Origin of the sequence: Candidatus Seribacter sulfatis (genome assembly GCF_964187635.1) — a bacterium.
Lineage (GTDB): Bacteria > Verrucomicrobiota > Verrucomicrobiia > Opitutales > Seribacteraceae > Seribacter > Seribacter sulfatis.
This window is the reverse complement of record NZ_CAXLMO010000067.1, coordinates 1-43,244: the sequence shown is the minus strand read 5'-3', so window position 1 is coordinate 43,244 and position 43,244 is coordinate 1. Positions and strand designations below refer to the sequence as shown.

Sequence of the window (43,244 nt, the reverse complement as noted above, 5' to 3'; positions counted from 1 at the left end):
TATGTCAAATTAAAAAATCGTATATACTATCCTTATGAAATAGGTAGTTGTCTGTAGTTTTAAATGTTTGATCACAATATATTAAATTATGATATGATATTAGGTATATTGTAGTAATTAATATTTTTATCATAACAAAAGCAATTTTCATTGATTATTATATGGTTGAGTCGTTATTTGAGTTGGGTAAGTTTAATTCGTTCTGATAATTTTTTTTCGGTCGGTGGGTAAATAATGATTCTTTTTCAAAACTTAGTTGCTTCGCTTTTTCTTCTTCCATTACTTGGGTTTATAACCCCGGCTTTATCTCAGGATCGGCCGAGTCGCCCAAATGTAGTTTTGCTTTTGGCGGATGATTTGGGATGGCAGGATGTTGGCTGTTATGACATTGATGTGAAGTCACCTATGGAAACTCCCCATATTGATGCTTTAGCAAAAAAAGGAGTGCTTTTTCGCCAGGGTTATTCGCCGGCACCCACCTGTGCTCCCACCCGTTGTGCGATAATGAGTGGTCGACACCCTGCGGTTGCGCAAAAGACTCATGTAGTAGGGGGGAATCCTCCGACCCCCTACAACAAGACTGCTCACGCGGTCATGGATCCATGGATCAGCGGACGAATGAAGTTATCGGAGGTAACCATAGCGGAAGCTCTTCAGGGAAATGGATACGCAACTGGGCATACGGGTAAGTGGCACATGGCAATTGATCACAATGCATTTCCTCAACCTGAGGATCAGGGATTTGAATTTACACGCCATGACCTCGGTGAAAGTCGGGCAATGCGACCCAATCGCCTGGAGGGTTTTGCCAGTCGGGCGAAGAATGATCGCTATCAGTTAGATCAGTTTGGATTTCCAAAAGACCAAACGACACTGGATGCGATTGAATTTATCGAAAAAAATAGAGATAAGCCTTTCTTTCTTTACTACGCAGCATGGCTCGTTCATACGCCAATCCATTCTCGTAGCAAGGCATTACTTAACAAGTATTGCGACAAGCTGGGTGTGGATTTTCCAACCAATCCAAATGGTTGGGAATTGAAGGGACAGCAAAATCCTTACTATTGTGCGATGGTTGAAATGCTTGATCACTACTTTGGAATGGTAATTCAGTATCTTGAAGAAACTGATGATCCGCGCTGGCCGGGGCACAAGTTAATCGAGAACACCTATATCATACTGACTTCTGATAATGGAGGAATGGAACGAGTACCGGGTGAAATCATTACCGATAACTATCCATTGGATAAGGGCAAGATCAATGCGAAAGAGGGTGGGGTAAGGGTTCCGTTTATCATTAGTGGTCCAAAGATTAAAGCTAATCAGGAAAGTAATGTGATGGTTAATGGCTTGGATTTTTATCCGACTATTCTGGCTTGGACGGGAACCAAAAGGCCAAAAGTGCAAAATGTAGATGGCTCCGATTTAAGGAATTTCTTGGAGACTGATCCTCAGTCTGCAAACTTAATAAAGGACAGTCATGGAGAAACTAGAGATTCAATGGTCTGGCACTTTCCTCATGGAGTGGCTCAGCAATCTACTTTGCGAGAAAATGGTTGGAAGTTAATTTATAACTATATGCCCCAAAAGCCTAGGCTTGAACTTTATCAATTGTATCGTGACTATCCTACTCCCTCCAAACGAATTGATATTGAAGAAGCGAGAAACTTAGCTGCGGAAATGCCTCATAAGGCCGAGCAGATGAGAAAAAAGTTATTTTACAAGTTAGATGCAATGAATGCATCCTATCCCTATCAAAACCCATATTATAAAGGGATATCTGCCCATAAAGAAATGGTCTGTTCTCTGGTAGGAAATGGAAAAAGTGGAAACGAGGTATGGGCACAGTTTAAAGAACATGGATCGAGAGTGACTGGTGGACAAATTTGTTACACCTTGAACGGAGGAATGAAGTCTGAGGAATGGTATGTGACACCAGCTCAAATAAAAGGAAATCGATTAATCGGTGTGCTTCCGATTGGCAGTACGCATTATGTCTTCAATTTGGTGGATGAGCATAATTTCTTAGTTTCTTATCCCGAGATGCCCGATATGTTGGAGGCTGGCAAAAAGAAAGGCCAAGGACCTTATTCAAATGCGGCAATTAAAGTAGCCGGCAACTGAATTTTACTTAAATAATTCTTACAATTTAAGGTTTGTTGAATTGAAAAAAGGGATCTTAGTTAGATTGATTAGTAGGCTAACTGAGCAAATGCCTTTTTTTACCAAAGCGAACTAACTCCAATCGAGCATTCGTTCGATGGGAACTCTTGCTTGATCAATAATTTTATCATCCATGATGATTTCTGGACCGCCTGTTTCTAGGCAGTTTGCTAATTTAGAAAGAGTATTCATTTTCATGAATCGACAATCATTACAGGCACAATTTCCAGTCGGTCCTGCAATGAATGATTTGTCAGGGAGTTCGCGGGTAAGACGGTGCATCATTCCCGTTTCAGTAAGGATTATAAATTTTTCGGAGGGATTACTTTTGCAGTAGTGGACCATTTTTTCGGTGCTACAAACTTCGTCGGATAAGTCTCGAACTGATTCCACACATTCAGGGTGTGCCACAACGGGGGCACCGGGGTGTTCGAGCCTGCAGCGTTCAATGGATTCTTTGGTAAAGAGAACATGTGCGTAACAACTCCCCGGCCAAAGTTTCATTTTTCGGTTGGTTTGCCCCATGACCCATTGACCCAGGTTTTGGTCTGGAACAAATAGAATCTCTCTGTTTTCCGGAACATTATTAACGATTTGAACCGCGTTTCCACTCGTACAAATGACATCGCTGAGTGCTTTTACGTCAGCTGAGCAATTAACATAGGCAACCACATAGGTGTCGGGGAATTTTTTTTTGTAATCCGCTAATTGTGGTGCCGGGCAGGAATCTGAAAGGGAGCACCCTGCGTCAATATCGGGAAGAAGAACCGTTTTTGTAGGATTCAAAATCTTGGCTGTTTCAGCCATGAAGTGAACGCCACAAAAAACAATAATTTCAGCCTCAGTTTCAGCTGCCTGTCTTGCCAGACCCAGGGAATCACCGACATAATCGGCAACTTGCTGAATGGGTTCTATTTGATAATTATGACATAGGATAACTGCATTTTTTTCTTTTTTTAACCTTATTATTTCTTCCTGCTGGGCATTAAGAGTTTCTGCATCCGGTTGATGACGGAAGAGTTTTAGGTCAAATTTATTCTCCTCTAATTCATTCATGATTAAGACTCTTTCTTACAGGTTCCATTTTTGCGGAAATCCGGACATTCTGCATGAACCTGAAGTCTCTGGTCCTTTACATCTAGACCCAATTTTTCTGAAACTGTTTTTCCGTACCATTCCAGGAAGGGGGCTTCAATATCGAAAATTTTATTGCAGTTTGAGCATACCACCTGTGCTTTAAATGTATCTGATCTTCCATTGAGGGCGTAAAATTTATTATCGGTTCCAATGTCAACTTTTCGGATAATTCCACTTTCAACGAGTAAGGGAAGGTTTCTGTACACTGTCGCTCGGGATACAGTTTCATCTAAATTTTGCGCATCCTGTAACAGTTGGTCTGCAGTAAAGTGCCCGGATTGGCGAAACAATGCTTCCAGTACTCCTTTTCGTTGCCCAGTTACCCGCAAGCCCTTGCTGGACAGGAAGTCGGAAAAACTTTCCCATGTTTCCTTGTCACAAAGTTTCATTATTTAAAAAATAATTTTCATTAGGTTATTCCATTACTTAAACACCTTTATAAATCGGGTCAATTTTATTGAGACTAAATTGAGATAGGGTTCCCTTTAAAAGTCGGGTTGTACTGTTCGGACTTGTTCTTTTTTCATATTCAAGTTAGGGAAAGCAGCATGGCAGTAAAAGTAAATGAACATATTATTCCAGATTGGGCGATTGAAAGACAGGCGCAGTCTCTTTTCGAACAGGTTGAAAAGTCAATGCCGGGCAAACCGCGAGAAGTCATCCAATTAGCGGCATTGGACTTGGCGAAGGACCGAATGATTGATCAGTCTCTAATGGGGCAGGAGAGCCAAACACGGGGATATGAAATTGATGCGGAGGAAGTGAGTTTGGGAATGAAGCAATGGATTAGTCAAAATGGGGGTAAGAAGGCATTTTCCAAGGGAAAGCACCCCGTAATCAAGACTCAGGAAGACCTGAAAAAGGAAATCATTAGCCAGTGTCAATTTAACAAGTTGCTCGAAGAGGAGACTACCTGTGAACCGGTTTCTGAGGAAGAGGCCCAGAAATACTACGAGGCAAGGCCTGATTTATTTGAGACTGAAGTGACGGTTACTGCGTCGCACATTTTAAAAATGGCAAAGACAGAGGATGAATTTGAAGAAGCAGAGAAAAAGATAATAACACTAAGGAAAGAAATTATCGGAGGAAAAGACTTTAAAGAAGCAGTTCAGGCGGAGTCAGATGATGCACAAAATGATGGACACTTGGGAACCTTTGGAAAAGGACGAATGGTGGAACCATTTGAAAAAGCAGTATTTGCATTAAAACCAGGCGATATCAGCGAGCCAATTAAAACTCAGTTCGGCATTCATATCATACAATTACATGATCGTAAGGAAGCTCAATTGACCCCTTTCAGTGAGGTGAAAGAGAAAATAATTGAGTACCTCGGAGAAAGAAGGAAAGATACCAAGTTCGACAAATTCCTCGACCAACTTAAGGAAAAAGCCGAGATTATAGAAGTCGCAGGTTTCTAACCTGCTGATTAATTATGCTTTGATTCCTTCGAGGATTTCCACGCTCGCTGCCGATTGATTAAGTGCATAGAGATGGAAACCGGGGGCACCTCCGTCGAGAAGTTCCTGTACCTGTTCTTTTGCCCAATTGGAACCAACGCCAGGCTGTTCTGACTCGGGCGAGTCCTGCAATCTATCCCTGAGTGCGACTGGTAGCGTTGCTTCACACATTTTGCAAAATCTTTGCACCTGTCCCATTGATAAGACGGGCAGTAAGCCAGGAAGCACAGGGATATCGATTTGATTGGCTTTACAATCTTTTACGAATTGAAAATAGACTTCATTATCAAAAAATAGTTGAGTCGTAATAAAGTCTGCACCGGCATCGACTTTTTCTTTCAGGCGATACAAATCTTCTTTTTTGCTGGGAGATTCAGGATGTTTTTCAGGGTATCCCCCTACGCCAATTCCAAAGTGGGGGAAATATTTTCTTATCAGTGCGACCAGTTCTGTGGCGAAAGATAAACCTCCCTTGACAGGTTGAAACTGAGTTTCTCCCTGGGGAGGGTCGCCGCGCAAGGCCATAATATTACAGAATCCTTCCTCCGAGAAATCCTCAAGGATTTTGAGTAGTTCATCCTGAGTATGTCCGACACAGGTTAAATGGGGCATTACTTCAAACCCAAAATCATTTTTCAGGATTCGTGCATATTGCATTGTGGTCTCCCGGGTACTACCCCCGGCACCATAAGTGATCGAAACAAAATCTGGATTGTATGGTTTGAGTATACCGGCAGTTTTGAGAATCCTTTCTCCCCCTGCATCATTTTTGGGAGGAAAAAATTCCAACGAGAAAATGGGTTTCTCACTTTTGAAGAATTCCGAAATTGAAGTTCCTTTTGTCATTTTCATATCAACATATCATGATATGTTGATGCGTTGCAAGTCGGTTCTCTTTCGTTTTTATAGTCGAACCCGAGCGGTTAGTAGCAAGTTGCGAATGGATTCGAGAAATCGGCTGATTCTGGGTTGAGGGTCAATATCTTCTGCACGTTCAAGAAGCCGAACTGCTTTTTCATAATTTCGGATTCCTACCATCATCCTCCCATGTTCGATCAATGCGGGCGCTTCGAACTCATCAATTTTACTGGCTCGTTCAAAGTGTAAACTTGCGAGCACATAATCCTTGTCCTGCCATGCATGTCGTCCAAGCATGATCAGAGCTTTTCCTTCCAGTGGGTGCATTTCCACTATTTTTCGAAGAATGGTTGTCGATTCTTTCGTTTGTCCCGTTGCTTGCAAGACCTCTGCTTTTAGTAGTAACACTTTTCTTTCGTCTTCCGGAGTAAAATTAGAACCCAATAGTTGTTGAATTTTTTCGAGGTATTGAAAACAATCCTCATAGGAGGCTCTATTCATCAATATACTGGCCGCACGCACATATCTGTGAAGGGAAATTCTTTCCTTTTTTTCAATGGCAAGTTGATAGTTTTGAAGAGACAGTTCGTAGAGATTTAAATTATGATAAAGATCCCCTAAATTAAGGAGGTCCTGGGTTTTTAATTGTCCCATTCTTTTTAGGGTTTCCATCGCCACCGCAGCCTCTCTTTCCTTCCCCAATCCCTGGAGTGCGTGAACCCGAGCTCGATGGCAAATGACATCCTCCGGTTGCGTGGCCAGTAATTCATCCAGCAGGGCAAGCGCTTCCGGGAACCGGCTTGTTTCAATCAGGCAGTTCACTAAACCATTTTGGGCGTATTTACTATCCGGGGAAAGGAGTGTTCCCATCCGGTAGGCATTTTCTGCCGACATAAATCGTTGTCGCATGTAGTGGCAGTAGCCCAGTGCCACATAGGTAACTCCATCCCCTTCACCCAAACTAATCGATCGAGACAAGTTTTTTGCCGCACTTTCAAAATTGCCTAAGCTTAACCCTACAAATCCTAGATTTTTATAGGCTCTTAAAAAGGAGGGGAATTTCTTAATTGCAAGGTTGTAACTTTCTTCAGATCGAGTCAGTCGTCCGTTTTGGTAGTACATTGTTCCCAAAGCAAAATGTAATGCAGCACTCGATTTATCCTCCATTTTCTTTTCCAGATAAATAATTGCATCCTCCAATTGGTTCTCCGCTTTCGCGACCACCTCCTGAAGGATTGATTGTTCACTTTTACTTATCTTGGGTTCTACCTCAGATCTAAATCCATAGTCCCCCATAAAACTGCGGACAAAACTGGGACTGTTCCAAAAGTCAGCAGTTAGTTCATGCGTGGGAGGCACGGCAATCAAGAAAGACAAACAAAGGATGCAACTACAGTAAAAAAATATCTTTTTCATTGATTAAGGAGACTATACCGAATGGGTAAATAAAACTGGACCTGTACCGCTTCACCATTTCTTTTCGGTGCTTCATAGGTGGAACCTTCCGCGGCTTTTATTGATGATTCATTGAAATCTGGATGGGTGGATGAAACCACTTCTAATACTTTCACTCTCCCTTTCTCATTAATTTGCACCAATAACTTAACCTCACCCTCCAGTCCTCTTCTTTTCAAATGAGGAGGGTAGAAAAGGGAGCCTCTTTTAAGAACATTGGGGGTTCGGTCCAGTTCGTGTAATGCAAAGACCAATTCACCTTCCAACCCACTCGCCACTGGATTGTAGTCACGAAGTGAGAACGCCGCCTTAAAATCACCCGGGCCCACCTCCAAGTTGGGAGATAATGTTTCAATCTCTACTTTAAGAGGCGTGGATTGCAGGGGGCGTGGAGTGGATTGTTTTTCAATTAAATCCTCCACTTTTTTTTCCAATTTCGTTTTGGGTGGAGGAGGGGATTGAAAGGGAATGGATTCCACTTCGCGCACAATCCATTCTTCTGTTCTGACAAACTCTGATAAAGGAAGCAGGAAAAATAAACCAAACGATACCGCCAAAGAAAGCAGTAGGCTCTTCTTCGTGCTTCTTCCCTTTGATTCGGATTCAATTCCAGGGATCCAATCTATTGTTGATACTTTTTTCATTGGGAAACCGCAGTTAATTTGACCGCTTTTGCACCCGCCAATAAAGCCTGGTCCATTACCTGTGTGGCGAGACCTGCTTTGGCACCGCCAGAAACTTGAATGATCACAGAAGGGGGTTCGTAGACAGAAGAATTTCGGACCTTAGGGGCAACCCCCTCCAATCCAATGGGGGTACCATCGAGTAAAACTTGCCCTGACCCGGGTAAGGTAAAGGATAGGGGCTTTCTTTTGCTATCAGTTTGCGAACTCGAATCCTTGTAGGTGGAGGAAATACCGACTTCATTGACAAAGGAAGTGGCAACAATAAAAAAGATCAGAAGGATGAAGACCATATCGATCAGAGGAGATACATTAATTTCTGTTTCTTCCTTTTGAAAAATAGTTGGTTTTCTTTTCATCTATTTTTTAAGGTGGCAAGAGAAACAGAAGGGGCCACTTTTTTGGCCGCGGAAACGATTTTTGCGAGGAGTGTCGCGTCTGCCCATTGATCAACTTGAATCACAACTGGTTTCTCTTTTTCTTTAATCGCCTGCGTAATGAGGGGTGCCACTTCATTTAATTGCACAGATTTACCGGCATGAAAAATTTCATTTTTTTCAGAAAGGGCAAATAAGACGGAATTTTTTTGCAAAGAAGTTGATTTTTCAACTCTGGGCCTGCTTACATCCACTCCTGGCAGGGTGACAAATGTGGCAGATACAATAAAAAAAATAAGCAAAATAAAAACGACATCAATTAATGGAGATACATTGATCGATTCATCCTCCTCGTCCAGGGTCGATCTCCTCCTTAATTTCATAAACTTGGGTTTAGGTTTTTGATCTGTCTCAGGGAAATGCTCTCCAGGCGATTAATACAATGCAACCAATCCTTTTTTTTTCGTTTCAGCAAATGTGAAAATGCAAGTGCCGGGATTGCAACCAATAATCCAGCCTGTGTTGTGACCAGTGCTTCAGAGATCCCACTTGCTACCAAGTCCATCTTGTAACTATCCTGCATACTCAAGCCGTCGAAAGTGCGCAACATCCCTCCCACCGTTCCCAATAAGCCAATAAGAGGCGAGGCGGTTGCCAGAACGAGAAGGAAACGAAGCCTGCGGGTAAGGTAGGAACCATCCATCAACCTCACCTGTTCGAATCTCTTTTTGGTTTCCCTGGAATCTTGATGATCGGATAAACAGTAGTGCATGATCTGATTAATCCGGCCACCTCCCTTAAACGCACCCCATCTTTCCCGGGGGAAGGATTGTAAATCGCGTGGTACGATTGCCCGCAAACGGAACCATAAATCAAAGGCAATAAAATAAGTGTAAAGGGAGAGAACTGCCAATGTAGGCATCAATATGCCGCCCTTTTCCCACACTAAGGTTGCCTGGTTCCAAAGATCAAGAATTTGAGTCATCGCTCGAATCTTTCGAATTCTGTTCCAGGTTCTCCTGTTTCAACCTGACTAACCTGGCAGAGAAACCTTCCATCTTGGAGATGATTCCCTGCAGTCTGCGAGTTAATAATGCATGGGCGATCAATGATGGAATTGCGGTAACGAGTCCGAATTTGGTAGTGACAAGGGCTTCCGAAATTCCACGGGCAAGTTCGCTATTTTCTGGGTTTGCAAAATTGGTAATTTGCCTGAAGACATCAATCATTCCGGTGACCGTTCCCAGCAGTCCAAGAAGGGGAGCGGTCGCTGCGGTCACCGCAATAAGAGGCAGTGCTTTCTCAAGCTTCACTTGCATGTCAATAATAGCCTCGTAAAGAATCTCTTCCAAAATTTCTGGATTCTTACCCTGATAACCCTTTGATGTTTTTCTCAGTAATTCAAAAGGCCCACTATAATTACCATCTAGGGAGGCGACTTCTCTGGGCAATTTCACTTTGATTATCTGAAAGGCTTTCACCACTGCGATCAGTAAGGATAGCACCGCAAAAAATAATATCGGGTAAATCCAAATTCCTCCTTTTTGTAATTCTTCAAGCACTGAAAGTTCACCTTTTTCCATCACGAGTGCTTTCCCCAAAGTAGGATCCATGGGAAGAATGACGACTTCCTGATTACCCGATTTCCTTTGAATTGCCTGATTAATTAAATCGGAAGTCGACGAGGATGCCGGAATGAGTCTGGCCGGTTCACTGGTAAGAACGGATTGAGAGGAAAGGCTTAGGTTTTGTCTTTGAATTGATGAAAAACTTCTTTCGAGAAAACCTGCAGATCCATTTATTCCGGAAAAGAAAATGGTGGGTCCAATTGACCAGAATGTACCATCCTCCCTTGTTCCTTCGGGGGGCACAATGGCATCTCCTGAAAAAGAAATTCCACCCGCCGAAAGATTAATCGCTTCGATAGAAAGTAAAGTTGCACGAAAACAGGCGTCAAATGATTCCTCCCGCGTTCCCTTTTTTTGGGATTCCAATAAAAGGGTGGAGAGTTGAGCGGACCATAAAACCTCTTCTGCCGCTGGGTTCCCGTGGTGCCAACTTGAGATGTAATCATTTAACAGATTAATACTGTAATCTAAATCTGATTCACTCTCTTTTACTTCCCTTTCAAGTTGAATTAGGCTCGCCTCCCGATTATCGCGAAGACGGAGGTAATGTTGCAGTTCACCTCTTAGTTTTCTGGCCTTGCTTTCCAGTACAGAAACTTTTCGAGCCAAAGGAATTTTTTCCGTTTCAATTTGCTCCCGTAATTCTGCAAGTGAAGCAATTGCTTCTTTTAAATCCGCGGTCGCTTCAATCCGGACGGCATCCATTGACCGTGCTCCCATATTTGAAATGAAACATGCCGAAAGCAGAAAGGCTAAAATACGCATGTTCACTTGATCGAATGGGAGGGAGTTGAGATCGGGAGTTCGAGGAAGCGGGGAAGGGCACGATTTTCCATGATGGAGACTCCATTGGCAATTTCTTTGGCCAATTCATCTTGTCGAGTCCAACTCCATCCGGTTTCGGAAGGCTTTCCCCAACCGGCTACATTTCCAGATTCGTTGACAAAATAGGCGATTCCGAGTCCAAAATAAATTACCCGAAATTCCCGGGACTTACCGTCGTCCAAACTAAATTCCTGCCTTTCTAAATGGACTGCCCGATGAAAGAGGTGAATGCTTTGTAACAGTGCAACCAATGCTTCCAGCCTCTTACGCAAAGGAAGATTGTTATTTTGTGAACTGTCTATTTTTTCCTGAAATACAGATAACCTGTCCCGTAGTGGAGAGGGCAAAATATTATTGGTCGCTTTGACTTCTTTTTCAATTTGTTGCATTCCTTGATAGAATTGAAGTGACGCATCTTTCGCCTTTTCCTTACGGTTCGTGAGTTCTGCTCTTTGTTGGGCTGCCCCCACATTTTCTTTTTCGAATTGAAGGAGTTTTCCTTCCAGTTCTTCAATTTCTTTACTCAATGCCCCTTCAATGTCGAGGAGCGCCGCTTTTTCTGACTTCCAAGTACTTTTCTCTTCGGAAAATATCTGTTTTGTCTTCACCCATTCCTCAATAATCTGATGGGTCTCCTTGACTTGCCCACTGACAAGCGAGACTGCAATAGTTAGCAAAAAAAGAGAGAAGGGTATTTTGTAAGAAAGAAACATCTTTAATATTCCAACCTTATAGAGTTGGAGAAAAAAATAAAGTCATTTTTGAGACTCGGTCTCAATTAGTTGAATCCTTACAGTGACAAACTAATTTGAAAGTAAATTGCGCAGCATGGTATCCACGACCTTAGGGTTAGCCTGTCCACGAGTCTCTTTCATGACAAACCCCTTCAGGGCATTAATTGCCCCTTCTTTTCCATCCCTAAATTTCTGGGCAGCGTCGGGGTCATTTTCAATTGCCCGTGCACAAATTGATTCAATTTCTCCCTGGTCTGATTTTACTTCCAGACCTTTTTCTTGGACTAATTCCGAGGCCGATTTCCCCGAGGAGAACATTTCTGGAAAAAGTTCCTTTGCCACATTATTGGAAATCACTCCCTGATCAATTAAGTCGACCAGTTCCGCTAAGTGTTGCGGGGTGACAGGAGATTCTTCGACTGGAATTGGATTTGTCTCGGAATTCGCGTTTGAAAGTTCGCGTAGTAAATCATTCACAACCCAATTACCCACTTTTTTGGGATCTTTTGTGAGAGAAGCAACCAGTTCAAAATATTGGCAAAGAGAAAAATCCGGGCAAAGTGCAGCTGTGATGGAATAAGGTAAATTTAGCTCAGACATATACCGGCGTTGTTTATCAAATGGTTTTTCGGGTACCTGCTTTGCAATTCCGTCGATCCAAGCCTGATCAATTTTCACGGGCATCAAATCCGGGTCCGGGAAATAACGGTAGTCATGTGCCATTTCCTTGGAACGCATGGGAGTGGTGTAGCGTTGATCTGGATTCCACCTCCTCGTTTCCTGGACTATTTCCTCCTTTTCTTCAATTGCTTTAATTTGGCGTTTTATTTCGTATTCAACTCCATTTTTAACGCCCGAAATTGTATTGAGGTTTTTGAGTTCCACCTTCGTGCCCAGTGTCTTAGTTCCAACCGGTCGGACGCTTATATTGGCATCACACCTGAGTTGTCCTTTTTCCATATCACAGGAAGAAATCCCCGCATAAATGAGTGAGTTTCTTAATGAGGTGAGAAATGAAAAAGTTTCCTCAGGGGAATACATATCCGGTTCACTCACAATTTCCAACAGTGGTGAACCCGCCCGGTTATAGTCAACCAGGCTGTCATTTTCGTAATGGGTCAGTTTTCCTACATCCTCCTCCAAATGAATTCGAGTCAGTTTGACCATACGGTGTTCACCCATTACTGCCGGCGAATCTCCAGGCAGCTCGATTTCAACCTCTCCGCCCTCACAGATCGGTTGATCGAACTGAGTAATTTGGTAATTCTTGGGCATGTCCGGATAGAAATAATTTTTGCGATCCCATTTACAAACAGGGGCAATTTTACAACCCAGAAGAAGTCCGACCTTAATGGATTTGTCAATTGCCTCCCGGTTCATGACTGGGAGCGCTCCGGGTAAACCGAGTACGACCGCATCGGTAAGTGAGTTCGGCGGTTTGCCAAAACCACAGGGTACGCGGGTAAACATTTTAGATTTAGTATCTAATTGAACATGTACTTCAAGTCCTATGACAGCTTCAAATTTCATATCGTTTCTCCCCGGTTTCAAATGTTTGGTGATTGGCAGCCAAATCGATGTTCGCGGTCGTAGGCATGAGCAATGGAAAGAAGACTGGACTCTTCAAAAGCTTGGCCAATCAATTGCATACCAATGGGAAGACCAGAATTGGTAAATCCGCATGGTACAGAAAGGGCAGGGAGCCCGGCAAGATTGGTAGAAATAGTAAAAATATCGCTCAGATACATTGAAATCGGGTCATTACTTTTCTCCCCAAATTTAAATGCGGGAGTTGGTGCGGTCGGGGTCAATATTACATCCACCTCTTTAAACACCCGACTAAAGTCTTCTCGGATCAGGGTTCTTGTTTTTTGGGCTTTTAAGTAATACGCATCGTAATATCCGCTGCTTAATCCATAGGCACCCAGAATACAGCGCCTTTTTACTTCTTCGCCAAATCCCTCGCCGCGACTTTTAGCGTACACATTGATTGCATTTTCTGATTGCTCACTTCGTGAGGTGTATCGAATTCCATCGTAGCGAGCCAAGTTTGAGGATGCTTCCGCAGTGGCAATTACATAATAAACGGGAACTGCTAAATCAGTGGTTGGTAATGAAATTTCGACAATCTTATGCCCCAAGCTTCGGTAAAATTCAATAGTTTGATCAATTGCTTTTCTGACCTCATCATCTATGCCTTCACCAAAAAATTCTTTAGGTAATCCCAGTGTGCAGGGAGTTAATGGATCGCGAAGTGCGGCGCTGTATTGGGGTACTTCGGTGGGGAAACTGGTGGAATCAAGCGGGTCATGCCCCGATATCGTCTCCAGTAAAAGGGCCGCATCTTCAACCGTTTGAGAAAATGGACCAATTTGATCGAGGGAAGAAGCAAAGGCAGCAAGGCCATAGCGGGACACCATCCCGTAGGTTGGCTTAACTCCCACCACTCCGCAAAGAGAAGCGGGTTGCCTAATTGAACCACCGGTATCTGACCCCAGGGTCAGAGGGGCTTCCCGAGCGGCTACTGCAGCAGAACTGCCCCCACTACTTCCCCCGGGCACTCGATTAAAATCCCATGGGTTTCGGGTGGGGCCATAGGCAGAGTTTTCGGTGGATGAACCCATGGCAAATTCATCTAAATTTAAACGGCCACCGATCACGGCACCTGCATCCTTTAGTTTTCTAATTACGGTGGCATCGTAGGGAGAAATATAATTTTCAAGAATCTTACTCGCGGCCGTAAGCGGTTGACCTTGGACAGAAATAACATCCTTGATTGCCACTGGGATACCATCCAATGGACCTAATGTATTACCCTCTGCTCTTCTTTTATCGGATGCATTTGCCTGGGCCAGGAAGTCGTCATCATCGCGGTGAAGAAAGGCATGAACCTGTGGGTCGACCCGATCAATTTGCTCGAGATATGCTTGTGCGACCTCCTGAGAGCTCAATTCTTTTTCAGAAAGTGAGTGGGACAGTTCGACTGCTGTTTTGCTGATAATAGTAGCGTTACTCATTACTTTAATCCTCCACCACTTTGGGAACCACAATTTGACTATTTCTTGATTGGGGAGCGTTTTGAATGGCTTGCTTTACTGAGAATGGTTCTTTGGCTTGATCTTCATCCCATACATTAAAACGAGGAAACGCATGCGCAGTAGGCTCTACTCCGTCCACATCCACCTCCTTGAGCTTTTCGAAATACTGTAACACATCTCCCAATTGATGCTGGAATTTTTCCCTTTCTTCCTTGGTGAGCTCGATACGAGCGAGATTGGAAACATAGTCGATGTCCATGGGGTTGGGGTCAGATTCACTCATAAATTATGTCCTTAAAGAGTAGGGCGTATTAGTTTCAATTTTTTCGACAATTTTTTCAAATGCGGCATTAACCTCATTCTCACCCAAAGTCCGGTCCGGAGAACGGAATCGCATAGAACATGCGATACTTTTTTGATTTTCTGGCATTCCTTTTCCGGAGAAGAGATCGAAAATTGTGACAGGATCCACCTCAAACTTTCCCTTTGCGATATCGATGGCGATTAATTCAAGGGAAGAGCGGACTTGTTCAGCAGATTCGTTTTGGTCCACCACGAGTGCCAAGTCTTTAATCGCAGGCGGAAATGTGGAAAATGGTTGGAAGGTAGTATTCTTTCTTTTCTTAGAGAGAAGAATGGGATCGATTATTATTTCAACCGCTAAAACTGGGCCTCTAATTTCTTTATCTTTCGATAATGGAAGAGAAATGACACCGGCAGAAATTTCAATTTTATTTTGATGAACATTTCCTATCCGGGCCGCATGTTTATTTTGCCATGGAGAACTGTCTTCGATTGGACACCATTTTTTCTTGGGTAAAGAAATTCCAGTACCATGAAAAAGGCGATGGATTATTCTTTTCAGATCAAAAAAATCAAGTTCTTCAGTTTCTTTCCATTCCCGTATTACTGAATGAGGAAACAGGGCAAAGCTGACGCTCAATAATTCTACATTACCTCGTGGACCGGGTTGAAAAACTCTTCCCGTTTCAAAGACCTGAGACAGGGGATTGAGATTTTTTTGATTATTGGCCAATGAATCGAGCAGCCCCGGCAGAAGAGACGGACGAACATGGGTATGGTCCGCGGTGAGTGGGTTAAGAAGTCCGATCTTTTCATTCTCCAGTTGCGGGAACCAGTTCTTTATTTCCTCGCCTGATCGCAAACTGTAATTACAAACCTCCTGGAAGCCCTGACCTGACAAATTTTCAATTGCTCGATCGAAAAAATCATAACTTGGATCATTCTCGCGGTGAATTGCTGGGATGGAAAGACTGCAATCAGTTAATTTTGATGTTCCGTAAATACGAATGAACTCCTCCACCAAATCAATCGGCCTGTCTACTTCCGAGCGAAATGAAGGAACTTCCACACTCCATGGATTTGTACCCTCAACCTGAAAGCCCAACCTTTCCCAAGATCGAACCAAAATGCCGGGATCAACCGAGAATCCACACTTTTCTTCCACAAAAGACTGATCGATCTGGATGACTCGAGAACCGCGGGGTGGTTCGCCTGCTATAACTACCTCAGGAATACACTCTCCACCGGCAATTTCCAAAATTAAATCGATTGCCCTTCGAGCAGCAAATTCAATACCACTAGGATCCACATCTCTGGCAAACCGTTGAGAGCTATCCGAATGAAGCCCCAGTCGGCGGGCAGTGCTTCTTACATTTCCAGGTTCGAACCATGCAGATTCAAGGATAATATCCACGGTTGAATCGTCCACCTCGGCATCGATGCTTCCCATGACACCCGCGATTACCAATGCTTTTTGGGAATCCGCAATCACCATCATTTTCGAATCCAGTATTCGTTCCACGCCATCGAGGGTAGTCAACTTCTCACCCTCCTTTGCCTGTCTTACCACAATGGATTGCTGTGCCACTTTTTGGGCATCAAATGCATGGAGTGGTTGCCCCGTTTCCCACAGGACGAAATTAGTAATATCCACCACATTGTTGATTGAGCGTGCACCCACAGATTCGAGGCGTGTTTTCAGCCAGTCTGGGCTGGGGCCAATTTTTACTCCCCGAATTGCCCACAGTGAATAAAAGGGACAATTTTGGGTTTCGACACTCAAACCTTGAATTAAATTCTGATCGGTGGGTTGATTGGTGGTAGGAGCGGAAATTTTTAATTCAGGAAGCTTTAGATTTTCTTCGTAATAGGCTGCCATTTCGCGGGCCACTCCAATATGACTTAAACAATCTCCCCGGTTTGCAGTGATTTCAAGTTCCAGGGTTACATCACTTTGAAAAAGTTCGCTCACTGGAGTACCTACTTTAGGATGGTCTGGAAGAATGAGTAGTCCTTCGTTATCCTGACCCAGTTCTAATTCGACGGCACTGCACATCATACCCTCCGATGGCACTCCGCGAAGCTTTGATTTTTTAATTTTAAAACCGCCCGGTAATTTTGCACCCGGCAGAGCGACTGGCACCCGATCTCCGACCACAAAATTTGTGGCACCACAAACAATTTTCGCAGGTTCACCCTGCTCAGAAACTGTTACCATGCAGACACTCAATCGATCCGCTTCCGGATGTGGTTCTTTTGATAAAATTTCTCCCACCACCACATGTTCGAGTGAACTACTGGACTGATTTCCGCTTTCTTCGACCTCCAGTCCAAGCATGGGCAAAGAATCGACCAATTCGAGATGGGTAGCACTGCAGTCCACATACTGCCTTAACCAATCGATACTTACTTTCATGTGGGCTGGTTCAATTGAGTAAGGAAGCGAAAATCATTATTGTAAAAATGTCGAATATCATCAATTCCATGCAAAATCATGGCCACCCGTTCGATTCCGATTCCAAATGCAAAACCAGTCCATTCTTCTGGATCAAGTTCCACTAGTCCGAGAACTTTGGGGTCCACCATACCACAACCCATAATCTCGATCCATTGATCGCTTAGTTTACCGATATTAGGAGCCCTTAAATCAACTTCAAAACTGGGCTCAGTAAAGGGAAAAAAACTGGGCCTTAAACGAGTTTCAACCTGGTCACCAAAAAGTTCCTTGAGGAAAAAATCTAACACACCCTTGAGATCTTTGATCGTCACCTTTCGATCGACATAAAGTCCTTCGGTTTGGTGAAAATTTGCCGAATGGGTAGCATCCACTGTATCACGGCGGAAACATCGACCTGGTGCAATAATACGGAGCGGAGGTTTTTCTCGTAATAAACTTCTTATTTGTACTGAAGAGGTATGGGTACGGAGAACATACGCTTCCTCTTTCTTCTGCTTGATGTTATTCCATTTTGCTTCTGGAGTGAAAAAAAGCGTATCCTGCTCGTCACGTGCGGGGTGATCTTCCGGTGTATTTAAGGCATCAAAGCAGAACCACTCGGTTTCTGCTTCAGTTGCTTCGGCAACAGTAAATCCAATCTTTCGAAAAATAGAAACCATCTTCCTTCGTGTATTGGTGAGCGGGTGAGTTCCGCCGGTAAAGTTTGCAGGTGGAGGCAATGTCGGATCAACCTCAGTCCCCAAGGCTTCCAAATCGGCCTTTTGTTCGATCGAGGTAAGAGAAGACTTGAAAATTTCTTCAATCTCCTTCTTGGTACGATTCAATGCCTGACCGAAAGCAGGTCGATCTTCTTTCGGGATACCACCAATTCCCTTTGCGATCTGAGTAAGACTGCCATTCGGGCCAAGAATAGTGGCTTTTACATTGTCCCAATCGGCACGATTCGCAACAGAATCAAGATTCTTTGCTGCCTCCTCGACAATGGCTTGGAGATTTTTCTCCACGCCGAAATAAAACGGTCGGGCCCTTAGGCCGCGAGTGCGGTTTTTGCTTTTGCCACCAATTCCTTAAAGGATTCAGGCTCATGAATGGCAAGTTCAGACATCACTTTACGATTAAGCTCAATATTGGCTTTGGCCAACCCATGAATGAATTCACCGTAACGAATACCTTCAGCCCGACAAGCTGCATTTATGCGAACAATCCACAACTGACGAAATTCTGTTTTTCTTTTGCGGCGGTGTGCATAAGCATACACTTCTCCGCGATCAACTGCATCTTTTGCGTAACGATAAAGACGAGATTTGTTCCCGAAATAACCCTTGGCTTTCTTAAGGACTTTTTTACGGCGTTTACGGGTAGCTGATACGTTGCGTGCTCGTGGCATAACTTATGTTTCCTGAATTAAAAAATTAATTACAAATTGCTTTGATCACTCGACGGGCCATTCCTTTGGCCAGAATTTGATCCTGTCTGCCAGCACGAACCTGCTTAGTACTAAGCTTTCGGCGCAAATGCCTTTTACTAGGCTTGCGGAATTTTACTTTGCCAGTGCCAGTGATCTTAAATCTTTTGGCGATACCTTTGTGAGTTTTATTCATGCTGTTCTTAAAAAAGTTATTAACTTAACGGATTCCATTCAATCGATCAAGCTCAATAAGGAATTTAATCATAAATTAATAGGCCCTGGTAGCTCTCCATAGAAAACCAAACCGAAAACACGATTACAATAATCGCAATGAGTAATCGAAAAATCTTCCGATACAGCCAGTATGATTGGCGAGAATTTGTAGTTTCACCGCCAAAATCATGAAAATAATTGATCAAGTCGCGATCTTGAGACCGGTTGTCAATCTTCTTATAAGTTGTTCCGTAAGAAGATCTTCTCCGTAAATACCACCAATGAAAAAATTTATGCAACATGAGTTAATTACGATTGAAAAGAAATAGTGGTTAGGGTTCAAGGTGTTTTCTACCTGCCAGGTCTGCAAAATCGAGACGGGAGACTGTCGGTTTTCCTTGTTCTAATACCCAAAGGTCAGACCCGATCTCGGGTTCATTTTGTTCCAACCATTCTGGGCGGTACACTAGTTGATGGTAATTTTGATTTTCCACTTTTTGAAAAAGACTCCCAAGCCTTAGTGAACCTGCAAATGAAAGGATTGGTTCCTCTTTGCCATCGTAATTGCTGGGGAAGTTTAAATTATGGACTGGTAATCCCTCCTGTGTGGGATGTTGGACCCATTCGTTCGCATATTGGGCCGTCATTTGAGCGGCGTGGGTAAGCGACTCGGCAATATCACCTTCGACCTTGCCCAAGTTTTTACGGATTTCCTCGAAATTTTCAACGGGTAGAGACATGCTGGATGCAAAAGAACGAACTCCCAGTAACGAGCCTTCCAATGCGGCTCCCACTGTTCCTGAAGATAATATCATGGGTAAGGTGATATTATAGCCTAAATTGATACCACTAATCACCAAATCAGGATCACGCGGAAACAGGTTGCCAATTGCAAAATTTACGCAATCTGCGGGCGTTCCATTCAATGCAAATGCCTGGCATGGAAATTGACCTTTTTTTTCAACGGGACATAGTTTTTGATGTCTCGAAATGGCATGCCCTATCCAACTTTTCTCCTCTTCGGGTGCGCAGACAATAATATCAAAATTCTTGGATGCTTCTTCCACCAGAACATGGAGGAAATAGGAATCTATACTATCGTCGTTCGTGATGAGTGCGAGTGGTTTGTCAGATTTCATAAAATAAAAGAGGGGAGGGTGTTTAACACCACTCCCCTCGATAGTAAGATTATAGTAAAAGAGCAGTCTGTTACGATGCGGTTGACTCAGTCTTTTCTTCGGATTGCTCTTCTTTTGAATCGCTATCATTCGAAGGAGATTCATCTTTCGATTTCTCTTCTTCCAACGCTGCACGACGACTCAGTTTAACTCGGCCCTTATCATCAATCCCGATGCATTTAACGATGATTTCGTCGCCCAACTTGCAAATATCTTCCGTTTTGTTGACTCGGAAGTCAGCAAGTTCTGAGATATGGCAGAGGCCTTCCTTTCCAGGAAGACATTCTACAAATGCTCCAAAATCTTTTACGCCTCGAACAATTCCTCGGTAGGTTTTACCAGCTTCGATTTCACCCGTTACCAAGTCGATTTCCTGAAGAGCACGATTCATGGCTTCGGAATCGCTTGCATAGACCCGAATCTTGCCGCTGTTGTCCTCGTCAATATCCAGGTTTGCACCGGTTACTTCGGTAATCCGACGAATATTTTTACCACCCGGTCCAATTAATGCACCGATTTTCTCAGGATCGATTTGAACGACTTCAATCCTTGGGGCATGATCGCGTAATTCTTTGCGGTGAGACGGAAGACATTCTTCCATAGAAGTAAGAATTTTTAAGCGAGCCTCGGTAACCTGTTTTACTGCTTCTTTGGCAATACTAAATGGTAAGCCTTGAATCTTAAGGTCGAGTTGAAATCCGGTTACACCGTCTCTCGTTCCACAAACCTTGAAGTCCATGTCGCCGAAGTGATCTTCCGCTCCAATAATATCAGTCAGAACAACATATTTTTCTATATTTCCATCGTCATCCATTTGGGTAACCAGTCCGGTTGATATTCCGGCAACATGCTTGGAAATTGGAACGCCTGCATCCATAAGTGCTAGAGAACCACCGCATACACTGGCCATTGAGGTCGAACCATTGGATGCCATGATTTCTGACACAATTCGGATGGCATAGGGGAACTCATCCTCAGGAGGTAATACTGGCAATACGGAACGTTCTGCTAATGCACCATGTCCCATTTCCCGGCGACTGGTAAATCCAAATCGTCCGGCTTCTCCGACTGAGAAAGGAGGGAAATTGTAGTGTAAAATGAATGATTTTGCGGTAGGTCCACCTGTTAAACCATCCAAGTCTTGTACATCTCTACTGGTTCCCAGTGTTGACATGACTAAGGACTGGGTCTCACCCCGTGTGAAAATAGCAGATCCGTGAACTCGGGGAAGAACGCCTGTTTCGCAGGAAATTTCCCGAAGGTCAGCTGCTTTTCTGCCATCCGCTCTTTTTCCACGGATTAAAATATTTTCACGATAGACTTCTTCCTGGATTGCTTCGAAGGCGATCTTTACATGGTCGGGATTAAAATCCTCCCCAAATTTTTCTTCGCAGGCAACTAATGCATCTGCTTTAATCACATCAACAGCTTCCGCACGAGCCTGTTTAGAGTCTGCAAAAATTGCTTCATCCATACGGGATCCAGTTATTTCTTTGCAAAGTGCAAGAACATCATCCGGTGCTTTAACAAGATCAAATACCTTCTTTTCTTTCCCACAAATCTTCGCTAATTCCCGTTGTGCGGTAATGATTTCCTGAATTTGTTCATGAGCATATTCGAGTGCTTCCACAAATCGATCCTCGGGCATTTGATCTGCCGAACCTTCGATCATCATCATTTCTTTCTCGCTTCCGACATAAATGAGATCGAGAGATGAATCATACATCTGCTCGTTAGTGGGGTTGACAACGAATTCTCCATTAATTTCGCCTAAACGAACGCAACCAATTGGACCATTCCATGGGATATCCGAAATCATTAATGCGGCCGATGCACCGTTGACCATCAATACATCAGCTTCATTCACCTGATCGGTGGATAATAAATAACCGATTACCTGGACTTCATTAAGAAAACCCTTGGGGAATAATGGACGAAGAGGGCGATCGCAGAGACGCGAGGTTAGAATTTCTTTTTCACTGGGACGACCTTCCCGTTTGAAGTATCCGCCTGGGAATTTCCCAGCAGCGGTAAATTTTTCTTTGTAATCCACGGTGAGGGGGAAGAAGTCCTGCCCTGTTCTCAGCGTTGACGCGGCAGTGGCAGAAACGAATACGCTCGTCTCCCCCAAAGAAATAGTGACGGCACCGCCAGCTAAACCGGCGAGTGTACCAGTGGATAATTGAATGCCGAGTTTCTCAGCGGTTACATTGTGCTTTTGTTTCATGATTTCGTACTTCGATATGTATTTTCTTTGTTCATCTTTTTTCCAATTGAACCAAATCGTCCAATTGAAACTCCAACCAGTAGATCATTTGTTTCTACCTTTAAATTTGGTGTGGAGAAAAAACTTAGGGAGTATTACCCGCTAAGTTTGATAGGAAAGGGGATGGGTTATCGACGCAATTCAAGCTTATCGATGATAGCTTGATAGCGCTTCAAGTCTGTCTTTTTTAAATAATCCAATATTTTTCTTCGACGGGCTGCCATCATGAGCAAACCTCGGCGAGAATGAAAATCCTTACGGTGTGTCTTAAGATGCTCCGTTAAATGAGCAATACGCGCTGAGAGAAGTGCAACTTGCACTTCACTTGAACCAGTATCCTTTTCGTGGGATCGGTTATCTTCAATTATACTTAATTTTTTTACTTGTTCAGACATTATATTTATTATTGTTCTCGATACGTGGAATTCACACATGCAAATTCGTACTTCAGGGTAAACCAAAGAACCGTTCCGCCTTTCCTTCTACAGATGTAAAAGTTAAGAAATCAAGGAGGTCATCCAATGGAAGACCTCTAACGCTAGGAAAAATAATAGGTGATTTTGAATTTTATACAAGCCCGAAAGCTTCCCACTTGCTCCCCACTCTTGAAAAGTTAATGTTACACTTTATGAATTCGATCTATTTTGCCTATGGTTCTAACATGAATTTTGAGCAAATGCAGACCCGATGCCCGGGTTCTGTTTTTCTTATGCCTGCGACCTTAAAGCATTGGCGTTATTTTATCAATTCTAGTGGATATGCGGGAATAAAAAAAGAGGACAACTCGGAAACATTTGGCTGTCTGTGGCAATTAAATGAAACTCATTGGCAGGCACTGGATCACTATGAGGGAGTTCGTGAAGGTTGTTACCGTCGGAGCCAGCTCAAGGTAATTACCGAGGAAAATAAAACCGGAGAGACCGTTACTGCATATCTCTCGAATGATGAAAGTTATGGAGTGCCATCGAAGCCTTATCAAACTGAAGTACTCCGGGGAGCTCATCAGGTCGGTTTACCGGTTCACTACATTAGTAAGCTGGAGAGTTGGGCAACGGGATACTCTTTGGAGTCGGAGAAATAGTGGAATCGAAAAATTCAACTGGTACTCTCGATGAATGGGAGTTCTACATCGATACGGGAGGTACTTTTACTGATTGTCTCGGCCGAGGATCGGATGGAAAAGAGATTCGGGTTAAAGTCCTCTCGCGAGGAAGTTTAACCGCGAAGGTGGAAAAGATCCTGTCTGACCAGGAAATCCTTTTGGCCCCGTGCGCCGATTGGCCCGATCAGTTCCCCTTGGGCTTTCGAGTTATTCTCACCGACTCCGATCGAACCGAAGTCGTAGTGGAACAATGGAATAATCAAAATAAAATCATTCAATTCTCTGCTGGAATAGAAAAACAGTTTGAGGAAGGACAGACGCTTCAATTATTTTCCGGACTAGAAGCCCCTCTTCTCGCGATGAGCTTAATTTTAGCACGGGAAAAAATTAAGCAAGCGGATTGCATAATTCGAATGAGACTCGCTACAACCCGTTGCACCAATGCATTATTAGAGAATTCTGGGCAAAAACCAATCCTCGTTATTACCAAGGGTTTTTCTGATTTGCTCGAGATTGGTGATCAAAGACGGATTGATTTGTTTGATATAATTCCCCAGAAAAGAAAATCATTTGCAGGACCGTGTGTTGAAGTTGTGGAACGGACCGATCGGGCGGGGCGGGTACTTACGATTCCTGATCTCAGCGCTCTCGAAAAGCAGTTCCAAAGCCTGAAAAATAAAGGCCATACAGTTGCAGTGGTTTCTTTCCTTCACTCTTACCTCAATGAAGAGAATGAAAAAACTGTGATTCATGCACTTCAAAAAATAGGTTTTAAAACTGTAATTGGATCAGCCAAAATTTATCCATTTATTAACTGGTTACCTCGGTGTGAGGCTTCAGTATTGGAGGGCTACCTCAATCCTGTCCTCAAAGAGTACCTTTCCCATATCAGGGAGGGTCTTGGAGCAAATTCTCAATTACTGATTATGAACAGTGCGGGTGGATTAATTGGCCGGGAGCAATATCGTGCAATTGACAGCTTGGTAAGCGGTCCGGCGGCAGGTGTGGTGGGAGCCAGTGCCGTGGCGAAACGAGCCGGGGTTACTCAAACTATTAATTTGGATATGGGGGGTACCAGTACGGATGTATCTCGATACTCCGATTGTCTTTCCTACCAGACCAGCCTGGAGGTGGGGGAAGCAAAATTAGCCGGATTAGCTTTAAATATTGAAACCGTTGCAGCCGGAGGCGGTTCGATTTGTAGAGTTGAGGGTGGTCGCTTGAAGGTGGGGCCAGAAAGTGCCTCTGCATACCCAGGCCCTGCCTGTTATGGATTTGGTGGTCCCCTCTGTCTGACCGATGTGAATCTTCTGTTGGGACGGCTGGATATAAAGACATTTGCGACTCCCATTGAGATCAATGCCGCACAAAAAAAGTTGGATGAATGGATTGATTCGTCCGGTCTGTCCAAGGGTGAACTATTGTCGGGCTTTATTTCTATTGCAGATGATTCGATGGCCCGTGCGATTCGGAAAATTTCAGTTGAGCAAGGATATGATCCCGCCGATCATGCACTTCTTTGCTTCGGCGGGGCAGGCGGACAGCATGGCTGTGGCGTTGCTCAAAAACTGGGGATTACCAAAATTTTATCTCCCGCGGACTCTGGATTATTAAGTGCCTATGGCTTATCAATGTCCAATATCGAACGAGTGGTTGAAAGGACAATACATAGCGGTTTGGATGGTTCGGGATTGAACGCATTGGAAGAAGAAATAACCGAGGCAGGATTTGCGCAAATGGGAGAGTACCAGTCCAGTGCAAAGCTTGTTCGTAAAACCGCTTCGGTCCGGATGAAAGGCCAAGACTTTGGAGTAGAAGTAGATTACGAAAAAAGCTCCGAAATCAAAAGATTGTATGAGGTCAAATTTGATGAAATCTTTGGATATTTTCCCAATCAAGAAAGAATTCAAATTTATTCGCTTCGATTTCATTTTGCCAGTCCAGAACCAATAACAGAAGTCGAGAAATTTACCGATCCGCAAAATACCAGACCGAAAGAACAATTCGGTAAGAACTTCATTCTTGTTCGAGATCAATTACAACCGGGTGATTCTATTTATGGACCGGGTTTAGTGGTCGATGATTTTGGGTCGCTTTGGATTGAAGATGGATGGCAGGGCAGTGTGGGGAGTAAGGGAAGCCTAGTGCTTGAGTTTGATCAATCGAAGAGTGGTTCGGTAAAAAAACCTGTGATTAGGGAGGAGTTGTTTGCCAGTCGATTTTATTGCCTGGTGGAAGAAATGGGGGCTCAATTAAAGCGCACTGCAATCTCGGTCAATGTACGGGAACGGCTTGATTTTTCTTGTGCTCTTCTGGACCGGAATGGCTATCTTGTTGCAAATGCTCCGCATATTCCAGTTCACCTCGGTGCGCTTGGGCTATGTGTTCGGGAAACAATCAAACTTTTCCCGGAACTGAAAAGTGGAGATATACTAATTACCAATCACCCACAGTATGGCGGCTCACACTTGCCGGATATTACCGTTATTGCACCAGTGTTTAGTCAAGATGGGGAGCTTCTTTGCTTTGTAGCGAATCGGGCTCATCATTCTGAAATTGGCGGAATTTCGCCCGGCTCGATGCCCGCAGGTTCAACAAACCTCGCAGAAGAAGGGACCGTTCTCTCTCCCACCCACCTTTTTAAAGCGGGCCAGTCGTGCATGGATAAAGTAGCCGCTATTTTTAGTTCCGGAGAATTCCCCACTCGTCAACTGGGAGAAAATATAGCTGATTTGTCTGCTCAAGTTGCCTCCCTTCGCCAAGGAATAACGGAGCTAAAGCATCTGGAAAGCCTACACTCTGCCAATGTACTTCACAATCAAATGAAAAAACTAACCCAAGCGTCAGCAGAAAGTTGCCAAAGTTTCTTTCGGGATTGGGGTACTGGTACACTTACTTCTGTGCAATATCTCGATGACGGAGATCAATTAAAACTTCAAATCTCACTTTCTGATGGTCAGGCAACTTTCGATTTCTCCGGTACTTGCACATCTCGTAAAGATAACCTCAATGCCACAGAAGCAATCACTCAAAGCGTGATTTGCTATTGTTTACGTCTATTGATCAATGAAGATCTCCCCTTAAACGAGGGACTTCTTGCCCCAGTCAAAATTATTATTCCAGAGGGGTCTATTTTATCTCCGATTTTTTCTCAAAGAATTCAAGACTGTCCAGGAGTAGCAGGAGGAAATGTGGAGATTAGTCAAAAGTTGGTGGATTTAATCATAAGTGCCTTCGACCGTGTTGCGTGTTCGCAAGGCACGATGAATAACATTACTTTTGGAAACGAAAGATTTAGCCATTATGAAACGATAGGCGGTGGTGCCGGAGCGATGATTGGTCAGGACGGAACCTCGGCAGTTCAGGTACATATGACAAATACATCGATTACTGACCCCGAAACCTTAGAAGCCCGTTTTCCCGTCCGGCTATTGGGATTTAAGATAAGAAAAAATTCCGGAGGAAAAGGAAAATGGAATGGGGGAGATGGAATTGAACGGGAGTATATTTTTGAAGAACAAACCAATCTAAGTCTTCTTACCCAAAATCGAAATACAGGTGCCGATGGAATTGCCGGGGGAGGGAGAGGTGAACCGGGCGAACAAATTGTGGTGAGAGAAAACGGAAAGACCGAGGTAATTTCTTCCATTCAATCATTACTCATGCATCCGGGCGACCGATTGATCCTTCGTACTCCAGGCGGTGGTGGGGCCGGGAACTTAGAAGTTCAAACTTAAATAGACTCAGGCGACTCGTTTATGATTGAGCCATTCAGTAATTAGTCGAACTGCTTGGTCACTTCCATTTACAGGCAAGCTTACCCTTTTGTTTTCGTTTATTTCTAAAAAACTCCCTACATCATCAATCCAATCGCCCCTTTGGAACATTTGATCACCAATTTCAAATCCTGAAATATTTTGATTAATAAAATTCCTCATTGGTTGTGATTCTCTGAAGTTCTCTCTAAAAACGGCAATGAATGGTTTTTGTGCAGCCCATACCTCTGCAACCGTTCCGTATCCCACCTTTCCAACAACTCCGTCTGCTGACTGAATTAAATCGGGGAAATAATGAGCACTTTTGTGAGGAAGCAGACAGAAATTACTTCCTCTTTCATACTCCGAGAATGCTCCGGTCAAAATATAAAATCGATTGTGATCTTCTTTAATTTTATTAATGAATGAATATTTTTGTGGAATCCCCCCCGTGGTAACAAGAATAACCTGTTCTTCTTCCTTTATGCCCAGACTTTTTCTCATTACCGAACCGTCTTTTTTTGCGGGGCGGAAAATCGGGTTTATTGGCTGGGCATTCTGAGCAGGATTGCAAATAGGTGTTGTTTGTATGTGCAGATTAGCACTCTGAAAAATACCTTTCAGTTGTTCGATTGGTTTTTTGAAATTATTGTTCCTGGTTAGATACTCTTCGTAAATCCAATCCCAGGTGAAATTTTCAAGAAGGCAGGAAGGAATCCCAAGCTTTTTTGATAAATGAAGGCCCAAAGGAGAAATATCACAGAATATAAAATCAAACTCTCCCTTCTCCAATAATGTAATGATTCGTTTGTTGTTTTCGAATTGAAGGAATGAATTCAACTGATCAAGTGTGGAATTTAAATCGTGCTCAAACGGAGTTTTTTGAACCAGTCCCACATCAGTTTTGAGATGAATAGTCTGGAAGGGGATTGAACCGAGGTTTTCATGAAAAAACCAATCTGGCAAAGTGCTGAAAATAGAAATTTCTAAGCTGCTTGTCTTCGCTAGTTTACTGATCAGGGCGAGCGTGCGTGTGGCATGCCCAAATCCATGAGAAGTAATAAAGCACGCAATTTTCAATGATGCTTACAACCCGAATAGTAATTCGATATAGGTCTGAAGTTGAGATGTCGCAAAAAATTGACTCCCTTTTTGAACGGTGAGTTTACGACAAGGCTTTTTTTGCAAATCAGAATTAATTTCAATTATTTGGATTTGTTTTTCTGGAGCAGAAATATTTTTTTCTACTGGTTCGAATCGAATGGGAATTCCGTACGGTCCGAAAGAAACATCCCAACCATTTGAATCCGAAGAATTTTGGGAAGATGCGAGGGAGGGGTAGCGAGTAACAAAGTCTGGAGTTTTATTTGTTTTTACTCGAACCCTTACAGTAACGGGTAGCGATTCAAGGAATGCTTGTGGAGTAGCAAATGTTTTCTGTTTGTATTGTGAGTAAAAAAGCATGGGGTCCAACCCCACCAGATTAAATCCGCTAAAATTCCCATGTCGGTTTTTCGATTGAAATTTCTTTCGATTGTACCAACCTTGGAATTGGTTGGTGAGCCGGAGGCCAATTTCAAAGTGTAGGTGTGATCTTTCCAAGGGAATTCGATAGCCAGAAGAAGAATTCCCCATTTTTCCGATAACTTGAGCAATTGAAACTTCGCTGCCAATTTTTAAATGCGGACTTATTGAGTCTAAGTGGGCGTACAAAGAATAGAGGGAAGGTGTTAACTTCGTATGCTCGAGCACGATGTATTTCCCGTAGGCACTATAGGATGCAGTCGAATTCAAATAACTTACCCTTCCGTCCATTGCCGCGAAAATTGAGTCTTCCGCTCTTCCTTTCTTGTCTCTTCTCACCGGGTATAAGTCGAGACCTTCGTGAAATTTGTATCCGTTATTTCTTACACACCCAAATGCCCCAGAGGTAACTGCTTTGTCAGGGCCTGTTTTTTGAAGAAAAGTAGAATATCCTAATCCTCTTGCAAATGCAGGGTTAGGAGTGGGCCAGGATAATTTGAATTGGGGTGGGCTTTCGGCAAAAACTTGAAGGGTAAAAGTAAGACATAAAAGAAATTTGTTCATGTAAAACTCCCTTGCTTGACTAGCCTTTATTTTCCCGAAATTCTGCTTTAATATGAACCAAAGAAATACTGAGTTCTTTGAAAAGCAACATGGCATTATTTTCATTTACAATCGAAGACAGTACAAAAGGAAGCACTCCATTTCCAATTCCCTGTTCAATTGGGTGAACTCCCACAATCTGCCCGCCGATAACCAAGTGTAGTCTTCTCCCGATATTTCGAATAGTTTCTTGCTGGAGAGTAATTGCACTTCTTCGGTCCAAACTGAACCATAGAGCAAACCTTCTGTCTAAGGGGTCATCCGAAAGTATATTAGCAACCGAACCGATTTGCACGCTAGTGAAATCATACTCATCCAAAATGGGAATTGGAGCAGAGTTCTCCATGAAAACCCGGGGCCTCATGGTTATTTTTTTCGGGTCTGATTTAAATTTCCGGTTACATGATGGGAGCAAGAATGCACCTAATAGAGAGAGGGCATGTCTACGATTTAAATGAGTAGGTACTAATTTAGATGTGCTCAATTTAAATGTAATCAAATGTTAATTGGGATAATTTTCTATTGTGGAATAAGAATACATGGTTTTGAGTAAACAAAGAAGCATTAAAAACATAAATCTTTAAATGAAAATCGAGGAAAGCATACAAACTTCAAAATTCAACACCCCCAATGTGGCTGTATTCTTAATTGATGTACAGGAAAGCTTGCTCAATGGAATAAAAAATAAAGATCAATTAATAGATGCTTTAAATATTCTTATCCAGTCCACTAAAATATTTAATTTACCTTTTATTATTACTGAACAAGTTCCTCAAAAACTGGGTATTACTTCTAGATCTTTACTACTTTCTAATGATATTAGAATTGCAAAAAGTAGCTTTTCAATTTTCGGCTGTGAAGAAATAAAAAAGTATATAAGTGAACAGAAAATTTCTCATTTAATTCTTTCCGGAATTGAAACACCAATCTGTATATATCTGAGTGCGATTGACGCCCTTAAAGCAGGAGTTGAAGTAACTATTTTATCTGATTGTGTGGGGGCAAGAAGGCAGGATGATCAATCGACTGTACTAGGAAAGCTTCAGGATGCCGGCTGTCACATACTGCCATTAGAAAGCTTTATTTATGGTTATATGCGAACTGCTGAACATCCAAACTTTCGAGAGGTCAGTAAATTAATTCGCAACCGGTAAGAGACTTCATTACTCTTTTTTTTTAATCAATTATGCTAGCAATAACAGATTCTGCCACCCTTCAAGGAGTTGTCGCCGTACCCGTAACAGTAGAAGCGAATGGGGGGGAGAAGGGAGAACCCCGATGTGTTTTAGTTGGATTGCCTGATACTGCGGTTAAAGAATCTTTAGATCGGATTCTTTCCAGTCTTGCCAATTCAGGATATTCTCGACCGAGAACTCGGGTTACGATTAATTTGGCACCCGGTGATTTGAGGAAAGAGGGAGTTGCATTTGATCTTCCGATCGCTCTTTGCTTATTGGCATCGACGGGACAGTTACCAGAAAATTCTTTACAGGACTTTTTAATTGCAGGAGAGTTGGCACTTTCAGGTGAAACCCGTTCAATTAAGGGTGGTTTGTCGATGGCGATGCTAGCCCAAAAGCATGGCAAAAAAGGAGTTCTTCTTCCTGCCACCTCGGCGGAGGAGGCAAGTTTACTGGGTGGGATTGATGTTTTTTCAATCGGTTCCTTAGGAGAAGCGGTTGCATTCTTTAAAGGTGAACACCCCCGTATCCCTCTTGATTCTAAAAAGTATCAATTTGCAGATTCTCCAGATCATTACGAGGAGGTCGATTTTTCTGAGGTGAAAGGACAGGCCAATGTACGTCGAGCTGTAGAGGTGGCAGTAGCGGGCGGGCATAATCTTCTCATGCTCGGGCCGCCGGGCTCTGGTAAGTCCATGATTGCAAAAAGAATACCATCCATTCTTCCCAAGCCCAGTATGGAGGAGTTTTTGGACATTTTGAATATTCATTCGGCTGCGGGAAATTCAGTATTGAATGAAAAAAAGTTTTTTCGTCGACCAGTTCGTTCCCCTCATCACACCATTAGTGATGTGGGTTTACTAGGAGGGGGCACAATACCTGGCCCTGGGGAGATTTCTTTAGCCCATAATGGAGTTCTTTTTCTCGACGAACTGCCCGAGTTCAAAAGATCAGCCCTTGAGGTAATGAGGCAACCACTGGAAGACGGAGAAGTTACTATTTCAAGAAGTGCAGGCAAAATTACACTACCGAGTAGATTCATGCTTGTTGCTGCGATGAATCCCTGTCCATGTGGATACTTGGGAGATATTACGAACGACTGTCGTTGTTCAATGCCTCAGATTCAACGCTACCGCTCCCGTGTCAGTGGGCCTTTGCTTGACCGGATTGATATTCATGTCGAGGCACCCGCGGTACGAGTTGACGATTTACAGGATGAACGGGTAGGGGAGTCCTCAGCCGATATTCGGAACAGAATAAATTATTGTCGGAAAATCCAAGCAATAAGATACGAAAAACACCAGGTTTCAAGTAATGCAAACATGACCAATAAGATGCTTTCCAAGTACTGCCAAATAGGAAAAAAAGAAGCATCAATATTAAAGCGTGCAATGAATGAACTCTCATTGTCTGCAAGAGCCTATGATAAGATTCTTAAGGTGTCCCGAACCATTGCCGATCTTGATAAATCTGAAAACATAGAAATGAATCACTTATTAGAAGCAATTCAATATCGAAGTTTAGATCGTTCTCTTATTCTTTAAAAATAACTTTACATATTTAATATATTGTTATTAAGATAATAAATTATGAAAATTGACGATAACGCCAGCATTAAAGAATTGGAAGCCCTCAAGCGTAGAATAGAAAAGAAAATTTCTACCAAACAGTCAGGGAAAGAAGATTATAGCAAATTTTACGATACGATCAAAAATGATCATGCTCGCCACAAGAGGGAAGATGGACGAAAGGTTTTTCGGGGAGTGGTAGATTATCTTGAATGCTATATAAACGGATTGCCGCCCATTGCAAAGGCAAGTTTTTATGAGAGGTTTGGAATTCAAGGAAAACGTACCAAGATCACTCCTGAAATTGTCCAACGAGTCAAAGAATTGTTAGGGCAAAGTCTGACACTGCAAGCGATTGCGGATGAGGTAGGTGTATCACCCGCAACCTGTCAGAAGATTAAAAAAGGGGATTATGATTCCTGAAAATTATTAATTTTATAATTAAACCACAGCTTTCGAGTTGTGGTTTTTTTTGGTACCCAAATAATTTTAATTTAAATGGTTTTAAAGATTGATGGAGAGTATTTTCTTACCCGTGCAGAAGCAGTATCTTATGTGCTTCAGGGGTATCATGCCAAATGGTGCTTTGCACGATGGAGTCGAGATGAAGTTGCATTTTCCTTCGAAACGAAGGTGGGAATAAGAGATCGAATACTACTCCGTGCTTACAAATTAAAAAAAAGTAAGACGGTGCGAATCAGGAAATATGAATTAGACGAGTACTTTACAAAAGAAGATAATCCTTAAAATTCTTCCTCGTCTGGAATATCTAACTTATGCATGGTGGTCTCTTCACCTTTGGAATCAACGGTAATGACTTTCATTATTTTGCAATCCTTCCCCTGCGCTTCAAATCGCTTGGGTTCACCATCTGGAGCAATAACCTGAAGTAATCCTGGTTTCTTTTCAATCTCTACACATTCCAAGAGATCTTTTCCATTGTAGCCTTCTTCATGGGATGTTGAATACAAACCATCGGGATGAACGAAACATACAATTCTGCCATAACGAATAGTTGCACCTCTTTTATGTCGAATCACATCTCCTTTCTCGAAAACCTTTTTAGAAAAAAGCTGCTTCCTTGGGGTGTAGTGTTTGAGCTTTGATCTTTTGGTTTTAAAAGTTTTCATTCCATCAGAACCCTTCACTAACGGAGTGAGTTCATCGGGATGAACTTCAACGCATTCCAGCGTTGGATCACCAGGATTATCCTGTAGGATCATCAACACTTCGCCACACCTTTTTTTTCCTTTTGAGGAAACGGTTTCGCGTACAAAGTCGCCTATCTCGATTTCTTTTTTCTTCTTTTTCTTTTTCGATCCAATTGCCATAATTATTCCTTATTTAATAGAGCCAGTTTGCGCGAGTCTTTTAGTTCGGCAATCCGAACAGATACAAAATTTCCCATGTCCATAATCTCCCGGAGATGGCAGGTCTTCAAACAGAGGTGTGCTCGGTTTGGCCTTCGGGACTGACTTTGTTTTGGAGGGAGAAGAAGTTTTAGATAAGGCAGGATTAGTTTTATTTGCTTTTCTTTCAGCATAGGCAATTCTTTGCCTTTTTCTCATTTCGAATAAGTAAGCCACTCCATCTTTGAAATCAGTTGAATCAATCGCAATAGTACCTCGCATCGATCCATTCTTGGAGGGAGATACGGCAAGAAGACTCCCTTTATGGCCGATCGCAAATACTTCTTTCCCTGCCGGTAGCATAGAGGATCCGATCGCTTGTCCACTAGAGGAGTAGGCGGTAAATTGGACATCTTTTTTAATCGTAACATTTGCGAGAGGGAATACTGACTTCGGGATTAAGTTCCAATTCTTAACCGCGGAGAGCAATTCTGGAGTAAACTTTGCTTTTTGTGGCGTGGAGGGTGCTTTCACTTTTGCCAAATCTTTTGGCTTCACTTTTTTCTCAACAGGTTTGGGCTTCTTTGCTTCTGGCAATTCTTTCTTACTCGGTTCTTCGGTCTTTTTCTGTGCTACGTTTTCGTTATTATTATTATCTTCTACTGTAGTATTGTTTTGGTCCTCAGTTTCGGTGCTTTGTTCCAACTGTTCACAGGATTGTAGGAAGAGAATGCATGAAGTAATAAGTGTTTTAAAAAATCGCATAGTTAAGTTTGATTAAAAAGTAGTGATCTTGGCAAGGTTTTATGTCAGTAAGATAAGTAGTTAAATATAAATTACAATATCCATCAATGAACATACTCCAACCAAATACTAATCGCGTGAAATTTCTCTTTGCGATTAATTTTTCCTTATTTTCAGCTTTGGCGATTTGTCAGTTACTGGAAACCTCGATTTTTAATACATGGTTGTTTCTTCTTTGCATCATGGGAGCGAGTATCAACTTAATCGTCTGGTATTTCATGATGCAAGGTAAGTCCGAACCTCATGCAACACAGGAGACCCCCGTTTCAGATGACGAAAAAAATAAACTGATGGACGATCTTGAAGAAGAGGCAAAAAGAAGAAAACAGCAGGACCGGATTCAACAGAATTAATTGATGAGCCTTTACCGAGTTACTCCCCAAAAAACATCCAAGCTTCCATCAGGAATTGGATTTATAATTGGAAACGAGGCAGCCGAAAGATTTTCTTTTTATGGAATGCGGAGTGTCCTGTTGGCTTACATGACAATTTATCTGGTTCAACCAAACGGAGAGTCTGCAATTTTTAAGGAAAAAGAAGCGGAAGCGTGGGTTCATTTATTTGTTGGATCTGCTTATTTTTTTCCCCTGATTGGTGGTATCTTAGCGGATGCATTCTGGGGGAAATATCGAACCATTCTTTCACTTTCACTCTTTTATTGCCTGGGTCATGGTTGCCTCGCCATGATGGGAATTCTTGGGGATACACGAACTTTGTTATTTGCCGGGCTAGTTTTGATTGCAGTAGGGGCGGGTGGAATTAAACCCTGTGTTTCCGCTCATGTGGGCGATCAGTTTAATATACGAAATAATCATTTATTGACCCAGGTTTTTGGTTGGTTCTACTTTTCAATTAATATCGGTGCCTTTTTATCCGGTTTACTGACTCCCTTCCTTCTTGAGGCGACTCGAGAAGCCGGTTCACTGGGCGAAAGAATTTATCCAATCGTGGAACCCTGGGTAGGGGAGAAATTAGTAAATGAGCCAATCTTTGGACCTCATTATGCTTTTGGTTTGCCAGGAATTTTGATGGCAATTGCGACCTTTATTTTTTGGCTGGGTCGAAAACAGTTTGCCCACATTCCACCGCGAGGAAAAATTTATTTTAAGGAAACTTTTTCTGGTGAGAATTTACGTGCAATACTTCGCCTTTGTTCTATTTTTGCATTTGTAGTTATTTTTTGGGCACTGTTTGACCAGATTGGAACACTGTGGCAAATACAGGCCCGAAGTTTGGACCGAGTATTACCAGATTGGATTCCCTTAATTGGTGGCAGCGAAATGCTTGCCGCACAAGTCTCAGCCATTTGGAATCCGTTATTTATATTACTATTGATCCCAGTATTTTCGTATATCATTTATCCATTCTTTTCCCAATTCTTCGAGGTGACACCTCTTCGTAAAATTGGTTTTGGGTTATGGGTAATGGGTTTTGCTTTTACTCTTGTCGCGTTGTTACAGGAACGAATCGACCTGGGAGAAAGCCCTAATATGGGATGGCAAATATTGGCCTGCTTACTATTGACGGGATCGGAGGTGCTAGTTTCTATTACCTGTCTTGAATTTGCCTATACTCAAGCACCTAAGGAAATGAAATCTTTCGTAATGGCGATTTTTTTACTAACTGTATCGTTAGGGAATTATTTCACATCGGCAGTGAAATTTTTTATTATTAATGAGGACGGTTCATCCAAATTACCGGGTTCTTCCGAATTTTGGTTTTGGACCGTTTTGGTTTTTATTGCCGCATTAATTTTTATCAGAGTTTCTAAGAACTATGTTGTAAAAGAGTATTTGCAAGAGACTTGATCAAAAAACTTAGGTAAATTTTAAATCGGAAACCATGGTACAACCCTCCAGTTTTCTAATCTTGATCAACAGTTGTTTTTTAGAAAAAGAAAGTTCCTGTTTAACGGGTCCACCTGAAGTCTTGATATAAAGAATACCGCTGGCACTGTTTAAACTTTCTGGTGCACACTTCATCGCTAATTTTCTTCCCACAATTTTGTACCAATTTTCAGATATTGATTGCTCGGGAGTTTTCTCTTCACCCAATCCCCAATTGGACCAGGTTTTTTCGACTAAATCTTTCATACTTAAAGGCTCGCGATGTTTCGATAGATCTTCGCCTAAAGGGAGTTCAAGAAATTCGGAAAGGAGCCTTCTTTCGTTAAAAGAGGTTAGTTTTTTGTAATTGGATTTTTGATAAGACATGAATGAGGAAATATTGATCTTCTACTATCGATCAAACAATGGTATGTAAATACTCCCTTTTTAACATAGCATACTTTTCACAACACTTTTACATTTAATTGAATGATTATAAAACCAAGAATTAAAGGCTTTGTCTGTATTACCTCTCACCCCGTTGGTTGTTTGGAAAATATTCGCGAGCAAGCCACCTATGCCAAGACGCAACTCGTTACCGATGACAGGAAACCAAAGCGAGTCTTAGTGATTGGTTCTTCGACTGGGTATGGATTATCTTCCCGAATCTCCGCCGCTTTCTCATGTGGTGCGGATACTTTAGGAGTTTATTTTGAGCGACCGGCTGCAGGCGAACGCACCGCGAGTGCTGGTCATTACAACTCTGAAGCTTTTTGTAAGTTAGCCCGTGAATCAGGTTTAAAGGCAGAAGATGTGAATGGAGATGCTTTCTCAAACGAAATTAAAGAAGAGGTAATCGCAAAAGCGAAGGAATTTGGCGGTACTTTTGACCTCGTTATTTACAGCCTTGCCTCGCCCCGTCGAACTGATCCGGTTGATGGTACAAACTACCGTGCCTGTTTAAAACCAATCGGTGCAATTTATAAGAATAAAACTTTAGACACCGATCGCAAGGAAGTGAAGGAAGTAACAATTGATCCCGCAAATGAAGATGAAATCTTTCAAACAGAAAAGGTCATGGGGGGAGAAGATTGGGAAGCCTGGACCGATGCACTTCTCGATGCAGGTTTACTCTCTGCTGATTGTTTAAATATTGCTTACTCCTATATCGGGCCACAGGTGACTCAACCCATTTACAGAAATGGGACAATTGGTCGTGCTAAATTACATCTTGAAAACACCGCGGCCCGGATTACCGAAAAGATGAAAAATGCGGGTTCAGGAAAAGCCTATGTATCAGTCAATAAGGCACTGGTAACGCAGGCAAGTTCAGCAATTCCGGTAGTTCCTCTCTATGTATCGATCCTATACAAGATAATGCAGGAATTAGGGACCCATGAGGGTTGCATCGAGCAAACCTGCCGTCTTTTTAAGGATCGTCTCTACGGAGAGGGGCAAACCCAAGTGGACCAAGAAAACCGCATACGTTTAGATGATTGGGAAATGGAGCCATCTGTACAACAAAAGATCATTGATATCTGGCCAACTGTGAATACAGAAAACCTGTATGAAAAAACTAGTTTCGAATTATATCAAAAAGAATTTCATAAATTATTTGGCTTTGGTCGTGAGGATGTGGATTACGAATTAGATGTTGATCCATCGGCTCCCCTTTAAGCTTTGCCAATAATAAAGAGCACGGGTGAGTCCGGTGCTTCACTACCGGGTGTTTTTTGGACCGGCCAATGTTCCTGTTTTATCAGTTTTTCGATTTCTTCGAATTCACACCTTCCTCCCTCGTGTCCACGATAGGAGATCAGGGAAATTATTCCATTATCAGATAAGCAAAGATGCGCCTGTTTAAGGGCAGACAATGTGGTGTCTGGTTTCGTGATAATTTTTTTATCTCCCCCCGGTAAATATCCAAGGTTAAAGGTGACTGTCTTTATTTTACCCGCCAGTTCAATGGGCAAATTTTGTTTAATTTTACTATGACAGGATAGATAAAAAGTGACCCGGTTTTCGAGTTTGTTTTCTCCGAGAAAACGAGTGCTTTGCTCTATTGATTCTTTTTGGATATCGAATGCAAACACATGTCCGGATGTCCCGACTTTTTGGGCAAGAAATTGAGTGTCGTATCCGTTGCCCAATGTGGCATCTATTGCTAAATCACCGCGCTGAAGAATTTTGTCTAGTTCCGCGTGTGCCTTTTCAGTTATTCTCATCGATTGTAAATTATATAAAACGGTTTAAGTTCGCCTCGGATGGAAGTGATTTATTTTTCAAAAGAAAATCAGTCATTTTTTTTGCATAGTGTGGAATCGTTGAAGTTCCTCTTGATCCAAAGCCATTAAAAAGAAATAAATTTTTATGGACTGGGTGAACTCCAATAATAGGGTGCCTGTCTTTCGTGCCAGAGCGCACACCACTGGAGTGTTGGGGGAAATCGCTTTTTTTTAAATCTACAAAATTACATTTTTCCAATATTTCTTGTTTCCCTCTTTCCGTTGGACCGGAGAGTAGGTTTTGGTGATCCCATGTGGACCCCATGTGGGCATAATCTGCGAAACCCGGCAGGTGCCAGGATCCATTACTGAGGGCCAGGTTAATTCCAGATTGAACGGACAGCACTTCTCCCCGTGCCGGGGCAAAAGGAAGTCCTTTAAACCAAGGATTTTCAAGTACACGAAAGCCTTCACAGAAAATAACTTTTTGTAAGTTTTCTTTCCTTTTAAATTCAAAAGAGGAATTTTTCAGTGCCTTGATTGCAATTAAATAATCTTTACTTGCTTTGAGAAAACGAGATACATCGAGTTGCCATGCATTCTTTGTAATTCCTCCACCGAGCCGTGCTTGTATCCCCATCTTTTGATATTGATCAGAATTCAATTGTCCATTTTGAAATAGAAAGAAATCGGGATTCTTTTCCATTTCCTTCCAGGATTTTTTTTGTTTTTCTGAAATAAATAGCCGATGAAGCGGGATAGATCGGTAAAAATCACTTCCCCAGGACCGTTCGCATTGTCGAAAAAACAATTCATTTTCCATTAGGCAGTCCCTGATCATAAATGGCGGATTAAGCTTGGGACCGATTAATGGATTAACCAATCCCACAGACACCGCACTTGCTGAATGTGGGAGCCCGGCATCAAGGACAAGCACTTTTTGCCCTCGTTCAATCAGTTGATGTGCCATGACGGAACCCGCCAACCCATGACCAACAATAATAAAGTCAGTCATGAAATAAAAGGAATCAAACCATAAATCTCCTTGCGACCCAGTCGGGGAATGACAAAATTAAAAATTATGTTCAATCGTTTGTTAATTGGATTCGGTCTCTTACTTTTTATATTTCTAGTTTTTAAACTAGGTAAGTCTTTTACTAAAGACTCTAGTGAGTTTGTGCAAACTCTCAACCCACAAGAATCAGCAGAACTTCCCGAGGAAATGGTTCCTCTTTCCAATCCAATAAAAGACCTTAATGTGGAAATATCTTTACCCTCCCAGATTGAACGGGAGCTTGATTTGAGTATGTTAGTGGATTCACCAATTCTTGAAGACTTGACCCTTGGATTCGCAACCACCCAGTCCATGCAAACATTCTTGGCTCAGGCAGAAGCGAATGGATTTAGGGTGAGAGATCGTTCAGCAGAATTAAAAACCGTCCGATTACGAGTATTGGATCTGGATCAAGCATCCCGGTATTTTGATAAAATGGAAAATGAGGAAGAACCCCATTATAACTATCGGGTTCGATCACCCGAATTACCGCGTGCCGAATTTCTTGAAGGGGAGAAAAGCTTTGGAGCCAATGCGGACGAATGGATTGGCGTACCCGAGGAACGAAATGACTGGGGACGCGGGGTCAAGGTGGCCATTCTCGATTCAGGGATCGATTTAAGTCACTCCAATCTGGATGGGGTTTCCATTGAGGAGATTGACATGCTGGGCGGAGGATCAAGTTCACGGGGGCATGGGACTGCGATTGCATCGATCATTTCTGGAAATGATTCAGGTATTATGGGAATTGCACCCTCCGCTTCACTTCTTTCCATCCGGGTACTGGACGGGAAGGGGCAGGGAGACTCCTTTACCGTGGCCAAAGGAATTGTGGAAGCGGCCAACCGGGGGGCTCAAGTGATCAATCTTAGTCTTGGGGGTACGGGGGAAAGCATAGTTCTTAAAAATGCGGTTGATTATGCTCGGGCACAAGGTTCGTTGGTGGTGGCGGCAGTTGGGAATGAGGGAGTCAGCGGAGTCTCCTATCCGGCTAAATTTGATCATGTGATCGGAGTTACCTCAGTGGATGCAAATGGCAGGCAATCTTCGTTCGCTAATTATGGAGAAGGCGTTGATATTGCCGCCCCCGGAGTGGGTGTGTTTACGGCCTGGGAAGACGAGGCCCTCGTTTCATTCAGTGGCACATCCTCTGCCACCGCTTTTATAAGTGGTGCACTGGCATCGGAAATTTCCAGGAATCCAAATCTTTCTAGTGATCAGGTAGTCGATTTGCTTTACAAATATTCCAATGAATCCGAAAAACCAGGCTTTGATGAGTTTACTGGGAATGGAATTTTAAATGTCGGCCGAATTGAAAATCGGAATGTGCCTAACCTGCATGACGGGGCAATTGTCGGGTATTATTTTGACCCCGAGGAAATGAAAGGGGGAACCACTCCTTTTTTGGTTTCCGTTCAAAATCAGGGAACCGCTTGGCTTAACAATGTCAGTTTGGAGGTGGAATACCGAGGAGTGGTGAAAAATTATATTTTTAATAATTTAGATCCCGGGGAAACGAGAAGTGAAAAATTATTTTTGGATGGAAGCGGGGAATCAGGCAAAGGGGTTAGGATTTCATCGCAGCTTCGGCTAAGCGGACAGACTGATATCTACCCGGAGAATAATTCCCGGGTCAGTACGATTTCTCTCCCCGACTGATAAATAAAAATCTCTTGGCTTAATTTTGAGAAGTTAGATTGAGCAAAATAACCAAAATTTTTTGGTGGAATAAATTTTTTTATGTTATTCTATATTGTTGAGTCGTAAAAAGAGATATTTGTCCATGTTTCGAGATTTGGGAACCTCAGTCCGTTTGGGCGATCAAAAAGCTGTTTTCAAAGATGCTGTTAAATGGGCACTCAAATATCTATGCAAAGACGATCGAATTGTATGGTATCTTTCAATCCTACAAAGACTTGCCCTGGTGGAAAACCGGGGGAATCCGAATTTTCATACCATAAAATGGAAGAAGAAAAGAAAGCGTAAGCTGGAAGGATGGACAGGAGCTCGTATCCGGGAAGATTTTAACTTGTTTACCCAGCAGATGTGGGAGCATTTCTATGGTATTCAGGAAGTTTATTCCCATCCATCGATGAAAGATTATCCCTTTTATGATTTGATTGAGGGGAAATCAATTCCCCGTTCGGCCAGACAAATTCTGGAAGATTTTCGAAAAATTGAAGTAAAATTATTGGATAATTCTAGACTTAGCAGGTTTTGCACGGATGGGCAATTGGTCTATTCCTGTCCCGATGGATGGGGATGGTACAAAATTATTGAGGGCAGATCCAAACAGGAGGCTATTGCGATGCATCATTGCGGAAATGAAGGGGGGAAGCAGGCAGATGTAATGTATTCCCTTAGGGAGCCCGTGCCCCATCCATCCGGTACCCGTTTAAAACCACACCTTACCTTTATTGTGAATAATGGAATGATTGGGGAGGCCAAGGGTTTTGCCAATGAGAAACCGGATAGTTTATTTCATGGATATATTGAAGAATTTCTCAAAATGAAGGACATTCGTGGAATTGTAGGCGGTGGCTACATGCCGGAAAATAATTTTCAATTCTTTGATCTTCCCAAACCGGAGCGAATGGGTGTGCTTGATGAAAAACCGGATTTTCGATTCGATCCGGTTGGGGAGGGGGGCAATCCTATACTCAAAGTATCCGAAAATAAAAACTGGAGACATTTCGGTGTGGCGGATTGTGGGGAGCAGGTAATGGTCACGGTGGGGGAGTTTGGACAGCAGGAACCCCAGTGGCTTGCTTTGCAGGAGGACTTGGAAATAAAGAACAGGGTACGTTCAAACAGCCTGGCCTGGTGTGCTTATCGGGATGGGAAAATCGGGCGTCTTTGTGTGGTGGATAAATGGCTCGATCCGGATACCATTTCCTCTCTGCTCGGGCATGACATGGTCGAGGTGATTGACGAACCCTTGTTTACCCAGAAATCAACCTGGGATCAATTTCTTGACCTTGAACAATTGGAAAACTACGCCAGGGAAAAGCCGGGCTTTTTTCGAAAGACTCCCCTGACTGAGGTATTTGATCGATTAGGCTGCAGTCATGGTTTTTTATCGGTCGCGAATGATCAGTTTGGTTTATCCATGAAACCGGTGGATGGAGGGATTGAATTAATATCCTTCTCTTCCCTGCAATCCTTTGCCCGGCGAACCGGAATCGGGTCCCTGATCAGCCAGACAAAAAAATGGGCCGCGCGTTCCGTTGTTTCCTCAGCGGATGTATTTAGGTTAAAATGGTTAACCCTTCATTTTCGTGAATGTCCATTAAACCCGGTCTATTTAAAAATTTCATGGAATTATTTATTTCATTTATTTAACACCCTTGGGTTTACGGAAAAGATTACTCCAAAACAATTAATACAGGAAATCATTATCCGCTTCGGTCCACCCGAACTCATTCCTAACTCGATTAAGTAAACTGGGTAGATAAGTACCTTATCAAGCCAGTTCATCCATTTGGGGGTGGTTTCAATTGAGCTTAGATTTTTTTCGTACATAGAGTCTCTTTTATTTAATCATTTAGATAAGAAAAAAAGAGTTTGTGTTCATACATGAAGTTATTTTATGAAATAAGTATAACTTATTGATTGTACAAATGTATCATCAGATTATTCAGTCTCTCTCTTTTTATCCTTTTGGTCTGGGGTTCTCTTTGGACACCTCACACTCAGTGCCTTCGCGCGCCTGCGCACGACTTTAAAATACGAATCAAAATATTATTATGAAAAAATCGTTCCTTAGTACAATCCTTAGTACAATCCTTAGTTTTATGATCGCCCTGCCGGTATTTTCCGCCAACCGGGTGGTTGAACTTGGGGAAAATATTCAGACTCAAGTAACCGCATCGAGTGCCGGTGATGTGGTGATAATACGGGCTGGTGAATATCAAAACCAAAATATCTCGATTAATCAACCCATTCGACTGGTCCGCGAGAAAAGTACCAATGTTACCATTGGTGGATCCCTTACCTACACCGATGTGAATGGAACGGTGGTTCTACGCGATTTTACCCTGCTTGCTGCCGGGAGGGGAAGTTTGTCCCTTAG

General features: G+C 42.7%; 41 protein-coding genes and 1 pseudogene. 14 read left to right on the top strand and 28 right to left on the bottom strand.

The features are described 5' to 3' along the window. The first annotated feature begins 234 nt into the window (after window positions 1–234). The gene (locus ACKPQ5_RS07165) at window positions 235–2,124 is read left to right on the top strand and encodes a sulfatase (RefSeq protein WP_407678418.1); all 1,890 of its coding nucleotides are present in this window, start codon (window positions 235–237) and stop codon (window positions 2,122–2,124) included. A gap of 111 nt (window positions 2,125–2,235) precedes the next feature. Here the strand turns inward: ACKPQ5_RS07165 and nadA are convergent, their stop codons facing one another. Together nadA and ACKPQ5_RS07155 are read right to left on the bottom strand one after the other, a co-directional pair. Further along, window positions 2,236–3,219: a quinolinate synthase NadA gene (gene nadA, locus ACKPQ5_RS07160; protein WP_407678417.1), complete on the bottom strand. Its 984-nt coding sequence runs from the start codon at window positions 3,217–3,219 to the stop codon at window positions 2,236–2,238. A gap of 2 nt (window positions 3,220–3,221) precedes the next feature. Further along, window positions 3,222–3,689 (bottom strand): Fur family transcriptional regulator, encoded by a 468-nt coding sequence (locus tag ACKPQ5_RS07155; protein ID WP_407678416.1) that lies wholly within the window; start codon window positions 3,687–3,689, stop codon window positions 3,222–3,224. 159 nt (window positions 3,690–3,848) lie between these two features. Between ACKPQ5_RS07155 and ACKPQ5_RS07150 the strand changes: the two genes are divergently transcribed. Next, a complete protein-coding gene (locus tag ACKPQ5_RS07150; RefSeq protein WP_407678415.1) occupies window positions 3,849–4,718 on the top strand; it encodes a peptidylprolyl isomerase in 870 nt (289 codons plus the stop codon). Window positions 4,719–4,730: 12 nt separating this feature from the next. Here ACKPQ5_RS07150 and metF read toward each other — a convergent pair whose 3' ends face one another. From metF to rpsO, 18 genes are all read right to left on the bottom strand, one after another. Further along, the gene (gene metF / locus ACKPQ5_RS07145; RefSeq protein ID WP_407678414.1) at window positions 4,731–5,603 is read right to left on the bottom strand and encodes a methylenetetrahydrofolate reductase [NAD(P)H]; all 873 of its coding nucleotides are present in this window, start codon (window positions 5,601–5,603) and stop codon (window positions 4,731–4,733) included. Between the two features lie 57 nt (window positions 5,604–5,660). After that, window positions 5,661–6,992, bottom strand: coding sequence for a tetratricopeptide repeat protein (locus ACKPQ5_RS07140; RefSeq protein ID WP_407678413.1), 1,332 nt, complete (start codon window positions 6,990–6,992; stop codon window positions 5,661–5,663). Window positions 6,993–7,027: 35 nt separating this feature from the next. Continuing rightward, on the bottom strand, window positions 7,028–7,714 hold the full coding sequence (locus tag ACKPQ5_RS07135) for an energy transducer TonB (protein WP_407678412.1): 687 nt from the start codon (window positions 7,712–7,714) through the stop codon (window positions 7,028–7,030). Beyond that, window positions 7,711–8,112: an ExbD/TolR family protein gene (locus tag ACKPQ5_RS07130; protein WP_407678411.1), complete on the bottom strand. Its 402-nt coding sequence runs from the start codon at window positions 8,110–8,112 to the stop codon at window positions 7,711–7,713. The genes ACKPQ5_RS07135 and ACKPQ5_RS07130 overlap by 4 nt, the downstream gene beginning before the upstream one ends. Then, a complete protein-coding gene (locus ACKPQ5_RS07125) occupies window positions 8,109–8,513 on the bottom strand; it encodes an ExbD/TolR family protein (protein ID WP_407678410.1) in 405 nt (134 codons plus the stop codon). The genes ACKPQ5_RS07130 and ACKPQ5_RS07125 overlap by 4 nt, the downstream gene beginning before the upstream one ends. Continuing rightward, the gene (locus ACKPQ5_RS07120) at window positions 8,510–9,115 is read right to left on the bottom strand and encodes a MotA/TolQ/ExbB proton channel family protein (RefSeq protein ID WP_407678409.1); all 606 of its coding nucleotides are present in this window, start codon (window positions 9,113–9,115) and stop codon (window positions 8,510–8,512) included. Before ACKPQ5_RS07120 ends, ACKPQ5_RS07125 begins: the two co-directional genes overlap by 4 nt. After that, window positions 9,099–10,523: a MotA/TolQ/ExbB proton channel family protein gene (locus ACKPQ5_RS07115; protein ID WP_407678408.1), complete on the bottom strand. Its 1,425-nt coding sequence runs from the start codon at window positions 10,521–10,523 to the stop codon at window positions 9,099–9,101. Before ACKPQ5_RS07115 ends, ACKPQ5_RS07120 begins: the two co-directional genes overlap by 17 nt. A 2-nt stretch (window positions 10,524–10,525) precedes the next feature. Next, window positions 10,526–11,296: a DUF3450 family protein gene (locus ACKPQ5_RS07110; RefSeq protein WP_407678407.1), complete on the bottom strand. Its 771-nt coding sequence runs from the start codon at window positions 11,294–11,296 to the stop codon at window positions 10,526–10,528. A gap of 90 nt (window positions 11,297–11,386) precedes the next feature. Next, window positions 11,387–12,847, bottom strand: a complete 1,461-nt coding sequence (gene gatB, locus ACKPQ5_RS07105; RefSeq protein ID WP_407678406.1) for an Asp-tRNA(Asn)/Glu-tRNA(Gln) amidotransferase subunit GatB — start codon at window positions 12,845–12,847, stop codon at window positions 11,387–11,389. Between the two features lie 17 nt (window positions 12,848–12,864). Beyond that, window positions 12,865–14,334 (bottom strand): Asp-tRNA(Asn)/Glu-tRNA(Gln) amidotransferase subunit GatA, encoded by a 1,470-nt coding sequence (gene gatA, locus ACKPQ5_RS07100; protein WP_407678405.1) that lies wholly within the window; start codon window positions 14,332–14,334, stop codon window positions 12,865–12,867. Window positions 14,335–14,338: 4 nt separating this feature from the next. Continuing rightward, the gene (gene gatC / locus ACKPQ5_RS07095) at window positions 14,339–14,638 is read right to left on the bottom strand and encodes an Asp-tRNA(Asn)/Glu-tRNA(Gln) amidotransferase subunit GatC (RefSeq protein WP_407678404.1); all 300 of its coding nucleotides are present in this window, start codon (window positions 14,636–14,638) and stop codon (window positions 14,339–14,341) included. A gap of 3 nt (window positions 14,639–14,641) precedes the next feature. Then, window positions 14,642–17,074, bottom strand: a complete 2,433-nt coding sequence (gene pheT / locus ACKPQ5_RS07090; RefSeq protein WP_407678403.1) for a phenylalanine--tRNA ligase subunit beta — start codon at window positions 17,072–17,074, stop codon at window positions 14,642–14,644. Further along, complete coding sequence (gene pheS / locus ACKPQ5_RS07085) at window positions 17,071–18,120, bottom strand: phenylalanine--tRNA ligase subunit alpha (protein ID WP_407678402.1); 1,050 nt, start codon at window positions 18,118–18,120, stop codon at window positions 17,071–17,073. Before pheS ends, pheT begins: the two co-directional genes overlap by 4 nt. Window positions 18,121–18,143: 23 nt before the next feature. Beyond that, window positions 18,144–18,503, bottom strand: a complete 360-nt coding sequence (gene rplT / locus ACKPQ5_RS07080) for a 50S ribosomal protein L20 (RefSeq protein ID WP_407678401.1) — start codon at window positions 18,501–18,503, stop codon at window positions 18,144–18,146. A 25-nt stretch (window positions 18,504–18,528) separates the two neighbouring features. After that, window positions 18,529–18,717, bottom strand: coding sequence for a 50S ribosomal protein L35 (gene rpmI, locus ACKPQ5_RS07075; RefSeq protein ID WP_407678400.1), 189 nt, complete (start codon window positions 18,715–18,717; stop codon window positions 18,529–18,531). A gap of 352 nt (window positions 18,718–19,069) precedes the next feature. Then, complete coding sequence (gene surE / locus ACKPQ5_RS07070) at window positions 19,070–20,020, bottom strand: 5'/3'-nucleotidase SurE (protein ID WP_407678399.1); 951 nt, start codon at window positions 20,018–20,020, stop codon at window positions 19,070–19,072. Further along, window positions 19,947–22,142: a polyribonucleotide nucleotidyltransferase gene (gene pnp / locus ACKPQ5_RS07065; protein WP_407678398.1), complete on the bottom strand. Its 2,196-nt coding sequence runs from the start codon at window positions 22,140–22,142 to the stop codon at window positions 19,947–19,949. Before pnp ends, surE begins: the two co-directional genes overlap by 74 nt. A gap of 167 nt (window positions 22,143–22,309) precedes the next feature. Further along, window positions 22,310–22,585: a 30S ribosomal protein S15 gene (gene rpsO / locus ACKPQ5_RS07060; protein ID WP_407678419.1), complete on the bottom strand. Its 276-nt coding sequence runs from the start codon at window positions 22,583–22,585 to the stop codon at window positions 22,310–22,312. Between the two features lie 224 nt (window positions 22,586–22,809). On the opposite strand from rpsO, the gene ACKPQ5_RS07055 reads away from it, so the two are divergent. Then, on the top strand, window positions 22,810–23,262 hold the full coding sequence (locus ACKPQ5_RS07055; RefSeq protein ID WP_407678397.1) for a gamma-glutamylcyclotransferase family protein: 453 nt from the start codon (window positions 22,810–22,812) through the stop codon (window positions 23,260–23,262). Further along, a complete protein-coding gene (locus ACKPQ5_RS07050) occupies window positions 23,226–27,020 on the top strand; it encodes a hydantoinase B/oxoprolinase family protein (protein ID WP_407678396.1) in 3,795 nt (1,264 codons plus the stop codon). Before ACKPQ5_RS07055 ends, ACKPQ5_RS07050 begins: the two co-directional genes overlap by 37 nt. A gap of 6 nt (window positions 27,021–27,026) precedes the next feature. Here the strand turns inward: ACKPQ5_RS07050 and ACKPQ5_RS07045 are convergent, their stop codons facing one another. Genes ACKPQ5_RS07045 through ACKPQ5_RS07035 form a run of 3 tightly spaced genes read right to left on the bottom strand, consistent with a single transcriptional unit; the run spans window position 27,027 to window position 29,511 of the window. Then, a complete protein-coding gene (locus tag ACKPQ5_RS07045) occupies window positions 27,027–28,118 on the bottom strand; it encodes a glycosyltransferase family protein (protein WP_407678395.1) in 1,092 nt (363 codons plus the stop codon). A gap of 6 nt (window positions 28,119–28,124) precedes the next feature. After that, on the bottom strand, window positions 28,125–29,126 hold the full coding sequence (locus tag ACKPQ5_RS07040; protein WP_407678394.1) for a M23 family metallopeptidase: 1,002 nt from the start codon (window positions 29,124–29,126) through the stop codon (window positions 28,125–28,127). 19 nt (window positions 29,127–29,145) lie between these two features. Continuing rightward, window positions 29,146–29,511, bottom strand: coding sequence for a hypothetical protein (locus tag ACKPQ5_RS07035; protein WP_407678393.1), 366 nt, complete (start codon window positions 29,509–29,511; stop codon window positions 29,146–29,148). Window positions 29,512–29,749: 238 nt separating this feature from the next. Here ACKPQ5_RS07035 and ACKPQ5_RS07030 point away from each other — a divergent pair, with 238 nt between their 5' ends. The 4 genes from ACKPQ5_RS07030 (at window position 29,750) to ACKPQ5_RS07015 (ending at window position 32,661) form a co-directional block, all read left to right on the top strand. Continuing rightward, window positions 29,750–30,319 carry an isochorismatase family protein gene (locus ACKPQ5_RS07030; protein ID WP_407678392.1) on the top strand — a complete coding sequence of 190 codons (570 nt, stop codon included), beginning with the start codon at window positions 29,750–29,752 and terminating at the stop codon, window positions 30,317–30,319. A gap of 32 nt (window positions 30,320–30,351) precedes the next feature. Next, window positions 30,352–31,890: a YifB family Mg chelatase-like AAA ATPase gene (locus ACKPQ5_RS07025; RefSeq protein ID WP_407678391.1), complete on the top strand. Its 1,539-nt coding sequence runs from the start codon at window positions 30,352–30,354 to the stop codon at window positions 31,888–31,890. A 45-nt stretch (window positions 31,891–31,935) separates the two neighbouring features. Next, the gene (locus ACKPQ5_RS07020; RefSeq protein ID WP_407678390.1) at window positions 31,936–32,337 is read left to right on the top strand and encodes a hypothetical protein; all 402 of its coding nucleotides are present in this window, start codon (window positions 31,936–31,938) and stop codon (window positions 32,335–32,337) included. Window positions 32,338–32,412: 75 nt separating this feature from the next. Next, entirely contained in the window at window positions 32,413–32,661 is a 249-nt protein-coding gene (locus ACKPQ5_RS07015) for a hypothetical protein (protein WP_407678389.1), read from the top strand. Here ACKPQ5_RS07015 and ACKPQ5_RS07010 read toward each other — a convergent pair. Beyond that, window positions 32,658–33,245: a hypothetical protein gene (locus ACKPQ5_RS07010; protein WP_407678388.1), complete on the bottom strand. Its 588-nt coding sequence runs from the start codon at window positions 33,243–33,245 to the stop codon at window positions 32,658–32,660. The genes ACKPQ5_RS07015 and ACKPQ5_RS07010 overlap by 4 nt on opposite strands. A 9-nt stretch (window positions 33,246–33,254) precedes the next feature. Beyond that, window positions 33,255–34,028 (bottom strand): hypothetical protein, encoded by a 774-nt coding sequence (locus ACKPQ5_RS07005; RefSeq protein ID WP_407678387.1) that lies wholly within the window; start codon window positions 34,026–34,028, stop codon window positions 33,255–33,257. Between the two features lie 86 nt (window positions 34,029–34,114). Here ACKPQ5_RS07005 and ACKPQ5_RS07000 point away from each other — a divergent pair, with 86 nt between their 5' ends. Both ACKPQ5_RS07000 and ACKPQ5_RS06995 read left to right on the top strand, forming a co-directional pair. Further along, window positions 34,115–34,420 carry a hypothetical protein gene (locus tag ACKPQ5_RS07000; RefSeq protein ID WP_407678386.1) on the top strand — a complete coding sequence of 102 codons (306 nt, stop codon included), beginning with the start codon at window positions 34,115–34,117 and terminating at the stop codon, window positions 34,418–34,420. Window positions 34,421–34,423: 3 nt separating this feature from the next. After that, window positions 34,424–35,875, top strand: a complete 1,452-nt coding sequence (locus ACKPQ5_RS06995) for a POT-type proton-dependent oligopeptide transporter (protein WP_407678385.1) — start codon at window positions 34,424–34,426, stop codon at window positions 35,873–35,875. Between the two features lie 9 nt (window positions 35,876–35,884). On the opposite strand, the gene ACKPQ5_RS06990 is transcribed toward ACKPQ5_RS06995, so the two are convergent. Then, window positions 35,885–36,280: a DUF721 domain-containing protein gene (locus tag ACKPQ5_RS06990; protein ID WP_407678384.1), complete on the bottom strand. Its 396-nt coding sequence runs from the start codon at window positions 36,278–36,280 to the stop codon at window positions 35,885–35,887. 102 nt (window positions 36,281–36,382) lie between these two features. Here ACKPQ5_RS06990 and fabV point away from each other — a divergent pair, with 102 nt between their 5' ends. Next, window positions 36,383–37,570, top strand: a complete 1,188-nt coding sequence (gene fabV / locus ACKPQ5_RS06985) for an enoyl-ACP reductase FabV (RefSeq protein ID WP_407678383.1) — start codon at window positions 36,383–36,385, stop codon at window positions 37,568–37,570. Here fabV and ACKPQ5_RS06980 read toward each other — a convergent pair. Beyond that, window positions 37,567–38,118 carry a tRNA (mnm(5)s(2)U34)-methyltransferase gene (locus tag ACKPQ5_RS06980; protein ID WP_407678382.1) on the bottom strand — a complete coding sequence of 184 codons (552 nt, stop codon included), beginning with the start codon at window positions 38,116–38,118 and terminating at the stop codon, window positions 37,567–37,569. The two genes, fabV and ACKPQ5_RS06980, sit on opposite strands and share 4 nt — an antisense overlap. A gap of 10 nt (window positions 38,119–38,128) precedes the next feature. Further along, window positions 38,129–39,133, bottom strand: coding sequence for an NAD(P)/FAD-dependent oxidoreductase (locus tag ACKPQ5_RS06975; protein ID WP_407678381.1), 1,005 nt, complete (start codon window positions 39,131–39,133; stop codon window positions 38,129–38,131). Between the two features lie 48 nt (window positions 39,134–39,181). On the opposite strand from ACKPQ5_RS06975, the gene ACKPQ5_RS06970 reads away from it, so the two are divergent. The 3 genes and pseudogenes from ACKPQ5_RS06970 to ACKPQ5_RS06960 all read left to right on the top strand — a co-directional run. Further along, window positions 39,182–40,831, top strand: coding sequence for a S8 family peptidase (locus ACKPQ5_RS06970; protein ID WP_407678380.1), 1,650 nt, complete (start codon window positions 39,182–39,184; stop codon window positions 40,829–40,831). A 124-nt stretch (window positions 40,832–40,955) separates the two neighbouring features. Next, window positions 40,956–42,614, top strand: coding sequence for a hypothetical protein (locus ACKPQ5_RS06965; protein ID WP_407678379.1), 1,659 nt, complete (start codon window positions 40,956–40,958; stop codon window positions 42,612–42,614). A 304-nt stretch (window positions 42,615–42,918) separates the two neighbouring features. After that, window positions 42,919–43,244 (top strand): annotated as a pseudogene (locus ACKPQ5_RS06960) (hypothetical protein); the annotation flags it as partial.

Bases quoted from the DNA above. Each gene is read 5' to 3' on its own strand.
- ACKPQ5_RS07165 (WP_407678418.1), top strand. From the start codon at position 235: ATGATTCTTTTTCAAAACTTAGTTGCTTCGCTTTTTCTTCTTCCATTA.
- nadA (WP_407678417.1), bottom strand. From the start codon at position 3,219: ATGAATGAATTAGAGGAGAATAAATTTGACCTAAAACTCTTCCGTCAT.
- ACKPQ5_RS07155 (WP_407678416.1), bottom strand. From the start codon at position 3,689: ATGAAACTTTGTGACAAGGAAACATGGGAAAGTTTTTCCGACTTCCTG.
- ACKPQ5_RS07150 (WP_407678415.1), top strand. From the start codon at position 3,849: ATGGCAGTAAAAGTAAATGAACATATTATTCCAGATTGGGCGATTGAA.
- metF (WP_407678414.1), bottom strand. From the start codon at position 5,603: ATGACAAAAGGAACTTCAATTTCGGAATTCTTCAAAAGTGAGAAACCC.
- ACKPQ5_RS07135 (WP_407678412.1), bottom strand. From the start codon at position 7,714: ATGAAAAAAGTATCAACAATAGATTGGATCCCTGGAATTGAATCCGAA.
- ACKPQ5_RS07130 (WP_407678411.1), bottom strand. From the start codon at position 8,112: ATGAAAAGAAAACCAACTATTTTTCAAAAGGAAGAAACAGAAATTAAT.
- ACKPQ5_RS07125 (WP_407678410.1), bottom strand. From the start codon at position 8,513: ATGAAATTAAGGAGGAGATCGACCCTGGACGAGGAGGATGAATCGATC.
- ACKPQ5_RS07120 (WP_407678409.1), bottom strand. From the start codon at position 9,115: ATGACTCAAATTCTTGATCTTTGGAACCAGGCAACCTTAGTGTGGGAA.
- ACKPQ5_RS07115 (WP_407678408.1), bottom strand. From the start codon at position 10,523: ATGCGTATTTTAGCCTTTCTGCTTTCGGCATGTTTCATTTCAAATATG.
- ACKPQ5_RS07110 (WP_407678407.1), bottom strand. From the start codon at position 11,296: ATGTTTCTTTCTTACAAAATACCCTTCTCTCTTTTTTTGCTAACTATT.
- gatB (WP_407678406.1), bottom strand. From the start codon at position 12,847: ATGAAATTTGAAGCTGTCATAGGACTTGAAGTACATGTTCAATTAGAT.
- gatA (WP_407678405.1), bottom strand. From the start codon at position 14,334: ATGAGTAACGCTACTATTATCAGCAAAACAGCAGTCGAACTGTCCCAC.
- gatC (WP_407678404.1), bottom strand. From the start codon at position 14,638: ATGAGTGAATCTGACCCCAACCCCATGGACATCGACTATGTTTCCAAT.
- pheT (WP_407678403.1), bottom strand. From the start codon at position 17,074: ATGAAAGTAAGTATCGATTGGTTAAGGCAGTATGTGGACTGCAGTGCT.
- rplT (WP_407678401.1), bottom strand. From the start codon at position 18,503: ATGCCACGAGCACGCAACGTATCAGCTACCCGTAAACGCCGTAAAAAA.
- rpmI (WP_407678400.1), bottom strand. From the start codon at position 18,717: ATGAATAAAACTCACAAAGGTATCGCCAAAAGATTTAAGATCACTGGC.
- surE (WP_407678399.1), bottom strand. From the start codon at position 20,020: ATGAATCTCCTTCGAATGATAGCGATTCAAAAGAAGAGCAATCCGAAG.
- pnp (WP_407678398.1), bottom strand. From the start codon at position 22,142: ATGAAACAAAAGCACAATGTAACCGCTGAGAAACTCGGCATTCAATTA.
- ACKPQ5_RS07055 (WP_407678397.1), top strand. From the start codon at position 22,810: ATGAATTCGATCTATTTTGCCTATGGTTCTAACATGAATTTTGAGCAA.
- ACKPQ5_RS07040 (WP_407678394.1), bottom strand. From the start codon at position 29,126: ATGAACAAATTTCTTTTATGTCTTACTTTTACCCTTCAAGTTTTTGCC.
- ACKPQ5_RS07035 (WP_407678393.1), bottom strand. From the start codon at position 29,511: ATGGAGAACTCTGCTCCAATTCCCATTTTGGATGAGTATGATTTCACT.
- ACKPQ5_RS07030 (WP_407678392.1), top strand. From the start codon at position 29,750: ATGAAAATCGAGGAAAGCATACAAACTTCAAAATTCAACACCCCCAAT.
- ACKPQ5_RS07025 (WP_407678391.1), top strand. From the start codon at position 30,352: ATGCTAGCAATAACAGATTCTGCCACCCTTCAAGGAGTTGTCGCCGTA.
- ACKPQ5_RS07020 (WP_407678390.1), top strand. From the start codon at position 31,936: ATGAAAATTGACGATAACGCCAGCATTAAAGAATTGGAAGCCCTCAAG.
- ACKPQ5_RS07015 (WP_407678389.1), top strand. From the start codon at position 32,413: ATGGTTTTAAAGATTGATGGAGAGTATTTTCTTACCCGTGCAGAAGCA.
- ACKPQ5_RS07010 (WP_407678388.1), bottom strand. From the start codon at position 33,245: ATGGCAATTGGATCGAAAAAGAAAAAGAAGAAAAAAGAAATCGAGATA.
- ACKPQ5_RS07005 (WP_407678387.1), bottom strand. From the start codon at position 34,028: ATGCGATTTTTTAAAACACTTATTACTTCATGCATTCTCTTCCTACAA.
- ACKPQ5_RS07000 (WP_407678386.1), top strand. From the start codon at position 34,115: ATGAACATACTCCAACCAAATACTAATCGCGTGAAATTTCTCTTTGCG.
- ACKPQ5_RS06995 (WP_407678385.1), top strand. From the start codon at position 34,424: ATGAGCCTTTACCGAGTTACTCCCCAAAAAACATCCAAGCTTCCATCA.
- ACKPQ5_RS06990 (WP_407678384.1), bottom strand. From the start codon at position 36,280: ATGTCTTATCAAAAATCCAATTACAAAAAACTAACCTCTTTTAACGAA.
- fabV (WP_407678383.1), top strand. From the start codon at position 36,383: ATGATTATAAAACCAAGAATTAAAGGCTTTGTCTGTATTACCTCTCAC.
- ACKPQ5_RS06980 (WP_407678382.1), bottom strand. From the start codon at position 38,118: ATGAGAATAACTGAAAAGGCACACGCGGAACTAGACAAAATTCTTCAG.
- ACKPQ5_RS06975 (WP_407678381.1), bottom strand. From the start codon at position 39,133: ATGACTGACTTTATTATTGTTGGTCATGGGTTGGCGGGTTCCGTCATG.
- ACKPQ5_RS06970 (WP_407678380.1), top strand. From the start codon at position 39,182: ATGACAAAATTAAAAATTATGTTCAATCGTTTGTTAATTGGATTCGGT.
- ACKPQ5_RS06965 (WP_407678379.1), top strand. From the start codon at position 40,956: ATGTTTCGAGATTTGGGAACCTCAGTCCGTTTGGGCGATCAAAAAGCT.